This window comes from Psychromarinibacter sediminicola, assembly GCF_029168335.1.
In the GTDB taxonomy this organism is placed as follows: domain Bacteria; phylum Pseudomonadota; class Alphaproteobacteria; order Rhodobacterales; family Rhodobacteraceae; genus Psychromarinibacter; species Psychromarinibacter sediminicola.
In genome coordinates this window covers 1-44604 of the sequence record NZ_JARGYC010000041.1, presented here as the reverse complement: position 1 = coordinate 44604, position 44604 = coordinate 1, and the positions used below count along the sequence as shown (strand labels likewise).

The 44604-nt window shown below is 65.6% G+C and carries 38 protein-coding genes and 1 tRNA gene; 28 read left to right on the top strand and 11 right to left on the bottom strand.

Features of this window, described 5'->3' with window-relative positions:
* Window positions 1–321 precede the first annotated feature (321 nt).
* Complete coding sequence (locus P1J78_RS15245) at window positions 322–5664, top strand: toll/interleukin-1 receptor domain-containing protein (protein WP_275568235.1); 5343 nt, start codon at window positions 322–324, stop codon at window positions 5662–5664.
* A 483-nt stretch (window positions 5665–6147) separates the two neighbouring features.
* On the opposite strand, the gene P1J78_RS15240 is transcribed toward P1J78_RS15245, so the two are convergent.
* The gene (locus tag P1J78_RS15240; RefSeq protein WP_275568234.1) at window positions 6148–7227 is read right to left on the bottom strand and encodes a GNAT family N-acetyltransferase; all 1080 of its coding nucleotides are present in this window, start codon (window positions 7225–7227) and stop codon (window positions 6148–6150) included.
* Between the two features lie 277 nt (window positions 7228–7504).
* On the opposite strand from P1J78_RS15240, the gene P1J78_RS15235 reads away from it, so the two are divergent.
* The 5 genes from P1J78_RS15235 to P1J78_RS15215 all read left to right on the top strand — a co-directional run bounded on the left by P1J78_RS15235 (window position 7505) and on the right by P1J78_RS15215 (window position 13134).
* Window positions 7505–8431 carry a glycosyltransferase family 2 protein gene (locus P1J78_RS15235; protein ID WP_275568233.1) on the top strand — a complete coding sequence of 309 codons (927 nt, stop codon included), beginning with the start codon at window positions 7505–7507 and terminating at the stop codon, window positions 8429–8431.
* 292 nt (window positions 8432–8723) lie between these two features.
* Window positions 8724–9902 carry a DegT/DnrJ/EryC1/StrS family aminotransferase gene (locus P1J78_RS15230; protein WP_275568232.1) on the top strand — a complete coding sequence of 393 codons (1179 nt, stop codon included), beginning with the start codon at window positions 8724–8726 and terminating at the stop codon, window positions 9900–9902.
* Between the two features lie 12 nt (window positions 9903–9914).
* Entirely contained in the window at window positions 9915–10760 is an 846-nt protein-coding gene (locus P1J78_RS15225) for a glycosyltransferase family 25 protein (RefSeq protein ID WP_275568231.1), read from the top strand.
* Window positions 10757–12577, top strand: coding sequence for a GMC oxidoreductase (locus tag P1J78_RS15220; RefSeq protein WP_275568230.1), 1821 nt, complete (start codon window positions 10757–10759; stop codon window positions 12575–12577). Before P1J78_RS15225 ends, P1J78_RS15220 begins: the two co-directional genes overlap by 4 nt.
* A 266-nt stretch (window positions 12578–12843) precedes the next feature.
* Window positions 12844–13134: a hypothetical protein gene (locus tag P1J78_RS15215; protein ID WP_275568229.1), complete on the top strand. Its 291-nt coding sequence runs from the start codon at window positions 12844–12846 to the stop codon at window positions 13132–13134.
* A gap of 155 nt (window positions 13135–13289) precedes the next feature.
* Here the strand turns inward: P1J78_RS15215 and P1J78_RS15210 are convergent.
* A tRNA-Thr gene (locus P1J78_RS15210) sits at window positions 13290–13364 on the bottom strand.
* Between the two features lie 178 nt (window positions 13365–13542).
* On the opposite strand from P1J78_RS15210, the gene P1J78_RS15205 reads away from it, so the two are divergent.
* Window positions 13543–13689, top strand: coding sequence for a hypothetical protein (locus P1J78_RS15205; protein ID WP_275568228.1), 147 nt, complete (start codon window positions 13543–13545; stop codon window positions 13687–13689).
* Window positions 13690–13728: 39 nt separating this feature from the next.
* On the opposite strand, the gene P1J78_RS15200 is transcribed toward P1J78_RS15205, so the two are convergent.
* Window positions 13729–14652 (bottom strand): sulfotransferase domain-containing protein, encoded by a 924-nt coding sequence (locus tag P1J78_RS15200; RefSeq protein ID WP_275568227.1) that lies wholly within the window; start codon window positions 14650–14652, stop codon window positions 13729–13731.
* 567 nt (window positions 14653–15219) lie between these two features.
* Here P1J78_RS15200 and P1J78_RS15195 point away from each other — a divergent pair.
* The 5 genes from P1J78_RS15195 (at window position 15220) to P1J78_RS15175 (ending at window position 20111) form a co-directional block, all read left to right on the top strand.
* The gene (locus P1J78_RS15195) at window positions 15220–16185 is read left to right on the top strand and encodes a sugar-binding transcriptional regulator (protein WP_275568226.1); all 966 of its coding nucleotides are present in this window, start codon (window positions 15220–15222) and stop codon (window positions 16183–16185) included.
* Window positions 16186–16315: 130 nt separating this feature from the next.
* Window positions 16316–17311: a TRAP transporter substrate-binding protein gene (locus P1J78_RS15190; RefSeq protein WP_275568225.1), complete on the top strand. Its 996-nt coding sequence runs from the start codon at window positions 16316–16318 to the stop codon at window positions 17309–17311.
* Between the two features lie 7 nt (window positions 17312–17318).
* On the top strand, window positions 17319–17870 hold the full coding sequence (locus P1J78_RS15185) for a TRAP transporter small permease subunit (RefSeq protein ID WP_275568224.1): 552 nt from the start codon (window positions 17319–17321) through the stop codon (window positions 17868–17870).
* Between the two features lies 1 nt (window position 17871).
* Window positions 17872–19176, top strand: a complete 1305-nt coding sequence (locus P1J78_RS15180; protein ID WP_275568223.1) for a TRAP transporter large permease — start codon at window positions 17872–17874, stop codon at window positions 19174–19176.
* A gap of 17 nt (window positions 19177–19193) precedes the next feature.
* Window positions 19194–20111 (top strand): SMP-30/gluconolactonase/LRE family protein, encoded by a 918-nt coding sequence (locus tag P1J78_RS15175; protein WP_275568222.1) that lies wholly within the window; start codon window positions 19194–19196, stop codon window positions 20109–20111.
* 112 nt (window positions 20112–20223) lie between these two features.
* Here P1J78_RS15175 and P1J78_RS15170 read toward each other — a convergent pair whose 3' ends face one another.
* On the bottom strand, window positions 20224–20535 hold the full coding sequence (locus P1J78_RS15170; RefSeq protein ID WP_275568221.1) for an NIPSNAP family protein: 312 nt from the start codon (window positions 20533–20535) through the stop codon (window positions 20224–20226).
* 163 nt (window positions 20536–20698) lie between these two features.
* Here P1J78_RS15170 and P1J78_RS15165 point away from each other — a divergent pair, with 163 nt between their 5' ends.
* The 10 genes from P1J78_RS15165 (at window position 20699) to P1J78_RS15120 (ending at window position 31324) form a co-directional block, all read left to right on the top strand.
* Complete coding sequence (locus P1J78_RS15165) at window positions 20699–21397, top strand: TetR/AcrR family transcriptional regulator (protein ID WP_275568220.1); 699 nt, start codon at window positions 20699–20701, stop codon at window positions 21395–21397.
* A 136-nt stretch (window positions 21398–21533) separates the two neighbouring features.
* Window positions 21534–22922 (top strand): extracellular solute-binding protein, encoded by a 1389-nt coding sequence (locus P1J78_RS15160; protein WP_275568219.1) that lies wholly within the window; start codon window positions 21534–21536, stop codon window positions 22920–22922.
* Between the two features lie 192 nt (window positions 22923–23114).
* Window positions 23115–23939, top strand: a complete 825-nt coding sequence (locus P1J78_RS15155; RefSeq protein WP_275568218.1) for a carbohydrate ABC transporter permease — start codon at window positions 23115–23117, stop codon at window positions 23937–23939.
* A 2-nt stretch (window positions 23940–23941) separates the two neighbouring features.
* The gene (locus tag P1J78_RS15150; protein WP_275568217.1) at window positions 23942–24910 is read left to right on the top strand and encodes a carbohydrate ABC transporter permease; all 969 of its coding nucleotides are present in this window, start codon (window positions 23942–23944) and stop codon (window positions 24908–24910) included.
* Window positions 24911–24926: 16 nt separating this feature from the next.
* Window positions 24927–26036 carry an ABC transporter ATP-binding protein gene (locus P1J78_RS15145; RefSeq protein WP_275568216.1) on the top strand — a complete coding sequence of 370 codons (1110 nt, stop codon included), beginning with the start codon at window positions 24927–24929 and terminating at the stop codon, window positions 26034–26036.
* Window positions 26037–26043: 7 nt separating this feature from the next.
* A complete protein-coding gene (locus tag P1J78_RS15140) occupies window positions 26044–26925 on the top strand; it encodes an FAD binding domain-containing protein (RefSeq protein WP_275568215.1) in 882 nt (293 codons plus the stop codon).
* On the top strand, window positions 26918–27403 hold the full coding sequence (locus P1J78_RS15135; protein WP_275568214.1) for a (2Fe-2S)-binding protein: 486 nt from the start codon (window positions 26918–26920) through the stop codon (window positions 27401–27403). The genes P1J78_RS15140 and P1J78_RS15135 overlap by 8 nt, the downstream gene beginning before the upstream one ends.
* Window positions 27400–29796, top strand: a complete 2397-nt coding sequence (locus tag P1J78_RS15130) for a xanthine dehydrogenase family protein molybdopterin-binding subunit (RefSeq protein ID WP_275568213.1) — start codon at window positions 27400–27402, stop codon at window positions 29794–29796. Before P1J78_RS15135 ends, P1J78_RS15130 begins: the two co-directional genes overlap by 4 nt.
* Window positions 29793–30698, top strand: a complete 906-nt coding sequence (locus P1J78_RS15125; RefSeq protein ID WP_275568212.1) for an NAD(P)-dependent oxidoreductase — start codon at window positions 29793–29795, stop codon at window positions 30696–30698. Before P1J78_RS15130 ends, P1J78_RS15125 begins: the two co-directional genes overlap by 4 nt.
* 2 nt (window positions 30699–30700) lie before the next feature.
* On the top strand, window positions 30701–31324 hold the full coding sequence (locus P1J78_RS15120) for an SRPBCC family protein (RefSeq protein ID WP_309568133.1): 624 nt from the start codon (window positions 30701–30703) through the stop codon (window positions 31322–31324).
* 581 nt (window positions 31325–31905) lie between these two features.
* On the opposite strand, the gene P1J78_RS15115 is transcribed toward P1J78_RS15120, so the two are convergent.
* On the bottom strand, window positions 31906–32085 hold the full coding sequence (locus P1J78_RS15115) for a hypothetical protein (RefSeq protein WP_275568211.1): 180 nt from the start codon (window positions 32083–32085) through the stop codon (window positions 31906–31908).
* Window positions 32082–33686: an FAD-dependent monooxygenase gene (locus P1J78_RS15110; RefSeq protein WP_275568210.1), complete on the bottom strand. Its 1605-nt coding sequence runs from the start codon at window positions 33684–33686 to the stop codon at window positions 32082–32084. The genes P1J78_RS15115 and P1J78_RS15110 overlap by 4 nt, the downstream gene beginning before the upstream one ends.
* 88 nt (window positions 33687–33774) lie before the next feature.
* On the opposite strand from P1J78_RS15110, the gene P1J78_RS15105 reads away from it, so the two are divergent.
* Together P1J78_RS15105 and P1J78_RS15100 are read left to right on the top strand one after the other, a co-directional pair.
* On the top strand, window positions 33775–34470 hold the full coding sequence (locus tag P1J78_RS15105; protein ID WP_275568209.1) for a helix-turn-helix transcriptional regulator: 696 nt from the start codon (window positions 33775–33777) through the stop codon (window positions 34468–34470).
* A 654-nt stretch (window positions 34471–35124) separates the two neighbouring features.
* Window positions 35125–36039 (top strand): LysR substrate-binding domain-containing protein, encoded by a 915-nt coding sequence (locus P1J78_RS15100; RefSeq protein ID WP_275568208.1) that lies wholly within the window; start codon window positions 35125–35127, stop codon window positions 36037–36039.
* A 162-nt stretch (window positions 36040–36201) separates the two neighbouring features.
* On the opposite strand, the gene P1J78_RS15095 is transcribed toward P1J78_RS15100, so the two are convergent.
* Both P1J78_RS15095 and P1J78_RS15090 read right to left on the bottom strand, forming a co-directional pair.
* The gene (locus tag P1J78_RS15095; protein WP_275568207.1) at window positions 36202–36834 is read right to left on the bottom strand and encodes a tyrosine-type recombinase/integrase; all 633 of its coding nucleotides are present in this window, start codon (window positions 36832–36834) and stop codon (window positions 36202–36204) included.
* A 200-nt stretch (window positions 36835–37034) separates the two neighbouring features.
* On the bottom strand, window positions 37035–37853 hold the full coding sequence (locus tag P1J78_RS15090; protein ID WP_275568206.1) for a class I SAM-dependent methyltransferase: 819 nt from the start codon (window positions 37851–37853) through the stop codon (window positions 37035–37037).
* A gap of 720 nt (window positions 37854–38573) precedes the next feature.
* On the opposite strand from P1J78_RS15090, the gene P1J78_RS15085 reads away from it, so the two are divergent.
* Window positions 38574–39014 (top strand): hypothetical protein, encoded by a 441-nt coding sequence (locus tag P1J78_RS15085; protein ID WP_275568205.1) that lies wholly within the window; start codon window positions 38574–38576, stop codon window positions 39012–39014.
* Between the two features lie 201 nt (window positions 39015–39215).
* A complete protein-coding gene (locus tag P1J78_RS15080) occupies window positions 39216–40013 on the top strand; it encodes a class I SAM-dependent methyltransferase (protein WP_275568204.1) in 798 nt (265 codons plus the stop codon).
* A gap of 329 nt (window positions 40014–40342) precedes the next feature.
* On the opposite strand, the gene P1J78_RS15075 is transcribed toward P1J78_RS15080, so the two are convergent.
* From P1J78_RS15075 to P1J78_RS15065, 3 genes are all read right to left on the bottom strand, one after another.
* The gene (locus P1J78_RS15075; RefSeq protein WP_275568203.1) at window positions 40343–41554 is read right to left on the bottom strand and encodes an MFS transporter; all 1212 of its coding nucleotides are present in this window, start codon (window positions 41552–41554) and stop codon (window positions 40343–40345) included.
* Window positions 41551–42051 carry a GNAT family N-acetyltransferase gene (locus tag P1J78_RS15070; RefSeq protein WP_275568202.1) on the bottom strand — a complete coding sequence of 167 codons (501 nt, stop codon included), beginning with the start codon at window positions 42049–42051 and terminating at the stop codon, window positions 41551–41553. The genes P1J78_RS15075 and P1J78_RS15070 overlap by 4 nt, the downstream gene beginning before the upstream one ends.
* Before the next feature lie 65 nt (window positions 42052–42116).
* Window positions 42117–42530, bottom strand: coding sequence for an ester cyclase (locus P1J78_RS15065; protein WP_275568201.1), 414 nt, complete (start codon window positions 42528–42530; stop codon window positions 42117–42119).
* Window positions 42531–42704: 174 nt separating this feature from the next.
* Here P1J78_RS15065 and P1J78_RS15060 point away from each other — a divergent pair, with 174 nt between their 5' ends.
* Window positions 42705–43514, top strand: coding sequence for a LuxR C-terminal-related transcriptional regulator (locus P1J78_RS15060; RefSeq protein ID WP_275568200.1), 810 nt, complete (start codon window positions 42705–42707; stop codon window positions 43512–43514).
* Window positions 43511–44551 carry a LuxR C-terminal-related transcriptional regulator gene (locus P1J78_RS15055; RefSeq protein ID WP_275568199.1) on the top strand — a complete coding sequence of 347 codons (1041 nt, stop codon included), beginning with the start codon at window positions 43511–43513 and terminating at the stop codon, window positions 44549–44551. The genes P1J78_RS15060 and P1J78_RS15055 overlap by 4 nt, the downstream gene beginning before the upstream one ends.
* The last annotated feature ends 53 nt before the right edge of the window (window positions 44552–44604 follow it).

The following is a 44604-nucleotide window of genomic DNA, read 5'->3' as shown; positions in this document are numbered from 1 at the left end:
CTCGCCTTCGACACCATCGCCGACCTGGCCCCCGTGGCCGCCGACACGGCCGGCTCCTACGAAACCGCCTACTACTGCGAATGGGCCACCGTCTACGACTACTACGGCAACTGGATCACCGTCTGGCAGTGCTTCTGAGCCAGAGCCTGCCCCCTCCTCCCTCCCCACCTTGATGGCCCGCTTTCATAGCGGGCCATTTTTTGTCGGCCGCATCCCCCCAGCCGGGCCGCGGCGATGCACTCCTTGCCGGAACGCCCGCTCACCGCCCTTGAATGGACAGGCAGGCGGGCGGTAGATTTCTGCGAGAAGGAGCATCGCCCGATGGCCACGGTCTTCATCAGTCACGCCAATCAGGACGATGCCCTCGTCGGCGATCTGCTGGGCTGGCTGCACCGGAACGGCTTTCGCGACACCTTCGTCGATCACCTCGACATTCTGGGCGGCGAGAACTGGACCGACCGGCTGCGCGACCAGGCCGCCGCGTGTCGCGTGGTGATCTGCGTCATCACCCGGCACTGGCTGGCATCCTCCGACTGCTTCAATGAGTTCCAGGCTGCGTGGTACATGGGCAAGAGCATTCTTCCCGTGTTTCTCGTGGATCTCGCCGCGCCGCCCGAAGGCGAGTCCGGGCGCCGCCTGCGCCGGGTTCTGACGGAAACGCAGGGCATCGACCTGCGGAGCGCGGGCGCCGAGGGTGCCGGGCTGACGCTCGACGAAGACCCATCGACCGCCGACCTGCTGGCGCGCAGCCTGCGCGCGTTCGGCGCGCAGTCCGAAATCGGGCTGGACCCCACCGCATTCGCCACCGATCCCCCATCGCGCCCGACCCCTTTCCCGGGCCTCGTCTCCTTCGGCGACACCGATGCCGACGCGGCAATCTTCTACGGTCGCTCGCGCGAGATCGCCGAGGCGATCGAAGAGCTGCGCTCGATGCGCGCCAACGCCGACCGGCGGCCGCTGGTGATCCTCGGCGTGTCGGGCGCCGGAAAGTCCTCGGTCCTCAAGGCGGGTATTCTGCCGCGACTGCGGCGCGAGACGCAGGCGTGGCTGCCGCTCAGGACGTTCCGGCCCGGCATCGACCCGCTCGGCGCCTTCGCGGAGGCGATCTCGCGCACCTTCGCCGATCTCAAGGTGACGATCCCGCCGGGCCAGATCCGCGCAAATCTGGAGCGGGCGCTGTCGACCGGCGCCTTGCCCGAGACGTTGAACGGGCTGGCCGACCGGCTTCGCACCGCGGCGGGCGCGCCGGGCGCGACGATCCTGATCGCCGTGGACCAGGCGGAGGAACTGCTGCGCACCGCCGGGGACGCCGAAACCCAGCTCGGCACCTGTCTTGCCGAAGCGCTGTCGGGCCGCCGCGGCTGGCTGGTCGCGCTGACGATCCGCACCGACAGCTTCCCCGAGCTGCAGAACCACCCGAGCTTCCGCGACCTGAAGGCGCGCGGCTACGACCTGCGCCAGCTGCCGCCCTTTCGCTTCGCCGAAGTGATCGAGGGGCCGGCGGCCCGCTATGGCGTGAAGCTCTCGCCGACCCTGGTCGACGCCTTCATGGAAGACGCTCCGAAGCGCGATGCCCTGCCGCTTCTGGCCTTCACGCTGCAGCGGCTGTGGGACCAGTTCAGTGCCTCGGGCGAGTTGCGGCTTGAGGATTATCAGGCGCTTGGCGGCATGTCGGGATTGATCGCGGACGCCGCGGAGAAGGCGCTGGTCGGACAATCTCCCGGTGGCGAGATCGGGCGCTTGCCCAGCGCGACCGAACAGCAGCAGCGGGCGCGGTTGGCGGAAAGCGCCTTTATTCCGGCGCTGGTCGACGTCGACGAGAGCGGCAGTGTCACCCGGCGCACCGCCGATTGGGGCGCATTCTCGGAGGATCAGCAATCGCTGCTGCACCAGTTCGAGGCCTGGCGGCTCGTGGTGCGGCGCGGCGCCGGGACGGACGCCACCGTCGAGGTCGCGCACGAGGCGCTGTTCCGCGAATGGAGCCGGATGCGCGACTGGCTGGAGCCCGAGATCGACCGCATCGAGGTTCTGCGCGGCACTGCCGACGCCGCGCGGCTGTGGGATCAGGCGGGCCGGCCGGCGGTGCTGCTGAACCACCGCGGCTCCCGGCTGGCGGCGGCACGCGGCCTGCTGGCGGAGGATCGCTATGCCGAGCGGCTGGGCGCGGTGGAACGCGCCTATCTCGCGGCCTGCGCCCGGCTTCGGCGACGCGCGGCGCTGACCGTGGCGGCCGCTGCGGTATTGGCGCTGGCGGCGGTCGGTGCGGGCGCATGGTCCTACATGCAGTCGGAACAACGGATGATCGCCGAGCGCAGGGCGGGGTTCAACGAACGGGTTGCCGTCGCCACCGGCGCGGCCGACATCAGCACTCTGGAAAGCTTCACCCACTACATCCTGAACGACCCTTACGCCCGCACCCGCGACGACCGGTTCGACACGCTGCGCCGCGTGCTGACCGGCGCGACCGCCGCCGCGGACCCGCAATATGCCATCGCCGAATACGCCATCGACGCGGTGGACGTGCCGGACGACACGGTGTTCGAGCTGGAATACTCCGCCGAGCGCGTGGTCGACACCCGGCTGTTCCCGGTGCTTTGGCGCTCCACGGCGAACCGGCTGGCGGAGCGCTGGGGGCTCCCCGCGCCCGGGCAGTTCAGGCTGATCGAGAACCCCGACTATCCGCCCGGCCGCGTCGTGATCCGTCGTGCCGGAGAGGTGGTGTTCGACGCCACGCTGCCCGGCACCGACGCGCGGCACATGCTGGACGTCCGGAGCCTCGATCGCGACGACCTGCGCCGGTTCTTCGACGAGAACGCCGAGGCGTTCACGTCGGCGGAGGCGGCGACCCGGTCGCCGGATTACTACTACGTTCCGGACTGGAGCGTGCCCCTCTGGAACGCTGGACGCGACCGCAACGCGAACAGCCGCGTTCTGCCGCCCGGTGTCGACTTCACGATGATATTGCGAACCCTGCTACTGGAACGGCCGGGCATCGTGCTGGACGACGTGGCGGTCCGCGAGGTCCTGAAGGCCCTTCCCGCGCCGTTCGATGTCACCGTACGAGAATTCGTCGCGATCCGCGGCGCGCGGACGACCGAGGATGTACTGGACTGGGCAAGGGCCGGGCACCCGCTGCGTCTTCTTCCCTTCGCGCTCGCCTCGTTCGTGGCGGATGACGCAGAGGGTCTCGCCCTCGGCGGGGCGGTGATCGCGCCGCCGGTGCCAGACAGCGTCAACGAACTCCTGCCGCCGCCGGTGGAGGCGGATGCCGAGGATGCGCCCCCGGACGAAATGGAGGCCGCCGCCCGCGCCGCCGAACAGGCCCGGCGCAGCGAACTGGCCGCGAGCCTGCGGCATGTGACCTTCGAAAGCGCGCCGGTGCGGGTTCTCGTCAGCCCGACGACGGCCGACATCCGGCAGCCTTCGTCCGTCGAGACCGCGAACTCACCCACGATTGCCGGCGATCCGTCGGCCGGTTTCGCCGCCGCCCGCGACACCTTGAAGACGCGGCTGATGCGGGAGTTCGGCCTCACCGGCATCGAGGTGGCCCTGCGACCAGACGCGCGGATCGAGCCGGGACATTTCGCCGTCGTGACGCTCGACTCGGACTGGACCGACGCCGTCGTCTCCGGAAAGACCGCCGCCGACCCGCAGGCGGTCTTCGACGCGATCTTCGAGCAGGTCTTCGAGGTGGTGAGTACCGAGCCGCAGCGCTTCGTGCTGCCGCAGACCATGCCCGCCTATCTCGAAGCATCCTCGGCGGCACGCCGGTCCTGGGCGCTGAAGACCTTCTCGCACACCGACCTCGCCCGGCTCTATGCGGCGCTCCTGGCGTCCGAAAAGACGAGGCCGATGGTCCGGTTCGACTGGCTTCTGGGGGCGCTGGTCTATTCGGTGGCCGAATCCGGACCCCTCGACGGCGCCGCGCACCTGTCCCTGTGGCGGGACGTTCTGCACGGCGCGCCTGCACCGGCCGGGTCGTCGGACGCGGCAATCTTGGTGGCCGACGGGATCGCGCATCTGGCCGCCGACGAGGTCAGCGTCGCCTCGGCCGACTTCGAAAGGGCGATCCGATTGGACCCGGCAGCGGCCCGCGCCGCCTTTCTCTCCCGCTACGCCGAGGCAGAGACACGCCTCCTGCAGGCGCGCCTGCAATCGGACTGCGCCGAACCGACGCGCCCGACGCTGGGAACGCTGGAGACGATGCAACTGGAATGGTTCCTCGACCGATCTTCCGGAGAAACCGCCTCCTCCCTTTCCGCCGATGACCGGCTGCCCTTCGAGCTGTGCCTCATCGCCGCCAAGGGCATGCACGCTCCGCACCAATGGCTGAGCGACGCGCTCGCCTTTGCCGCAAGCCTCGGCGATCCGGACCGGCTGACGCCGACGCAGTCGGGCTGGCTGGGGCGCACGATCTGGCAGCACCACGATCCGCTCGGGGACGGTGCAGGCCCGCTGGCGGTTGGCCGGCGCTTCATGCTGAGCGGGCTGGCCCGGATCGACGATCTGAGCACCCTTTACGTGGTCTCGTCCCAGCTGGCGAACGACTGCTACGCCCGCCTCGACCGCCGCCCTTGCATGCGGCGCGTCATGGAGATGGCCGAGACCTCGGGCAAGCCGATGCTGGCGCTCTACGCGGCCGAGGCGCTCGCCGGCTCGACCCTGCCCGAGGACCGGCAACGGGTCGCTGCGATGCTGGACCTGTTCGAGGCCGCCTATGGCCAGCTCCCGGACCTTGACGGCCAGGGCGATCCGGAATGGTTCCGGGCCTACATCTCCTACCTGCGGGGACTTCTGGCCTTCACGGCCGGAGATCCGGAATCCGGGGACTGGCGCCGCGCGCGGATCTATCTGACCGAGGCGAAGGAGCACCCCGCCTTCCGTATCCACGTCGTCCCGATCCTCGCCAAGGTGGTCGACGCGCTCGAAGGCCACGCCGCGGCGGAACAGGTGACCAACCTCGCGCTTCTCGCGGCCCCGTTCAGCGACGCGCCTCCGACCGAACTGGCGAACCTCTATGCCCAGCGCTTCTCGATCTCGATCCAGGCGGGGCATGGCGAGACCTTCCTCGCCGAGATGGAGAAGCTGCCGCAGGCGACCGGATGCGCCGAGGACTTTACCGCGCACTGCGTCGCTCCGTGGATCTGGCGCGCAGTGGCGCAGGCGGTCTACCGGCACGGCGACTGGCAGACGGTGGCGCGCCGGGTCACCGCGAATGTCGACCATCCCTACGCCGCCCTCGTCTCGCTGATCCTGAACGCTCAGGGGGGCGAGACGGCGGGCGCCCCGGCGCTGATGCGGCGCAGATGGCAGACGGTGGATCCGAGCCTCTGGCCGCAGAGGATCGAACTGGAGGACGAAGGCGTCTGGCGCGAGATCCTGCTGGGTTACGCGGTCGGGGAGTTCGTCGAGGGGCTTGGCCCGGAAGACCTGTACGCCGCGCTGGAGGCCCCGGACGCCTTTGCCGCGCACCCGTTGTCGAAGATCGGCCTGCCGCGCGAAGAGATGCTGACCGAGGCGCTGTTCTACGGCGCGATGCAGGCCTACGCCGACGGCGACCGGGAGGCCGCGCTGGAGCTGTTGCGGCGATCTCAGGGCGTCGGATACCGGCAGGCGCTGGAGCACGCGCTCGCGCTGCCGCTGCTGGCGCAGTGGACGGAGTGAGGTGGCAGGGAGCTATGCTGGGTCTCGGTGACGCTGGCCCCGTCGGCCCATCCGGCGAAGACGTCGTCGAGATAACCGATTTCTCTGCCTTCCGAGACAAGAGAAACTGGCACGAAGAGAGCCGTCCGCTTAGTGCGGAGAGGCGGCTGTTACCGTTTCAGAATTGGCACGATACCCTGTACGAAATGGACGCAATACGGACGCCTCCGAGCTAAGCGATAGAAAGGAAAGAGTAAGGGGAGCAGCGTCCCCCGGCGGATCGGCCCGCGTCAGAGGGCCGACCCCATACATCCCCCGCCCGCGGCACCCGATTGAACGCGCGGCGCCGGAAAGCCACCACCTGCACCGGCAACACCCGCCCGACCCCGTGATGCAGCACCGCCCGTTCCAGCGCCCCCCCTGCTTCTTCTCGTTGAAAATACGCCAGGGGGGTCTGGGGGGGCTGGCCCCCCCAGCGGATCGGCCCGCGCCAGCGGGCCGACGCTATAGATGCCCCGCCCGCAGCATCCGGTTGAAGGCGCGTCGCTGGAACTCCACCGCCTGCACCGGCAACAGCCGCTCGGCCCCGCGATGCAGCGCCTTGCGGGCCAGCCGCGCCACGCCCAGCGGCCGCGCCGCCCGCTCCAGCGAGCCTTCGCAGAGCGCCCGCGCGCCGTTGGCGAATTCGCGCTTGTAGCGCTCCGCCCCGCGGCCGAGGTCCAGCTCCACGAGCCCCTCCGCCGCCGCCTGCTCGGCGCAGCGCAGCAGAAGCGCCAGCCCCGGCGTATAGGCCGACATCTCCGCGTCGTAGCCCGGAAACCACCAGTGCCAGGCCGTGCCCGAGCGCATCCCGAAATGCGCCGCCACCAGCCGGTCGCCGGCATAGAGCGTCGACAGCCGCCCCGCAAAGCCGGGCGTGTCCGCCGCGCGAATCCGCCGCGCCACCGCGCCGGCCCAGGGCAGGTCCAGCGCGAACCGCACCCCGATCTCCGCCAGCGCCGCGCGCTTCCAGCCCATCAGCGTCTCCCAGGCCGCGTCCGAGCGATCGTCCGGCTCGAACCGCACCGGCCCCAGCTCGCGTTCCATCTTGCGCAGCTTGCGCTCCACAGTCTTCAGCGCGCTGCCCGCCTTGCGCCGGTCGTCGCGCCACGCCGCGAACCCGGCGCCCAGGTCGATCAGCGGCGAGGCGCTCTCGCGGAAGGCGTTGTCGCGGAACAGCGGCGTCGCCGCCAGCGCGTGGTCGAAGTCGTAGCAGGTCAGCCCGCAGGCCCGCAGCACCGCCGTCGCGTCCGCCCCCGCCGGCGCCGCGCCGAGGATGCCCTGATAGTCCGAGATCGGCCCCGCCAGCGGCGCGCCCCGGCCGCCGGGCCGCAGGTGGAACGGCAGAAAGCCGGAGATCTCGCCGCCCCGGTACAGAATCCCGAGGCGCAGATCGTCGCGCTCGGCGGCGACAATCCGCAGGAATTCGAGCGAATAGTACGGGCTGCGAAACGCGGGACGGCTGGCCTGGAGCGTCGCCCAGGCCGACTCGGTCGCCGCATCCATCTCCGCGGGCCGCACCACCTCGGCGCTTATCGCTGTCATGCCGTGTCTCCGCCCTGTCGCCGGTGCCCGCGAATCGCGCGCCTGGTTTCCGTTCAAGAATTAATTCCGGCTTCGCTGCACCAGTGATGCGCGCCCGGAAACAATAAGGAGGTCGCGCAGGTCAAGACTCGCGCCCTGTCCGGACAAAACGGCATTTGCTTTCAGGCAATCCGCGCCGCACCCGTGTCTTTCCCCTCGCTTCTCCATTTGGAATCTGCCCAAGTTCTGGCGTAATTCCCACAGAAAAGTCGCATTCCAGACACGGGACCCGTATCGCATGTCTTCCGCTTCCGCCCGCATCGCGGTGCTCGTGGCGTCCAAGGGGCGTTCCGACATCCTGCGCGACATGATCCCCTGGCTGAACGCGCAGACGCTGCTGCCGGTCTCCGTCACCCTGGCCGTGACCGAGCCGGCGGATGCCGATTTCGACCTCGCCGCGCTGCTCGATCCGCGGATCGCCTCCGAGGTGATCCTGTCGCCGCCCGGAAGCTGCCGGCAGCGCAACGCGGCGCTCGACCGGGTCGGGCCGGATATCGACTATGTCGTGTTCTGGGACGACGACTTCTTCCCGTCGCGCCATGCGCTGGCCGCGCTGGCAGAGGGATTCGCCCGGTTTCCAGACGTCGACGGCATCACCGGCGACCTGATCGCCGACGGCATCGGCACTCCGGGCATTCCGCAGGCCGAGGCGCGGCGCCTGCTCGACGACTGGGACGCCGCGCGCCGCGACGGGGCGCGGCCCGCGCCGCGCATCACCGGCGATACCTTCGGGCTTTACGGCTGCAACATGGCCTATCGCCGCGCGCGCGTCGCGACGCTGCGCTTCGACGAACGCCTGCCGCTCTACGGCTGGCAGGAGGACGTGGATTTCGCCCGCCAGCTGCCCGGCCGCCGGGTCGAGATGACCGAGTTCACCGGCGTGCATCTGGGCACCAAGTCCGGCCGCGAGACCAGCGGCGAGCGGCTGGGCTACAGCCAGGTCGTCAACCCGTATTACCTGTGGCGCAAGGGCACGCTGTCGGCCGGCTTCTCGGCCCGGCTGGTGCTGCGCAACCTGCTGGCCAACGCGGCCCGCAGCCTGAAGCCGGAACCGTGGGTCGACCGCAAGGGCCGCCTGCGCGGCAACTGGATCGGCCTGCGCGCCGTACTGGTCGGCCGGGCGAATCCTGAACACATCCTGAACTGGCCGCGCGCGGCGCGGTAGATTTGCGCAACGAAATCGTATCCTGGATTTCAACAATACCGATTCGCAGCTGTATTTGTTTCGCGCGCGAAACATTTTGGCACGATTTTGACACAACTCGATGAGGCCCGCCCGGGTTTCCTGATAACCATGTTTCCTGAGGGTGAGACGCCGGTGCGCCGATTTCCGATCCGACGCTGCTGCTTATGCGCCACCGGTGTCCTTTCCGAACGATCATTGCCGGCACCGCCGTTCCCGGACGGCATGCGCGCCGGAGTCATACTGATGTCGCCCGTGGTGGGAGGGATTTGACATGCCGAGAGTGGCATTCCGAGAAGCATGGACGCTCGGGCGGGTTCTGGCGAACGGCCAGCTGCTGCGCTACGGGCGCGGCGACAAGGGCTATACCGTTCGCTTCGAACGCGCGCTGGCGCAGAAGATCGACAGCCGGCACGTGCTGGCCGTGACCAGCGGCACCAACGCGCTGATCACCGCGCTGGCGGCCGCCGGCGTCGGGCCCGGCGACGAGGTGCTGGTCCCGGCCTATACCTGGGTGTCCACCGCTCTGGCGCCGCTCGCCGTGGGCGCGGTGCCGATCCTGGTGAATATCGACGAGAGCCTCGCCATCGATCCGGCCGACATCGAGCGCAAGATCACGCCCCACACCCGCGCCATCATGCCGGTGCATATGCTGAACCTGCCCTGCGACATGGACCGGATCATGGGGGTCGCGCGGCGCCACGGGCTTCTGGTGGTCGAGGATGCCTGCCAGGCGGTCGGCGTGCCCTACCGGGGCCGCAAGCTGGGCACCATCGGCGATCTCGGCGCGTTCAGCTTCAACCACTACAAGAACATCACCTCCGGCGAGGGCGGCGCCGTCCTGACCGACGACGACCGCTACTTCACGCGCGCCCGGATGTACCACGACCCCGGCAACTTCATCCGCGGCCACGCCGAGACGGACGAGCCGCTGTTCTCGGCGATGAACTTCCGCGTGTCCGAGCTGACCGGCGCGGTGCTCTACGCGCAGCTCCAGCGGCTCGACCCGCTGCTCGCCCGCCTGCGGCGCCGCTACGAGCTGGTGGCCGAAACCTTCGAGGGCGCGGCCGGCTGCCGCGTTTCGCCGCATAACGATCCGGACAACGCGATGGGGCTGACGGTGCTGTTCGACGACCCCGAAGAGGCCCGCCGCTTCGGCGCCACGCGCGGGGTGGAGCGGCTTCTGGACACCGACCGGCACGTCTTCACCAACTGGGACGCGATCCTGTCGAAGCGCTCCTTCCACCCGAAGATGAACGCCTACAACTGGGCCAACCGCGACATCGAGTACCGGATCGAGGACTATCGCCACACGCTCGACATCCTCTCGCGCACCTGCCGCGTCGCGCTGGGCACCCAGTACCCCGCGTCGGTGATGCGGCTGCGCAAGCCGGCGCTGCGGCGGGCGGTGCGCCGCCCGGCCGGGCCGGCCGCAGCCGCGCCGGCGGAATAGGAGGCGACCCGGATGCTGGACCGCACCCGCCCGCAGGCTCTCGCCGCCGACGCCGCCTGGACCGCGCCGAGCCTGGAAATCTCCGTCATCAGCCTGCCCGCCGCCACGCGGCGCCGCGCGCTGATCGAGACGACCTTCGCCGACCTGCCGCATGCCTGGTCGTTCTTCGACGCGCATACCGGCCTGCAGCACCCGGCGCTGCGCTACGACGCGGGCCGCATCCGCCGCAGCTTCGGACACACGCTGACCCAGCCCCAGCTGGCGGTGTGGTCCAGCCATTACAGCGTCATCGACCGGTTCCTGGAGCAGGGGACCAGCGACTACCTGCTGGTGTTCGAGGACGACGTGATCTTCGATACCGCCTTCCCGCTGAACGATCTGCTGTCGTTCTGCCAGGGCAACGGCATCGACTACATCCGCCTGTTCGGCATGTACGCTGCGAAATCGACGCAGCTCAGCTTCCTGTTCGACCGCGCCGTGATCCGCTACAAGTCCAGCCCCCTCGGCGCGCAGGCCTATCTGCTGTCGCGCGCCGGCGCGGCGAAGATGGTGGCGGCGTGCCGCGACGTGGATACGTCGATCGACATCGCGATGGATTCGTTCTGGAAGACCGACCTGCCGATCTATTCCGTCTTCCCCTTCCCGGTGATCGAGCGCTTCTCGCCCTCGTCGATCCCGATGCAGCAGGGCCAGCCGCTCGGCGCGCCGGACAAGGCGGTGCTGACCGCCCGGCGCGTCCGGCGCAAGCTGGACAAGTTCCTGGCCAACGCCGCGCTGATGCGGCGGGACCGGCAGATCCGGCGCGCGGCGCTGGATTTCGTGCAGGTCGGGGAAGAGCACCTGCGGACCGGCGGATGACCCGGCAGGACCCGGGGCAGTTCGCCCGCGCCGCGACCGCCGGCCGCCCCGGCGCGGGCCGGGTGCGGGTGGCGGACATGGCCGATCTGGCGGAGGTGCGCGACCTGGCCTGCGACGTGCTGATCGTCGGCGGCGGCCCCGCCGGCCTGACCGTCGCGCGCGGGCTGGACGGGGCGAAGCTGGACATCCTGATCCTGGAAAGCGGCGGGCTGGCGGAAGGCCCCGACGCCGAGGCTCTGAACGAGGTGATCGCCACGCCCGACACCTGGACCGCGACGCAGCAGGCGCAGCGGCAGGCCTATCACGCCGCGCTGACCCGCCACTGGGACGCGGCGCGGCAGGGCTTCGGCGTGCGCTGCCGCGGGCTCGGCGGCTCCACGGCCGCCTGGGCCGGCAAGTCCGCCGCCTTCGACGAGATCGACTATGCCCGCCGCGACTGGGTGCCCAACAGCGGCTGGCCGCTGCAGCCGGCGGAACTGACCGGCGCGCTCGACCGGGCGGCGCGGCTTCTGAACCTCGGCCCCAACGTCTATGACGACCGCCTGTGGGAGCTGATGCAGCGCCCATGTCCCGAGCCGCGGCCCGACCCGGAAGTGCTGCGCTCGTATTTCTGGCAGTTCGCCCGCTCCACCATCGACCCGATGGACATCCTGCGCGCCGGCCACGAGTTCCTGAAGGATGAGCCGGTGCCCTGCCGCATCCTGACCGGCGCGACCGTGACCGAGATCGTCACCGACCCCGATGGCGGGCGGGCCGCCGGCGCGGTCGTCGCCGATGCCCACGGCACCCGGCGGCGCGTTTCGGCGCGAACCGTCGTGCTGGCCGCCAGCGCGATCGAGAACGCGCGGCTCCTGCTGGCCTCGACCCGCCACCATCCGAACGGCCTCGGCAACGGCCACGACACGGTGGGCCGCTACCTGCTGGACCATCCCTGCGCCGAGGTCGCGCGCTTCGACGCGCCCGCCATCGCCCGGATGTCCGAGCTGTTCGGCTTCTTCGGCCTCGGCGGCGCCGGCGGCATGACCATGTACATGCGCGGCCTCGCCCCCCGGCCCGAGGTGCAGGCGGCCGAGGGCCTGCTGAACTGCGCCGCCTTCATGCCCGGCGAGCGCGCGCCGGACGACCCGTGGGAGGCCGCCAAGCGCATCCTCGGGCGGCAGAGCGACAGCTACCTGTCCGACGGGGTCAGCATCCTGCGCTCGCCCGGGCTGGTGGCCAAGGGGCTCGGCCGCCTCGCGCTGCAGCACCGGCGCATGCCGCGCGGGCTGGCGCGGTTCGCGGTGAACCAGGTGATCCGGTTCCGCCCGAAGATGGCGGCGGAGGAATACCTGACCGGCGGTCTGCCGCACAAGCTGACGGGGCTCGATGTGCAGGCGATCTGCGAGCAGGTGCCGGATCCGGAGAACCGGGTGACGCTGGCCGGGCGCACCGACCGGTTCGGCACGCCGCTGCCGCGGGTGCGCTGGCGGGTGGGCGAGACCGAGATGCGCACGCTCGCGCATTTCGCCCGCCTGCTGCGCGACGGCTTCGCGCGCAGCGGGATGCCCGCGCCGATCCTGTCCGACTGGGTCGCGGAGGAGCGGCTCGGGGACGCGGCGGTGATCGACATGGCCCACACCGCCGGCACGACGCGCATGTCCGACGACCCGCAGAGCGGTGTCGTGGATCGCGACTGCCAGGTGCATGGCGTCCACGGGCTGTTCGTCGCCGGCGGCTCGGTGTTTCCGACCAACGGCCATGTGAACTCGACCCTGATGATCACCGCCCTGGCGGTGCGCCTCGGCGACCACATCGCGGCGCGCGCGACGTCCCGGTAGCGGCCGCGCGGGCGGCGCGGTTTCGCGGCGGGCGGGTGTTCTGTCGTGCCGGGACGTCGGGTGCTGCCGGAGAGACGTTAGAGTTCCCAGACCTTTCTCGGCAGTCTATCTTATTGAGTTAACGCGAGAAATTTAGATTCCGCGGTCCGGCATGGATCATCCGGCGGGTCCATGCGTCGGGACATGTGTGACCGTCGCGCCCGCGGCAGATGCGGCGCACAGGATCGCCCGATGCTTGCCAGATTCGTCAGGCAGACCCCGACCGCATGAAGTTCGTAAAGGCACCGGATAACAGCGCGGACTGGCCTTTCGCCTTGTTCGGCGGCGGGACGATCCAGCTTGTCGTCCTGGCGGTCGTGGCGCTGTTCCTCGCGGGCTTGACCCTTCGGCTTCTGCGCGGCCGACGGGGCGGCACGGCATGTCGCTGGAAACGCGATCCACGGGCGCGGGACACGCTTGTGCGGTGGCAGTGTGCAGCCTGCGGCGTCGATGCATTCACGTCGGACGGGCGTCGGCCGAAGGAGTGCAAGCGGCATATGCGCGAAGCCCGGTTGTAGCGGCGCGGAGCGGCACTGCGATGTCGAGCGCGCGCCTTCCTCAGAGCCATGCCCAACGTCCGAATTGCCAAGGAGCGTCGGTACAAGGATCGGTACAGGCCAGGGGGCATGACGCCGCGGACACGCTAAGGTACTTTCAATCACTGGATATTTGCTGGTGCTGCCGGAGAGATTTGAACTCTCGACCTCTCCCTTACCAAGGGAGTGCTCTACCCCTGAGCTACGGCAGCGACAGCGGGCTTGTAGAACACCAGAGCCCCGGAAAACAAGGCCTTTCTTCGATGTCAGCCAAAAGATGTTGAGGCGTTGGATTCGACCCGATTTCACCCGATTTCACCTGATTTCACGTGCAATCCGTGCAAAATCCGTGCACGGGTGTTCTGGTTAAGTTCTCAGCCACCGTCGGGCATGGTGCATGTCCAGGACGTTGTTCTGATCCACGATCTCGCCGACGCCGACGCCGACGCCGACGCCGACGCCGACGCCGACGCAGACGCAGACGCCGACCACGTCCGCGCAAGGTCCCGGGAGGCGACGGCCAATATCGACCTGTAGCCGGCGGGAGCTGCGAGATATCGCGGCGACCGTTCAGCCTTACTGCCGCTCGTCTTTCGCAGTCGTGGGGCCGTCGCCGGTCTCCAGCCAGCGTCGTGCCCGCGCGTCGCCGACCAGCGCTCTTATGCGCGCGTCGTAGGTGGCAATCTGCTCGGTCGAGAGTTGGCCTTTCCACTTCCGCGAACTGGCAGATTCGAAGAAATCGGCATCGGATTTCCAGAAGCCAGTCCCGGCAACGGGCGCATAGTCCTGCGCATTCGCCTTCATCGACTCGAACGAGGTGGCCGCCGTCACCGTGTCGATCAGCTCGGCGCTCGCCTCGACGCCGACGGCGCGGGCCAGTTTCTCCACGGTGGACCGCCCGTCGCGAAGCATGTCGGCATAGTGGAACAGCTTCAGCTCCGGGAGCCGTCCCGACAGGGCCGTTTCCCGGTAGTGAAGTGCCAGAGCGGCCAGCGTGTCGCGGTCGAAATCCCCGGTGTCCGCCGGGTCTTCGACGTAGTGCCGGAACGCGCGCTCGAGCGGCAGGAGGAAGGGATCGTCCGGTTCCGGCTCGGCCACGTTCGCGTTGTGGGCGCGAAGCGAAAAGAAGACATCGAGCGGATGCCGGTAGACCGCGATCACGGTCACACCGTCCCAGAGCGGGAACCCGTCGGCCGGAGTGTGGGTCTTCACGACCCTTCGGCCCGGCTGCGTCCTCAGCGCCGCCGCGATTTCGTCCGCGGGAGCCCCCAGATCGGCGTCGACCCAGGGCGAGAGGACCGGCACCCTGTCCGGCAACTCGGTGCTGCCGTGAAGCAGCATTGAGAGCATCGATTGCGTCCAGGTCGTTCCGCTTTTGGGTGGCGTGCAAACGAGAATGTCGCCGCGGCGGGGTTCCCAGACGGACCATCGCTCAGGACTTGTGATCGTGCCGCGATAGCTGCGAAGTGCCGGCTGGAGGATGTGCGCGGGCGTGCTCATGAGGCGGTTCCTCAGTGGGTGACGCTCCCGCCCGGATCAGCGAAGGTGCGGCGCATCGCGGCTGATGGCGCAGCTTTTCCAACTGAGGGCGGCCTGCGGCAGGCGCTTCAGGTCGTTCGGGCCCTGAGAGCTCGAACATCGCGTGAGCCGGGGTTGTAGAGGTCTCGCCGCCCTTGGAACCCTTTGGCAGTACAGGCTTCCCCGACTTGTCAAACGTGTTCTAGATGCTGGCGTCATGATCGGTCAATCACCAAGTTGACCGATCATGACCGAAGCCGAATTCTGGGAGGACACGAAGGCTTCAGGAGCGCGGTGCCGACATCACGGCTCCAGCGGGTCCAGCAAGTGACCACCGCAATCTTTGTCCCAGGACGTTCAAGAGACCAATCGCGGGCCATGAAGCGTCGCGGTTGAAGTGCGCTTGACTCTATAGCGATCTTTAGTGCAAATATTCGCATGTCGATCAATTGATCGAAACGGCCTTGCAGGGGAAATCATGGGCACTCGTCCGGATCATGGTTGGAGCACAGGTGCCGACAGGGGCAGGGCCGGGGAGACGCTGCCTCGATGAGCCGCCGCGTCGCCTCAGCTGACTTGTCGACGGATCCCCGCATCGACCTTGCGGCGCGTGCGGCGTGGCTGTCGTATGAAAAGGCGCGCACTCAGGACCAGATCGCCGCCGAGCTCCAGGTGTCGCGACAAGTGGTTCAAAGGCTGATTGCGCTGGCGCACAATTCCGACCTGATCGAATTCCGTCTTAAACATGCGCTTAGCGACTGTATTCGGCTGGCCGAGGAGCTGCGCGAGCGCTACGATCTGCGCTCCTGCGAAGTGGCGCCGACGGAGAGCGGGTCGACCGAGGATATCCCGACCGTGGGCGCAGCCGGGGCCCGTTATCTCGAATTGATGATGACGCCGCGCGAGCCGACTGTGATCGGGGTCGGCAACGGCACGACAATGCGCGAGGTCTCGCACCGACTGCGGCGGATGGATCGGCCGAACTGTCGCTGCGTATCGCTGATGGGTAACCTCACGCGGGACGGGCGGGCCAGTCATCATGACGTGGTGATCTGGATCTCGGACCGGCTGAACGCCGAATGCTATCCGCGCCCGATGCCGGTGGTCGCGAACACCGCGGCCGAGCGCGAAGTGCTGCAGGCACAGCATGGGTTCAGGTCTATCACGGACCTGGTGGGGAAGGCACGGTTCCTGCTGATGGGCATCGGCTACTGGGGCGACGACGCCTCGTTGCTGCGCGACGGCTTCCTCACGCGAGATGAGACGCAGCAGGCGATGAACGTAGGCGCCGTCGGGGAATTTCTAGGCTACGCGATCGACGCGCAGGGGAACATCGTGGACGCCGACTATCACGCGCGGCTGACGTCCTTTCGGCCATGGCCCGACCAGGACCGGCCGGTGGTGATCGTGGCGTCGGGGGTGAAGCGTGCGCCGGCGATCCGCGCGGCGCTGACGGGGCGGCTGGCCAACTGTCTTATTACCGACGCCAACACGGCGCGGTTGCTGCTGGAGTGACGCGATGTCCGGCAGCCGCGCCCGACGACCGAAGGAGGCGCCCGTGCGTCACGGGCCTGGGAACGATGCGCCCGAGCAATTCGCATCCACAGGATCGGGAGCGATCCCGAAATGGAGGAGAACCCATAACATGACACCGAAGAAGACCGCGCTTTGCGCATCCGTTGCCGCCCTGCTGGTATTCGCCGGGCAGGCCGGCGCCGAAACCACATGGTCGCTGTTCACGCCGTTCGCGACGAACGACAAACCGACGGAGCTGTACCGCGATTTCGCCGCCGACGTGGCGGAGGCGACGGGCGGTGACCTGATGATCGAGGTCTATTCCTCGGGAGAGCTGCCGTATAAGAACACGGACGTGCTGAAGGCGCTGGCGACCGACCAGATCCAGATCGCCGACCTTGCCCTTGGCCCGGTGGCCGGCGACGTGCCCGAGCTGACGGTGTTCGGCCTGCCGTTCCTGTGCACGTCGACCGACGGCTTCTACGACGCCATAGACGCGGCGATGCCGACCTTCAACGAGCGGCTGCAATCCAAGTTCGGCGTGCACGGGCTGGCCGGCTGGACCATGCCGCCACAGCAGATCTGGCTGCGCGATGCGGTCGATGGCATCGGCGAGCTGGAGGGGCAGAAGATCCGCACCTGGAACAAGATGCAGGTGGAGATGCTGGACCTTCTGGGCGCCTCCGGTGTGGCGATCACCCCGGCCGAGGTCATCCCCGCGCTGCAGCGCGGTGTGGTGGACGGCGCAATCACGGCGGTCATTCCCGCATATGACTGGAAGTTCTACGAGGTGGTCGACGCCGGCTACATGCTGAACTTCACCATGACCGACCAGCTGATCGCGGTGAACGACAGTGCCTTTGACGCCCTGTCGCCCGAGACCCAAGCGGCGCTCGAGGAGACGGCCGCCGCCTGGCAGGACAAGTTCAAGGAGGCGATCGATGTCGCCGCCGGGGAGGCGGCCGAGAAGCTAAAGGCGGAGGGCATGACGCTGATCACGCCATCCGACGCCGACTTCGAAACGGCGCGGGAGGCGACGAAGCCGCTGTGGCAGGACTGGGCCGGTGCCAACGGCGACATCGCGGCCACCCTGCTGAACGACGTCAGCGCGGCCTGTTCGGAGTGAGGCAGAAGTGCTGATCCCGGAACGGGAGAATGAGCCAGAGACCCGGGCCGCGCTGCCGAAATGGCTTCGCGGCCTGCGGTGGGGGCTGGATATCGCCGCTGCCGGGCTGGTCGCGCTAGCGATGGCGGTGCTGGTGCTGGTCTTCGGTCTGATGAACGTGGAGATCGTCAGCCGCACGCTGTTCGGCGTGTCGACCCTGGTCGCCGACGAATACGGCGGTTACGGCTTTGCCGTGCTCATCATGGCAGGGCTGACCTATGCGCACCGTTCCGGCGCGCTGCTGCATGTCGACTTCGGGCGGCGGCTGATGGGGGCGCGCACCCGGGCCGTCTCGCTGGCGCTCGCCAGCGCGCTGAGTTTCGGGGTCGCCTGTTTCGCCGCCTATGTTGGTTACAAGACATGGGCGCTGAGCTTGCTGTTCGGTTCGACCTCGGCGTTCTCGTCGAACACCCCGCTGTGGCTGCCGCAGGCCGCCGTGCCGGCCGGGTTCGCCATACTGGCGCTGTCCTTCGCGGAAGAGTTCCTGAGCCGCGCGCTGATCGCGGCAAGGGGCGCCTAGGATGGGCTGGGCCGAGACGCTTCTTCTCTACGGCGCGCTGATCGGGGGGTTCCTGGTCGGCGGGGTGCTGATCGGGGCGACGATCGGGATCGTCGGTATCGTCGGCGTCACGCTGGCGGCCGGCACGCGGTTGTGGCCGACCTTTGGCGACATAATCTGGAACACCGCGACCAGCTTCACGCTGGTCGCGATCCCGCTGTTTGTGCTGATGGGAGAGATCATCCTGCGCAGCGGCCTCGCCCGCAGGTTCTACGGCGGCGTCGCGGACCTGCTGCGCGGTGTCCCCGGCGCGCTGGCGCATACAAACATCGTCGGCTGCGCGGCATTCTCGGCCCTGGCCGGGTCCACCGTCGCCACGGCGATGACGGTCGGTACGGTGGCGGTGCCCGAGATGCGACGGCGCGGCTACGGGGATCTCCTGACGCTCGGGTCGCTGACCGGGGGTGGGTGCCTGGGCATCCTCATTCCGCCCAGCATCCCGATGATCGTCTACGCTTCGATCACGCAGACCTCGGTGCTGGCGATCTTCATGGCCGGGATCCTGCCCGGCCTGCTGCTGGCCCTGACCTTCGTCATTTACATTGCCATGCGCGTGCTGCTGCAACCCGAACTCGCCCCGACTGGGCCGGAAGAGGAGGAAGCGCCGCGCTCCCGTCTGAAGGGGCTGCGCGACTGCCTGCCTGTCGCGATCCTCATCACGGCGGTTATCGGGTCGATGTACTTCGGGATCGTCACCCCGACGGAGGCCGCCGGCTTCGGCTGCCTGCTCGCGCTGGTCCTCGGGCTTCTGTACCGGGACCTCGGGTTGCGGGCGCTCACGGAGGCACTGCGCAACGCGGTGGTCACGAGCTGCGTGGTGATGTTCATCACCATATTCGCGCAGTTCCTAAGCTTCGCGGTCGTCACGTCGGGCGTCAGCCGCGGGTTGTCGGGGGCCCTGGCCGACGCGGGCATCGGACCGTTCGCCTTCTTCTGCCTGCTGATCCTGATCTACGTGGCCGTCGGCATGTTCATCGACGGGCTGTCGATCATGCTGCTGACGGTGCCGGTCCTGTTCCCGGTGTTCGAGGTCATGGGCTACGACGCCGTCTGGATGGGCGTCGTCCTTGTCCTGCTCATCGAGCTGGGTGCGCTGACCCCGCCCATGGGGCTGAACCTGTTCGCCGTGCAGTCGATCAGCAAGGCGCCGCTCGGCGTCATCGGCCGGTCGTCGATGCCTTATGCCGTCATCATCCTGGGCTTCTGCCTGCTCATGTACGCGGTGCCGCAGATTGCGCTGCTGATGCCCGACCTTCTGAGACACTGACAAAAGGACCTCGCCGCATGTTCACTCCGCCCCCCGCGAAACAGGCCACCGTCTTCGCTCCGCTGCCCGAGGAGTTGCGGATGAAGGGCGAGCCGTCCGAGTGGCGTGACGGCCAGCCCGGCGCGCTGCCCGAGCACTCCCTGCTGGAGGGGCCGGCCTTCGACCGCGAGGGCAACCTATGGTGCGTCGACATCGCCTATGGTCGCATTTTCAGGGTGTCCCCGGATGGTGGGTTCGAGACGATGATCACCTACGATGGAGAGCCGAACGGCCTGGCTTTCCACGCCGACGGGCGGCTGTTCGTGGCCGACTACAAGAACGGGATAATGGTCTTCGACCCGGCGACCGGGCGGATCGCGCCGTTCCTGCAGCGCCACCACCTTGAGCGGCTGAAGGCGGTGAACGACCTGGCTTTCTCGCGCTCCGGCGATCTGTATTTCACCGACCAGGGGCTGACCGGGCTGCACGATCCGACGGGACGTGTGTTCCGGGTGCGGGCCGACGGAACGGTCGACATGCTGCTATCCAACGTGCCCAGCCCCAACGGGCTGGTCATGGCGCCGGATGAAGAGACGCTCTACGTCGCCGTGACGCGCGCGAACGCGATATGGCGCGTGCCGCTGATGCCCGATGGCGGGGTGGCCAAGGTCGGGCTGTTCATCCAGCTCAGCGGCGGCGGAGGCCCGGACGGTCTGGCGATAGACGCCGAGGGAGGGCTGGCGATCTGCCACATCGGGCTGGGCGTGGTCTGGCTGATGACGCCACGGGGCGAGCCCGCGCTGCGTATCGACTCCCCGGCCGGCCTGCACACGACCAACGCGGCCTTCCTGCCGAATGGCGGTCGCGAGATGGTCATTACCGAGTCCGAGACCGGCACGATCCTACGCTGCGAGGTGCCGAAACCGGGTCTACCGCTGTTCGGCGATCAGCGTTAACGCGCCGCGGTTTTTGATTTAAACATACAGCCGGCAAAGCCTACCATGTGCTACGCGTTCGAGCGTTTCGGTCGAGGATTAGGATCTCGGACTGACGCCCTTGATCGGCCTCTCACTTTAGTGGCGAGAAACCGGCCGGCTGCATGAAGACGCTTTCCTGATACTCAAGGAACGGCAAAATCTTCGGGACGAACTGCTGCCACTCTGGATCCGCGGCGAGCTTTGCGCGTTGCTCGGTGCGGTGGCCGAAGTCTTCATAGGACCAGATGAAGACGACCGAGTTGAGCGGGCCGCTTTCGGTGGTCCAGCAACCGCAGAGTTCGGCGTAGCGGGTGATGACGTGAAGGCCTTCGGCCTCGTACAGCTTGAGGAATTCGCCGGCCCGTCCGGCAGTGATGCGGTAGGTGCGCTTTTCGAAGATCATGCTCTGCTCTCGGCCCCCTTGTACGTCATGGTGTGACGCGACTGTAGGAACCTGTCGCCATGTCGTCAAACGATGACTTGTGGGGCGTCGTCATCGCGGTATCCTTTGTCACGGCACCACTATCGAGTACGCCGGGCGAACCGGGCCAAGGGGGAGCAGACCATTGAAAGCCAGATCCACGAGTTTGAGAGGAACCAAGAAACCGCGCGAGGCTTCCGGCGCCGAGGGCGGCACGCCGCGCAGCCGGCTTCCACACGCGGAACGGAAGGCGCAGATACTGGAGACGGCCGGCCGGTTCTTTTCCGAGCACGGGCTTACCGCGCAGACGCGTGCCCTGGCGCAGGAATGCGGCATCTCGCAACGGCTGCTATACAGGTTTTTTCCGACCAAGGAGGACCTTCTGGCCGAGGTCTACCGCGAGGAGATTCTCGGTCACTTCAAGTCCGTCTGGTTCGTGGAGCTGCAGGACAGATCGCGGCCTATTGAGGCGAGACTGAACGATTTCTACAAGGACTATCTCGCTTCGGTGCTGACCCGCCGTTGGTTGAGGCTGTTCATGTATGCATCGCTGGCCGATGCCCGGATGGCGCCGGACTATATCGCCGGCGTCGTGATCCAGCTGCTCGAATTGATCGTCCAGGAGGTGGCCGCAGAGCAGGGCGTCGATCTGCCCGACGACAAGGATCTCTTGCATGAAGCGGCTTGGGTTCTGCACGGCGCGATCTCGCACTATGCGATTCGCCGCCATCTTTATCACGCCGGTTCGACGCTGCCCGAAGACCGTGTTGTGCGGATGCAAGTGCGTATGTTCATCGCCGGGTTTCAGTCCTATTTCGAGGCAGAGGCCGAGCCCAGCGGCTGAATGTTTGATCTGCAGGTGCTCCATTCGCGAGCGTTTTGCGGCCGGCATCTAGATTCCTGAATGTCATCACTTGACGACATAGTGTCTCCGCGCTTAGCGTTTTGACGTCGGCATCGGTCGCGTCTTCCGCGGCGGCATGCCGGCCGCCGGCGGGGCGGTGCGGTTCCCGCGCCTGAGAAGAAGGAACAGGGAGATGAAAACTAGCAGAATGCCAAGCATGGGCAGACGGCAGTTCATGCAGACTTCGGCCGCGGCGGGCGCGCTGGGGCTTGCGGCGCCTGGCCGGTTGGCCCTTGCCCAGTCTGCGTCGCCCGTGAACCTGCATACGTGGTCGGCCGCGGTCGACACGGTGAAAAGCCACCTGACGGCTTTCGAGGAGCACACCGGCATTCCGGTGAACTACGGCAACTCGCCGTGGGCCCAGTACCGCGAAGGCATGGTCACCAAGTTCGTTGGGGGCGCGCCGCTCGACATGATGTGGGTTTCGGACGCCTGGCTGCCGGAATGGGCCGAGGCCGGATGGATCGCCCCGGTCGACGATTTCGATTTCCTGATGAAATACAACGCCGAGGCCGAGGATTTCTGCACGAACTCCATGACCTACGACGGGCGTCAGTACGGCCTGACTTACTACACCGATTTCATGGCGTTCCTCTATGACGAGGAGAAGCTGAAGGAAGCGGGCTTCGACGCGCCGCCGGAAACCTGGGACGAAGTGGTCGAGCAATCGCTGGTCATGAAGGAGAAGGGCATCGCGGAATACCCGATGATGCTGGCCATGGCGCAGGAAAGCTGGCTGATCGAGTTCATGTCGGCACTGGTCTATTCGCACGGCGGGCGTTTCGTCGACGACAACGGCGACGCGATCATGCAGCACGAAGGCAACGGCGCGGTCGAGGCGCTCCGGTGGGTGGTCGACGGCGTCAGAAAGCATGGGATCATCTCGCCCGCTTGCGTTGAAACCGGCGAGCTTTCCGGGTTGAAGGCCTTCGCATCCGGCAACCACGCCTTCGCGCTGGTCGCCAAGTACCGTCTGCGGATGCTGAACGACCCGGAGCAGTCGCAGGTGGCCGGAAACGTGAAGCAGGCCATGATGCCCATGGGCAGCAATGGCGCGCATGACACGGTGGGCTGGATGCGATTCCACGGGATGTCGGCGCAGGCCGCGGCGGATCAGCAGCGCGCCGAGAACACCGCCAAGCTCATCGAGTGGTTCGGCGGTAAGGCGGACGGGGAGTACAAGTTCCAGAAGCTCCTTTTCCTCGATATCGGTGCGGGCTTCGGCGTCAAGCCGCTCTTCGAGGATCCCGAGATCCGGGCCGCCTACGACGCCTATGGCGACGTGGACATGATCCAGAAACAGCAGGCGCAGGCCCGCAAGAAGGATGTGATCACGCCGTGGTTCGGCGAGTGGAGCGAAACCAACGGATCGGCGTGGCAATCCGCGATCTTGGGCAACGTCGATCCGAAAGCGGCGCTGGAGAAGTCCGCGGAACTGTGGGCGGAGCTGAAGTCGGAATACTAACGCTCGCTCTTTTCACCCTCGGAGGGCGCGGCGCGCCCTCCGGTTCTACGCTCCGGGCCGGCGCCCGAGCGGTCCTCCGGCCACCGGTTATCGCACTTGACTGATCAGGCACTCTCCCAAACGGCGCCGCACGGCTGGCGCCAGCGGTTCGGATATGAGGAACGCAGCGCGGTTCTGTTCCTGCTTCCCGTCATGGCCGTTTTGATGGCCGTGGCCGTCTTTCCGATCCTGTATTCGCTGTGGCTGAGCTTTTTCCGGATGAAGCTCACGCGACCGAACCGGACGCCGTTCGTCTGGTTCGAGAACTATACCGACCTGCTGGGCAACGAGCTTTTCTGGGTCTCGGTGGCACGTACAGTGACGTTCACCGTGACCTCGGTTGCGGCGATCGCGGTGATCGCTCTGCTCGTGTCGCTGCTTCTCAACCAGGACTTCCGCGGGCGGCGGGTGCTCAGCACCATCCTCCTGATCCCCTGGGCGATCCCCTACGTGGCAAACGCGCTGATGTGGAAGTGGATCTACGATTCCGGTTACGGCGCGCTGAACGGGGTCCTCTACCAGCTCGATTTCATCGACAAGTACATGGTCTGGCTGGGAGACCAGGACAAGACGATCTTCCTGATCGCGAACGCCTTCGTCTGGAAGGAGGTGCCGCTGGCCACGATCCTGCTGCTTGTCACGCTGAAATCCATTCCGGCCGACCTGTACCAGGCCGCAAGGGTGGACGGCGCTGGCATCTGGCAGCGTTTCACCCATGTGACACTGCCGTCGATGAAGCCGGGTTTCATGCTAGTGATGATTTACGAGACGATGATGGCGATCCGGCATTTCGACCTGTTCTTCATCCTCACCGAAGGCGGTCCGGGCGACGCGTCGCACGTCCTGTCCTGGCACATTTATGTCGAGACCTTCCGCAACCTTTCCTTCGGCAGCGGCGCGGCGATGTCCTACATCCTGGCGATCGTCACCTTCGTGCTGGCCTACTTCATCATTCGTTTCCTCGGGCGGAGGGTCTGAGCATGAGCACCGCGCAACCGCAGCCGCGCGCCGTGACGGGTGCCGACTATCGCCGCCGTCAGACCATCGCGGCCTGGACCCGGACAGGCGTAATCCTTGTAAGCTCCGTCGTTCTGCTCTTCTACGTTCTCGCTCCGGTGGCGTGGCTTGTCTCGTCCTCGATCCAGACGGAGGCAGAGATCGTGTCCGTGCCGCCGCACTGGATACCCGAAGAACCGACGCTTCAGAATTTCAGGGCGATCTTCAAGGCGACCGAGGAAGAGGAGGTCACCTACGAAAACCGAAGCGGCGTGGATCCCGCAGCCGGGGGATTCATCCCGTCGACGGCGCAGAACCTGCTTCCGGCGATGTGGAACAGCTTTCTCGTCGCAACGCTCGTCGTGATCTTCAACCTGCTGGTCGGGGTCCCGGCCGCCTACGCGATGGCGAAGATCCGCTACTGGGGCCGCAACGGATCGGTCTATTTTATCCTGATCACCCGGGTGATCCCCGACATCGCGCTTGTCGTGCCCTTCTTCCTCGTGATCCGGAAGCTCGGGCTGCTGGACACTATATCATCGCTAGTGATCACCTACCTCGCGATCACAGTGCCCTTCACCGTCTTCATCCTGATCCAGTACTTCGAAGGGTTGCCCGACGAACTCGACAAGGCCGCGCGGGTCGACGGGTGTTCGCGGCTTCAGTCGCTTCTGCGGGTGTTCCTGCCGCTGTCGCTTCCGTCGCTCGTCGCCGTCGTGCTTTTCACCTTCCTGACAAGCTGGAACGAGTTCCTTCTGGCGCTGATGTTCACGCAGACCGAGGCGTCGCAGACATTGCCGATCCTGCTCGCCTCCTTCACGTCGGATTTCACGATCAGCTTCTCGTTCATCAACGCGGCGGGTGTGCTTGCGATCATCCCGCCGGTGATCGTGGCCATCCTGTTCGAACGTTACATCGTGTCGGGCCTGACGGCCGGCGCGGTCAAGGGATAACCCAGGGAGAGCCAACTTGGCCCGCATTCGGTTTCAAAACGTCGACAAGAAGTATCCCAACGGCTTCCACGCCGTGAAGGACCTCGAGCTGGACATCGCGCATCGGGAATTCGTGGTGCTGCTCGGTCCTTCGGGTTGCGGCAAATCCACCACCCTGAACATGATCGCAGGACTCGAGGAGGTATCGAATGGCGAGTTGCTGTTCGACGATGAGATGGTGAACTACGCGCCGCCGCACAGGCGCGACGTGGCCATGGTCTTCCAGAGCTATGCGCTCTACCCGCACAAGTCCGTATTCGACAACATTGCCTTCGGGCTGCACATGCGCAAGCGGCCCGCTCACGAGATCGAGCGCCGGGTCCGGGACGCGGCCAAGCGCCTGGAGATCGACCACCTGCTCGACCGTCGGCCGTCGCATCTTTCGGGCGGGCAACGGCAGCGGGTGGCGCTGGGGCGCGCGATGGTCCGCGACCCGGCCGTTTTCCTGATGGACGAGCCGCTCTCCAACCTCGATGCGGCGTTGCGGATATCGATGCGGGCCGAGATTAAGGAGCTGCATCGCGCGATGGCCACGACCTTCGTCTACGTGACCCACGATCAGGCGGAGGCATTGACCCTGGCAGACCGTATCGTGGTCATGTGCGATGGCCTCGTGCAGCAGATCGGCGCGCCGGACGAAATCTATGAACGGCCGCGCAACACCTTTGTGGCCTCTTTCCTCGGGAGCCCGCCGATCAACTACATCGACGGCACGCTGGACGTTGACGGGGAGGGAACGGCCTGGTTCCGTCGGGGTGCCCTGTCGCTTCGCCTGCCGGGGTGGATGGCGGACCGGCTGGACGGGCAGTCGGGCCGTAGCGTGAGGCTCGGTCTGCGGGCCGAGGATGTGGACGAGCGTAGCGAACCCGCGGATGGCGCGACGCTGGCGGGCCACGTGCAGTCTGTGCTTCCGGTCGGTTCGGACCAGTTCCTGGAAATGCAGGTGGAAGGCGTCGACCTGTTCTTCAGGGTCGGCAAGGACCTGCGTCACAAGGCCGGGGAGGCGCTCTCGCTCTCGGTGGACCTCGAGCGGCTGCACTTCTTCGACCCCGAGAACGGGCGGAGCCTTCTGTGGGCGGGCGAGTGAGGCGCCGATGAAACCCGTCGCCTTCGACTACCAGCGGCCGGCCAGTGTCGAGGACGCGGTCGCGCTCCTTCAGGCCCACGGACGTTCGGCCAAGCTTCTTAGCGGCGGTCAGAGTCTCGGGCCGATGCTGAACATGCGGCTGGTTCGGCCCGAGGTCGTGATCGACCTGAACGACCTGCTGGAACTCGACTACGTGCGCGAGGCGGCCGACGTGATCGAGATCGGCGCGCTCACACGCCACCACCGTCTGGCGACCGCGCCCGAGATCCTGCGCGCCCTGCCGCTGCTGGCGTATGCCGCCGCGACGATCGGGCATTTTGCGATCCGCCAGAGGGGAACGATCGGCGGCAGCCTCGTCCATGCCGATCCGGCGGCGCAACTGCCGCTGGTCGCGGTCACCCTCGCCGCCGAGATCGTGCTGCGGTCGGCGGCAGGTACGCGCTCGATCCCGGCGGCGGATTTTCTGCAGAACGTCATGACGGTCGACCTCAACGAAGACGAAATGGTCGTTGCCATCCGCTTCCCCAAGCCCAGCGCTGCGAAGGCCGGTTGGGGGATGCGCCTATTCAGTCGCCGTCGCGGCGACTTCGCGATCGTAAGCGCCGCGGTCTGGCTGCGTCGCAACCCGGACGGACGGCTCGCCGACATGCGTCTTGGCCTTGGGGGCGTCGCGCCGGTGCCCTTCCGGCTTCACGATTTGGAGGACCCAGATGACGAGGGCGCGCCGGGCGAAAGCTGGGCGAGCGACCTTGCCGGTCAGGCCGCGCAGCGGGTGGAGCCCGAGGATGCGCCCGGACTCCCGGCCGTTTATCGCCGCGAGCTTGCCTGCAACCTGCTTCGCGGGGCCTTGACAGACGCTCTTTCGCTGGCCGGAGAACGGCATGGATAGCAGACACGATATCGAGCTTAGCGTGAACGGCGACACGCACAGGATCTCGGTGCAGGCCCGCCGGCTCTTGTCCGACGCGCTGCGCGAGGACTGCGGCCTGACGGGAACCCACGTCGGGTGCGAGCACGGGGTCTGCGGGGCCTGCACGGTCCTGATCGACGGCCGGCCGGCGCGCGCCTGCCTTACCTACGCGATGCAGATGGAAGGCCACGAGATCACCACGATCGAAGGTCTCGGGGGCACAGACGGCTACAGCCCTCTGCAGCAGGCGATGCAGGACGAGCATGGCTTGCAATGCGGGTTCTGCACGCCCGGGATCCTGGTCACGTTCGAGGCGTATCTCAGGGACAACCCCGACCCGACCGAGGACGAGATCAGGGACGTCCTATCGGGCAATCTCTGCCGTTGCACCGGATACGAGAACATCGTCGCGGCCGTGAAAAAGGCCGCCGCCGGGATGCGGGGCGAGCCGGAATGACGGTGGATAGCGAGGATTTCACCGAGATCGGCAAGCCGCTTCCCCGGCGCGAGGATCGGCGGCTCCTGACGGGGCAGGGGCGTTTCGTCGACGACATCGCGATCCCCGGAGCGCTGCACGCGGTTTTCGTCCGTTCCCCGCACGGACATGCGCGGATCCGGGAGATCGATACGGTCGAGGCGCTGGAACTCGACGGTGTCGTGGGCGTGTTCACGGGCAAGGACCTGAACGCCTGGACCAATCCGCTGCGACTGGCTCCGCCGATCGAGGGACTGCTGCCGACGAAAATGACGACGTTGCCGGAGGGCAAGGTCCGCTTCCATGGCGATCCGGTCGCCTGTGTGCTCGCCGTGGACCCCTATACCGCCGAGGATGCCGCCGAACGGGTCGCGGTGACCTATGACACGCTGGAGGCCGTGACCGACGCCGCCGCGGCCCTGGCGCCCGACGCGCCGCGGGTGGACGATGACCTGGAAAGTAACCTGGTCTCGCGCCAGAGTTTCTCTGCGGGCGCGCCGGCCGCGCGGCGCCGCGAAGCCCACGCGGTGGTAGAGGCTGAGTTCCACCAGCATCGCCAGACCCACGCCCCAATGGAGACGCGTGGCTGTGTGGCGGTCTGGGACGAAGGGCGCAAGCATCTGACCATGCACATCGGCACCCAGATTCCGCATCCCCTGCGCGGCCAGCTTGCCGGGCGCCTGGGACTCTCGGAATCGCAGGTCACTGTGGTCAGTCCCGACATCGGCGGCGGCTTCGGCCAGAAGATCGCACTTTACCGAGAGGAACTCGTCATCGCGGCCCTCACGCGGCACCTGAAGCGGTCCGTGCGCTGGCGCGAAGACCGGTTGGAAAACCTGATGGCCGCCAGCCACGCCCGCGAGAACACTTGCCGCACCCGCGCCTCGGTGGATCGGTCGGGGCGGATACTCGGGCTGGAGTTCGAGATCACCGAGGACTTCGGTGCCTACTGCTTCTACCCCGCGAACTACATGTCCCGCGTGGTGGCCATGATCCTGACCGGTCCGTACCGGATCCGGGACTACGCCTACGAGGTAAAGGTGGCGCTCACCAACAAGTGCGGCAGCGGGCCGATGCGGGCCCCCATGGCGATCACCAGCTGGGTGATGGACGGCACCATCGACGCGATTGCTCGCCAACTGGGCCTGGACCCCGTGGAAGTGCGCCGTGTGAACATGCTGAGCCCGGCGGATTTCCCCCACACGATGCCGACCGGCGAGGTGCTGGAGGATATCAGCCCGGCCGAGACCTTCGAAGCCGCGGTCAAGGCGGTCGACGTCTCGGCCATACGCCGGCGCCAGGGAGCCACGTGCGACGACGGGCGACTGATCGGCCTCGGCTTCTGCACGGTGGTCGAATCGACGACCTACGGGTCGCATTTCTACAAGTCCGCCGGCATCGCCGGCTCGGGCCACGAGGCGGCCTGGGTCCGGATCGAGCCATCGGGCGCGGTGAACGCTTCTGTGGGTCTGATGGGATCGGGCCAGGGCTACGAGACGCCGCTGGCGCAGGCCGTGGCCGAAGGGCTCGGTGTCGGGACGGACGACGTGCGCGTGCACATGGGCCATACCGATATTGCCCCATACGGGATGGGCAGCCGCGGCAGCCGCGGTGCGACGGCCGGCGGCGGAACGCTCTATCTTTGCGCCCGAAAGGCGCAGGAACGGGTGCTGACGATCGCCGCCGCCGTGCTAGGGCTAAACTCGGCCGACACGGCGTCGCTTCGTCTGCGGGACCGGCGGGTCCAGAGAAGGATCGATGACGCCTGGCAGGACACGGAGCTGACCCTGCGCGATGTCGCGCGGACGGCCTATCTCGACCCCACCGCCCTGCCGGAGGGCGTGCCCCCCGGCCTCGACGTCGCGATGACCTACGATCCCCCGCCTATGACATACTCGAACGCCACCCACGCCTGCATCGTCGCGATCGAGACGGCCACGGGTCGGGTGGTGATCGAGCGCTACCTCGTGGCCGAGGATTGTGGCACCGTGCTCAACCCGGTGGTGGTGCGCGGCCAGCAGCAAGGGGCCATCGCGATGGGTCTGAGCGGGGCGCTGTTCGAAGAGGTCGTCTACGACGCGTCCGGCCAGAACATGAGCGCGACCTTCGCCGATTATCTCCTGGCCACTGCCTGCGAGTTGCCGAACTTCGAGATCCTGCACATGAACACGCCAAGCCGGCAGACTCCGGCAGGCATCAAGGGAATGGCCGAGGGTGGCGTCATGGGCGCCATCGGTGCCGTGACCAACGCGGTCAACGATGCGCTGGCTCCACTGGGTGTGGTCGCGAACCGACAACCCCTGAGCCCTCAATACATTCGCGGCCTGATCCGAAGCGCGGAAAACACGAAAAACCCAAGGAGGCACGGCTCATGACGACGTCGGATGGCAAGCAGGCGATCGGATTTATCGGTCTCGGGATCATGGGCGCCCTTATGGCCGGGCACATCCTCGAGGCGGGCCACCAGCTTCACCTCTACAACCGGACTCGGGCGAAGGCGGACGACCTGGTCGCTCACGGGGCGACCTGGCACGACAACCCCGGTCGCGTGGCCGAGCACTGCGATATCGTTTTCACTATGCTCGGCTATCCGCCAGACGTCGAGGCGGTGTTCCTCGGCCCCGACGGGCTGGTCGCGCGGGCGCGCCCCGGAACAGTGCTCGTCGACATGACGACTTCCAGCCCCGATCTCGCGCGCAGGATCGCCGAAGCCGCTGCGGCGCGGGATCTCGGCGCCCTCGACGCGCCGGTTTCGGGGGGCGACGTCGGCGCGCGGGCCGGGCGGCTCGCGATCATGGCGGGTGGCGAGCAGACCACCTTCGAGAAGGTGCGCCCCTTCTTCGAACTGATGGGGGAAACGATCGCCCACCTCGGGCCGGCCGGCGCCGGGCAGCACGCGAAACTCGCCAACCAGATCGCCATTGCCTCGACGATGATGGCCGTCAGCGAGAGCATCGCCTACGCCGAGGCGGCCGGTCTCGACCCGCGCCAGGTTCTCGACGTGATCGGCACCGGTGCGGCCTCCAGCTTCCTTCTGGTAAACCTCGGGCCGAAAATGGTCGCCCGGGATTACAGCGCCGGCTTCTTCGTCCACCATTTCGTAAAGGACATGGAAATCGCGCTCGACGAAGCCGCCCGGATGGGTCTGGACCTGCCGGGGCTGCACCTGGCCCGAAAGCTTTACCGGCGCCTGACAGAGGCCGGACACGCCGAGGATGGCACACAAGGCATCTTTCGTCTTTTCGCCGAAACCGGCCATACGCAGAACAGGGCGTGAGCATGGAACTCTCTGGCGAGCACTTTATTCGGGCCAGCCAAGAAAAGGTCTGGGAGAGCCTGAACGATCCCGAAACGTTGCGTCGTAGCATACCCGGTTGCGAGTCCATGGAGCAAACCGGAGAGAACGAGTTCACTGCGACGGTGGTGGCCCGTGTCGGACCCGTCGAGGCCAGGTTCAAGGGCAAGGTGGAACTCGAAGACCTCGACCCCCCGAACGGATATACGCTTCGAGGCCGCGGGCAGGGCGGACCGGCGGGGTTCGCGAAGGGAACTGCGCGCGTAACGCTCGAGTCCGAGTCAGAGGGGACGAGGCTGCGTTATGTGGCCAATGCCGACGTTGGCGGCAAGCTGGCCAGCGTGGGGGGGAGGCTGATTCAGAGCGTCGCCAAGAAAACCGCGGCCGAGTTCTTCGAAAACTTCAACACGGTCGTAACCGGCGGGACACCGAATGGCCGAACCACCGGGCGATCGGGAAAAACCACCGTTGCGCCGCTGGACAGACGAGAAGACAGCGCAGTGACTGGTCGTCATCGCTATTCGGCTCACATCCCCCTCATCGACCGTGTGGCTTGGCTTCTCGTCGGTGTGGCGGTGGGAGTGGCCGTGACGCTGATGGCGGCATGAACAGTTGCTTCCATGTGAGAGCTGATTAATAGGTTCAAGTCTTGCGTGGTGGAGTGAGTCCAGCATTTTCCTCTGATCCATTATTTCAGAAGTGGAATATTACACAACGTCAGACGCGGGCCGGGGGAGTGGGTTCGCTACAGTACGCCGGAGGAACCGGCCGAATACCTGGCGACCTGCACTCCGGCCTTCTCGCCTGAAAGCGTAAATCGCGACGAGGCGTGAGGTGATCAGACGGTCGACGGCCGCACCCTCCGTGTTTCGGGTTCTGCAGGTATTCCGAAAGGCGACCCTGCCGAACCCGACGCGCGTAACTGGACTAATCCGCTTTGCCGTGCGGTGACGTTCCCACGACGCCGATTTGTTCGCGGATAAGATCACTGTGTCGCGCGGCCGAAAACAGGCTGTCCAGCTTGATAAATCCTCTGAGAAAATTTCGCTCAGGCCACGCTGCTTTGCATCTTAGATGGCTAGTGGCGGCTTAGAGCCCTCTGCCGCATTGGCGGGAGAGGGCGGGAAGCGGTCGTTCGGGTCGAGGCCGTCAACGTCGATGTTGCAAGATTTCGCAATCCTGGAAAAGCTTAGATGTCCAGATTTCGAGACGCCTCTTCGATACGCGTGAGCACGCCTTCGACTTGGCCGAGATCGTTAGCCAGGAGCAGCGCGAGTTTGGCCAGAAAAACCTCGCGTTTCGCATCTGCGACGTTATCAAGCCGGGTCGCGAGGGCTTCGTAGATGGTTTCGACCTCTGCGGGCGTCATTGTTGATGTTCTCCGATAGCGTTCAGCAGCGCTGCGGCGATTGCGTCCGGGGTGGCCGCTTTCCAGCGGGCTGCGATGTGGCCGTCTGGCCGAACAAGATAGGCGCTGCTCGGCCCCATGCCCAGACCGGCCGCGGCCTGCGTGTCGGCCCCAAGCACAACGACAGCCAGTTCGTCCGAGGCGAACGATTGCAGCGTCTGGTCGCAGGTTATCAAGGTAAACCCCGCGCCCATCTGGTCTGATAGGAACGTGTCGCCGACCTGCGTATTGGGCAGCGTCGCGCCAGGGACCGGGCCTGTCTCGAATCCCGGGGCGTCGGGCGCAACGATCGGACTATCCGCGTAAGTGTAGGGGGTCATCTGACGCGGGTTGGCCAACTGCCCGGCAAAGGGATGGGTCAGGGCGAGGCTGAGGGCGGCATCGCGCATGAGGGTCCAGCCGGGCGTCGGCGGCGTCATGAACCGCGCAGATTTCGACGCGTTTGCAAAGACGTCCAGCGTCGCGCCGCGCCGTTCGGGCGAGTAGCTGTCGAGCAGTGCCTCCGGCGCGGTGCCTTTGACCACGCGCGACAGTTTCCATCCAATATTCTGCGCGTCAGCCAATCCATTGTTCAAGCCGCGAACGCCGAAGATCGGCACGATATGCGCGCTGTCTCCGATAAAGAACACCCGCCCGTCGCGGTAATCGTCGAGCGCGAGGGTGTTGGCGGAGTAGGCACTCCACCATTCCAACTCCCAATCGCCAGAAAACTCCAGATCGGCCAGGACCGCAGCCACCGACCGGCGCACTTCGTCTTCCGCAACCGCGCTTTCCGTGTCTTCGTCGTCGTGCAGTTGGTAGTCGATCCGCCAGATATTGTCGGGCTGTTTATGGACGAGAACCGTTCCTCCGCGCCGGCAGTCGGGATCGAACAAGGCGCGGCGGATGGTCGGATAATCGTGATCCATTTGCACGTCGGCAATAACATAGCGGCCCTCGTAGTTTTCCCCTTTGAGCCGCAGTCCGCGCTTTTTGCGAATCTGGCTGCGCGCGCCGTCAGCGGCCAGCACCCAATCCGCTGTGACGTCATAGTCCCCCAAGGGGTCGCGCACGCTCAGGCAGACGCCATTATTGGTATCGGCCACATCGGTCACTTCGCTTTGCCACCGGGTCTCGATTAGCGGCTCCCGCGTGATTGCATCCCACAGATATTGCTCAATGAACTGCTGCTGGATGTTATACATCGGTCGATATTTCTCGTCCGGGCTATCGGGCATTTCGAATTCGAGGATCTGGCGGCCCCGGTAAAAACTGCGCCCTGTCGTCCAGCCCAGCGATTTTTCGAGGAAGGGCGCGACGGCACCGATCCTTTCGAGGATGTGAAAGCTCTGGCGTGCGACACAAATCGCCCGGCTGCCGTCGTTAAAGGTCGACTTCGCGTCAAAGAGGACCGAGGGAATGCCGTCCTTCGCCAAAGCCAAAGCGGCCGTCATGCCCACGGGGCCTGCGCCGACGATCGCGACCTTGGCGCGTGCGCCAAGACCGTCCCGATCCACTGTAGGCTCGAAGTAAGGATAGTCGAAATAGAGCGAGTCCGTGACTGCGCGGCCCTGTGGTCTCATGTCCTGTCCTCCCATCGGTTGCGCGACCGTAGCGGTCACGGTAACGCCCTGTCTGTCCCCCTTGGTAGGGGACATGCTACAAAGCGGCATGTCCTCGACCGCTCGTATGATAGATGCCTGCCTTGAAACACTTGGCTCCGAGGGTTTCGCGCCGGTCTTTGCCGATTTCGTCGAAACGCTGGGGGTGGACCAAATCATGGTCTTCGCGATCTCGGCTGATGCCGCCCGGTGTCTTTTCTCGCGTCACTTCGCCAATGCAGCACTGGCTGGCGATCTGGCGGCGGCCTACCTCGAAGGCGGGTATCGCGACGACCCCTTGTTGCCCGCCTTGAAGGATGCGCCGCGCGATAGTGTCGAAATGCATCGGCTGGAAGACATGGCGACCCGGATGGATGCGGATTACCGCCACAGGTTCTTCGACGCACCCGGCCTGTCCGCGAAGACCACGGTGATTGCCGTTGGGGATACCCTGAGGCTCTTCGTCAGCTTCTACGCCGCCGACGCGGTGCGCGACGCTTGCAACCCGGATCTTGCACGTTTGGCCGGGCGGCTGACCCTGATGCATTTCGAACGGGCGTTTGACACGGGTGTTCCCGCGCCGCTGACCGTCTTGAGTGACCGTGAACGAGCGGTGTGTCTCGGCATACTGTCGGGCCAAAAATCAGAAGCCATCGCGGCGGATCTGGGCGTCGCCGCCTCCAGCGTGATCACCTATCGAAAGCGGGCGTATGGCAAATTGGGTGTGACCTCCCGCGCGGGCCTCTTTGCGATCTGCTCGACATAGGCAGAAGGGCGCAAAGGGGAGGGCTTACGATTGCCCAAGGTTCGTTCGAGAGCGGACCGGCAGTCTTGGCCGGCGTTTCTCTTGCCTTAGATCGGATGCGCCAAGGGAGCCGATTGGGTGCGGCGTCGATTTCCGGCCGCAAGAAGGATCGACGACCTCTCAGGTCCGTGAGCGGGCTCGTGCGTTTGGGCGGAATGCGGACCTTCGCTGCAATGGCACGCGATAAACGTCACTAAGGCCAAAGCTGACATTCAAGGCCATCAGATGGCTGAAGCGGTAGCCGATCGTGTGGGCGTCTCCAACACGACCCGGAGCTGTCCCTTGCGCCACACCGTTTTGTTTGGCGTCGAGGCAGCGGCATCGCGTCTGAACCCGAGGTCGCCCAAAAGGTGAGGTGAGAGCAGTGCTACTCGCTCGAGCTCCTCGAGCAGGCGTTCGTCTGACGACCGCGGCTTGCGCCAAGGAATAAATATCCCCATCCTGATGAAGAGTGGAGCCTTGGTTGAGATCGCTGGTCCGAAGTTATGAGTTTGCGTTTGCATTCAAAACTCTTTCTGTTTACCTCCAGTTATTTTACCATTCCGCCAATGCGCACAGCAAACCACGTTATTGGACCCATAGGATGAAGAAAGGTGATCCTTTGCCGTGAATCGAATGCCGCCCCTCAACGCCCTCAGGGCATTCGAGGCCGCCTCGCGGCATGGTGGTTTCATTGGTGCGAGCGAAGAGCTCAACGTGACCCGCGGCGCAATCAGTCGGCACGTCAGATTGCTCGAGGACCATTTGGGCGTTCAGCTGTTTGTCCGCCTGGCACAGGGGGTCCGACTGACAGCGGCAGGCCGGCAACTTCAACCGGTATTGTCGGAGGCTTTCGCCCTGATCCACAGGGAGGTAGAACGGATTTCATCCGATGCTTCGGAATTGAGAGTGATATGCCCTCCGGGAACGTCGATCCGGTGGCTCCTCCCAAAGCTGGAGGATTTCCGAAGCCTTCACCCTGATTTGCGTGTGCGGCTGACGACAGATTTCTACGCCGACGGCGGCTTCGATCCTGTCGAGACCGATGTCGGCTTCTCGGTTTCGAACTTGCCCAATCGACCGAAATCGTTGGAGACTCAGACACTCTTTCCGATAATGCTCACCCCGGCTTGCGCGCCAGGCTATCTGAAAGAGAGGTCGCTCACATCACCAGAGGCACTCGCTTCTTGCGAGCTGTTGCACGAAAACAGGCATCATTCCGACTGGAAGGCTTGGACGGATGATTTCCCAGAGCTCGGGGTCGATCCGGCCGCTGGTCAGCACTTTCCAAACATCGATCTCGCGACAAAGGCGGCGGTCATGGGCATCGGCATCGTGATGGCGGACCTCGTGCTGTGCCGCGAGGAACTCGAAGCAGGCACGCTCATTGCGCCGTTTCCGGACATGGTGTGCCACTCACCTTTGGACGGCATCTGCCTCCTCGGCGGAGCCGACAAGTGGCACATTCCCAAGGTCGAGGCATTCAAGTCATGGGCGCACGACACCTCTGAGGCAGACCGGGCCTCGGTCAGTCATCTGATGCACGACTAAGAGGCAAGTGCGCTTGCGATGTTTTCGTGGGCAGACATGACCTCCGACGGCATCGCTGTTTCGTATGCGCAGAAAATGACGGCTTCGACGGGCCGCGGCGCAGCATCGTAGTAGGTTATGGAGCCGCCTGTATCAGCCGCCCGCGAAGGTCGACCCCGTCGATCAAATCTCCACAGCCTCAGATATCGCGAGCGCATCCTCGAAATCGACACCGAGGTAGCGAACGGTGCTGTCCATCTTGGTGTGCCCGAGCAGGAGTTGCACCGCGCGCAGGTTGCCGGTCTTCCGGTAGATTTGCGCAACTTTCGTCCGGCGCATCGAATGCGTGCCATACGAACTCGGTTCAAGGCCGATGGACGTCGCCCAATCGCGCACGAGACTTGCATACTGGCGGGTCAAAATGTGGAGCGTCTCGTGGAAGCGGCCGGGCCAGAGGTGTTCCGAGCCGATCATTGCCGGATCATCGAGCCATGTTGAAACCGATTTTCGGGTGCCTTCCGTGATTTCGAAGCGAACCGGCATCTTCGTCTTGCTCTGGGTGATGGACGCTCGCTCTTTGACCTGACCGGCGGCGAAGACATCCGCCACCTTCAGCTTTACGAGATCGCACCCACGGAGCTCGCTGTCGATAGCGAGGTTGAAGTGCGCGAGATCACGCGCGCGGTTCGCGATTTCCAGGCGCACGCGGATCGCCCAGACGTGTTTGGGTCGGAGCGGTCGTTTTTGCCCGACGATGCGTCCCTTGTTCCAGGCGGGTCGGCAGGTGCGGATGGCAGGTAAGTTGGTGGCAGACATGTCGGCTCCTCCAGTCCAACCACGTCCCACCACGTCGCCGACCCGGTGCCGGCGCCTCATGATATCCCTTCGCGGTCACAGAGATCGTCCGCTTCGCGCCCTTTGCAGACATGGAGTCGCCGGGGGGCTGATAGAGCGATGCCAACACTTGTATCTGGACTTGGGGCCAGCCGAACCAAAAGCATTTCGACACGGTTTGGTCAGGCGCACTCGGCCTCGATTACGGAAACCACAACGGGTACTCGCCAACAGTTCCCATCTGCGTGCCGCTCCGCAACGATCTCGGTCATGCGCGTTCGCATCAAGGCGACTGTCTCCGGCGTCTGACCGGAAATCAGCATCTTGGCGCCAACGGTCGCCTCGTTGAAAATGTCAAAGAGTTCCGATGGGTCCCGAAGCACCCATGCCTCCTCGATGTCTTCGTGCGCGATCATGGTGAGGCCCGCCGCGGCCATCATCTTGCGGGCATCGTCCGGGCGGGAGAAAGCGAAAAGGTCGGGTTGGGGCGCCGCGCCAGAGAAGTCTCCGAGGGCGCGGAAGGTGCCAAAGGCCGCTCCGAACGCAGGGGAGCGATCCGGTGCGGCCCAGGTTGCCATAAGGAAGCGGCCGCCTGGTCGTAAGACGCGGCAGATCTCCGCCAGTGCAGCCGGTTGGTCGGGAATGTGCATCATCCCGAAATTGCTGATCACGCTGTCAAAGGCACCGTCTCGGAACTGCAGAGTGGTCGCGTCTCCCTCTACGAATTCAATACCGGGCGCGTGCTTGCGTGCGATGGCGAGCATCTCGGGCGAGAAGTCGAGCCCGGTCACCCGGGCACCAGCGTCGGCGAGCGCTGCCGTCAGCGCCCCATGGCCACAGCAGAGGTCAAGGATGTGACGGCCTTCTGGGGCCACCTGCGCCACGAGACGCGCAGCCACGGCGTCTACCACTGGGCCGAAGCGCTCGACATAGGCGGCGACGATGGTTGCATCGGCCCATCCGGCGCGCTCAGCCTTCGCGAACGTGGCAAACTTGACCATTTGGTGTTCTCCCACGGCACCAATCGCACCCGAACATGGCCCAAAGGGGCGGTAAGGATCAAGATATGGCGGCGATCCAGCGGAGCGCACAAGGCGATCAAATAACAAGACCGCGCCATCGAATTCATCATGGGCCGTACTGCATCGCCCTGCGATGTCGAACTGATCTCCGTGAGTGGCCCCTTCGTCCCGCTTAGTTGACTTTCTGAGGTCGGGACATGCTGCAAGACCGACACGAACTGCTGCTTCGGAGAAAGTCCCGTCGCAGCATGCGCAGGGCTACGAACGGCAACAAGGGGCCGGGAGCCTCGGCGGCGCCTTGCCATGATGGCCATTGTGACCGCTACACAGCCGCACCGCCGCAGGTCGGCTTCGAGCCCAATTTGACGCCGCGGCAAATGAAGGCCGTTTGCGACGTGGTTGGTTCTGCGATGGCAAGATCGGGTGACTGCGAAGGCTTGGGATTGGTCGCACTGCGAGTGGACCAGAGAAGGCAAGTTGGCGCCGCGAACAATCTCGCTGTATGGATTTCCGGTAATCGGGTCATCCCTGTAGATCAACGGAATTGTCGCCAGATCGCCGGCAAAAGGACCCCCTCCGGTAGGGTGACGGGTAACCGTCTTGCCGGGTGTTCCCGCGATTTGTAGTCGGGCCCATATTGGCTTAGAGGCTGTAATTGGGCGGCGCGTCCGCCCCGGGCGTTCCTGGATTTATTGGGCCATGACGATGCGTTCTTCCTCTATCGCGATACTGGCAGCCGGTGCGCTTGCCTGTCCGGCAAACGCTTTGACCCCCGCGATGCCTCAATGCAGTCGTGCTGAACTCGCTCCGCAGGAAACGGGCTACGAAGGCTACGCCTACAGCATCGCCGGCAATGGGTTCGTGTCCTACGAGCGGCGGTTGCTGGGCGGTGGGCGCTGGGAATTCATCCTCGAACACTGCCCAAGCCGCCAGCGTTTGACAGTGTTTGTGACAGGCGGCGACGAGTCGCTGAACCGGCAGTCGCTTTACAACGCAATCGCGCCGGTTCTCGCAGCCTCGGAAAGCGAAAAAGCATACACATTGCAGGATCTTGGGCGCCTTGCCCGCGATGCAGGAGCGGAAGCCGGGGTTGCTAGAGCAGGCTATCTGAGCTGCGTTTGCGCGCAACTGGGATACTGAACGCGTCGGAACCTCGGAAAATGCACCGCCGCAAGATGCATGATCTTGCACGCTCAACGCATGGCGGCTTGGTCCGCTGAGCAGACCCTCGGCCCTGCGTCCAGCCAAAATGACCAAGCCAAACCGTCGGATGACGGCTTGGAGCCGGGAGCAGACATAAAAGGCTGAGTATGGTAGTATCAGCCAGCTTGGGAGGCGGCCATGACGGAAGGGATCACCTTTGCTGACAGGTATCAGTCCGTACTGGTGCCGGTCATTTTTGAGCCATGGGCAAGAGAGTTGATCGGCCGCGCCGATATACAGGCTGGCGATCATATCCTCGATCTCGCCTGCGGTACCGGGGTAGTGACAAGAGAGGTTGCAAAACGGACACCCAGCTTCGGTAGTCTTACTGCGGTCGATCATAGTGCCGAGATGCTCAGGGTTGCCCGATCCTTGGTCGACGAGCCCGGGCTTAACGTCGAATGGGTCGAGGCCGACGCAGCCGCCCTTCCGCTTGCCGACAATCGGTTCGATCTGGCCTTTTGTCAGCAGGCACTGCAGTTCTTCCCTGACAAGCTGGCCGCGCTTCGGGAACTGCGGCGCGTGCTGAAGCCCGGGGGGCGAGCGGTCTTCTGTGTTCAGAAAGGGCTGGACGTCAATCCGATGCTCAAGGCGCAGGCCGAAGCGCTGGAAGCCCATGTTGGTGCTGACGCAGCCGCAGCCGTCAGGGCGATTTGCAGTTTGGCGGACGGCGCCGAGATTCAGCAGCTTTTCGAGCAGGCGGGGTTCCGGACAATCGATGTGACGTCCGTTACTCTTGATCTTACGCACCCTGACGCCATGGTGTTCGCCACCGGCGCCATGGGTGGAATGCATACCGGTGACAAGCTCTCCGGCCTTGCGGACGAAGCCGTTGACGGTGCGGTCGAAGCCTTTCTTGCTGGCTTGGGCAATTGTCTGGACGGGCGCTGCCTGCATTTCCCACATGTATCAAATGTTGTCGTGGCAACGGCCTGAGACACAGAAAACACGAGCCCAAATCCAATGGCAGCTTGGTCCGGATGGCGGACCTTGAGTCGCCGAATTATGCTGCACGCCGCCGTGAATGACCGCTTTGGGGAAGCTGCGCCGCAGCGACGAGCAACTCGGCGGAGGTCCGGTGAGGGCCGAAACCGTCGACAAGGGCAGCCTTGCCGTAGCACATCGCCGGCGCCCCAACTTGCGGCGAATGCCGAGGTGGCGATTTCGGCCCAACCCTGCGCCCATGTCGATCAGCGGCGGTATAGGTTTTCCCGTCTCGTCCGTCACGGTCTGCTCGGTCAGGGCCAGCGACTGGCGGATTTCCATCAAGCGGACTCCCGAAGCACGGTTGGTATGGGCCGGGCCCTCAGCATCCGGAACGTAAAGGCCAGCGGGATGACCAGCGCGAACAGTCCCGCCCCGAATAGCATGGCGGTATTCGGCGTCCCGGTGCGATCCACCAACCAGCCGGCGACCGTCGGACTGACCGCCATCACCGCTTGGTAGAGTGTGAAGAACACGCCCATTCCGAAGGCGCGCCGCTCCGGTGCGACGGCTTGGCCGCTCAGCGCCATGATCACGCCTGCCGGTGCCATACCGATGATCCCGAACAGCAGGCTGGCACCCAGTCCCGCGCCGGGCACCTGAAGCAGCAAGAAGGCTGCTGCACCGGCCAGCATGCCGGCGACGAGCACGGTGTCGCGCCGCCCGAACCGGTCGACGATCTGCCCGCAGGCAGCGCCGGAGAAGATCATGACCCAGCTTGCCACGCTGATGATCGACGCCGCCGCCAGCAATGTCATGCCACGCGCCTCGAGCACCGCAGGACCGAAACTGAGCCAGGTTATGTAGCCCGCATTGAACACGCCCCACGCGATCCCTGCGCAGCAGATCATTGCCGATTCGCGTGGCATCAGCCGCAGATTGCGTCCGGTGACCGGCGGCAGATCGTGCGGTGGGCGATACAGCGCCCAGACGCCGATCGCCGCCAGCGCGCACCAGGTCGAGGCCATGAGGAAAGGCAGCCGCCAATCGAACACCGTCACCAGCCAGGTGTGGCCGACTTGTCCGATCGCGATCCCGAGCGGCCAGCTCATGACGAGAAGAGACATCGCGGTGGCGATCTCGCGGCCTGCGAACCACTCTGCAACCATCTTGGTGAAGTACAGCGTCACGACGAGGAAGCCGGCGCCTGCAACGATACGGCCGAGGCCAAGCGCTTCGGGAAGGGTTGCAAAGGCTGATATGAGGCCGCCGACCGCCAATGCGGCGAGGCCCGCAGCCGAAAGCACCCGGTCCGAGGCAAAGCGCGCAAACGCACCCGCGGGCAGCGCCAAGAACAGCCCCGGCGCCATGAAAAGTCCGATCATCAGCCCAAGTTGCGCATTGTCGAATGCGAATACTTCGGCAATCTCGTTGCCGGCGGATCCGACTGTCTGGAACTGCACGCCAAGGCTCGCGCGCGCGAAGACAAGCAGGGCGAGGATGCGCCAGCGAAGCGCGATCCGGGTGCGCATCGTCTCCGACGGGGTCGTCATGTCCTGTACTCCATGTAGACGAACCATGGATCGACCTCGATCGGGTCGGCGCATTCCGGGTAGCGGTCGATGTACTGAAAGCCGATCGGCTCATAGATCCGCAGCATGTCCGTGTTGCCCTTGATCGCGTTGACCAGGAGCCTGCGATAGCCCAACTCGCGCGCGGCTGCCATTCGGGCGGCAACGATGGCGCGGCCCAGCCCGAAACCCGACGCCTCGGGGCGGACGTAAAGTCGTTTCAACTCGGCCGCGTCGGGACGGATTTGTTGCAGCGTACCGCAGCCCACCAATCGGTCTTGTGCATCATGCACCAGGATCAGCCGCCCGGTGGGGGGAAGGAAATGCGCAAGGTTGGGCCAGAACGACGCCTTGAGCTCATGCGGCGTGTCGGCATAGGGCACGCCTGCCGCGGCCAGCTTGGCGACGATGACCGCATAGTAGTCCAGCAACAGCTCGTCGAGGGCGGCGCGGTCAGCAACTTCGGTCACGGCGGTCATGCGGAACCCCGCGTCAACAGCGTGTGGCGAAAGCCCCGCCGCGCCTTTGATCGTAGCCGGCTGCATCATGCCCATCCCAATTGGCGCACCGCGTGCACATCGTTCCAGATCTTGGTCATGTGCTGGATGCGGCCGCCCTCGAATGTCATGACATAGGCATAATCCGACGCGACCGCCTTGCCCGTCGGCGCAACCGGGCCGTCCGCACCGGTTTGGGTGCCGTGGAACACCGCGGCGGCGACGACCTTCCCGCGACCCTCGTCCGCGGCAAACGCCGTCAGGTCGTAGCGCCCGTCGGGGACCGGTGTCAGCAGGCCCTTCATCCACTCGGTGTAGCCTTGCAGCGTTGTCACATCGGCCAGAGCGTCGGCCTGGCAGGCAAAGCCTGCATCGGCGTGGCAGAAGCCCTCGCAAGCGGTCCAGCCACCCCCTGTCTCACAAGCCTCGAAAAAGTCGCGTGCTGTCTGTTCCATGTTCATCGGTTTGTCCCTTTCGCTTGATGAGGACAGCATGACCGCTGGAGGCTCTGCGCGGCATCGGCCAGATGCATTATTCGAAGGGGGCGGCGTGTAGTATTTTCATACTGCATCTGCGGGATTGCCCTATGCGGCGGCACGCGAAAGGATCGACTGACCACAGGGAACCGCCACGCCATGCCGCAAGACCTGCTCAGCCCGCGCGAGATCGAGATCGCCACCGCCTACGCACAAGGTGAAACCTATGGAAAGATCGCAAGTCGGCTGGGTATCGCGCCAACCACTGTGCGCACGCATTTGGCCACGATCTACCGCAAGCTTGGCGTGTCGTCGAAGCTGGACCTGCATGCCCACCTGATCGGCGATGCGACGCCTGCGCAGGAAAGCACGGATTTCGCGGCCGTGATCTCGGAACTCGCCCTGAGCCTTGAAGAGGCGCTGAGCCGCGAGCGCGCGCTGGCCGAGGTGCTGCGCATCATCAGCCGGTCGCGGGGCGAGACCGACGCGGTCGTCTCGTCGATCCTCGGCCACGCGCTGGAGCTGTGTGAGGCGGAGTTCGGCATCTTGTTCGACTACCACGGGCACAAGAGCTTCGAAGCCACGCATGACCGCGGCATTCCAGACGCGTTTCGAGACTGGCTGACCGCGCAGGGCGCATTTGTCGTGGGGCCACGCACCGGCCTGGGCCGTGTGGTCTCGGGGCAGGCGCCGGTGAACATTTTCGATGTGCGTGCCGAAGAGATCTTTCGCAGCGCCGACCCGCTGCGATGGGCGACAGCTTATCTGGGCGGCGCGCGGTCTTTCGTGGCAATCCCTATGATGTCGGGAAAAGGTCTGGCCGGCGCCTTCACGATCTACCGCCAGAGCGTCCGACCGTTTTCGGCAACCGCCGTGGCGCTGGCGCAGAGTTTTGCCGACCAGAGCGTCATCGCGCTGGAAAACGCGCGCCTGTTCGCAGCGTTGAAGGACGGGGTGGCCCCGCAATGACCAACATCGTTTCGCTCAGCAGCCGCGAGCAGGAGATTGCGCAGGCCTTCGCCGGCGGCGAAACCTACCAGCAGATTGCCGACCGTCTGGGCATAGCGCCCACGACGGTGCGCACGCATCTGGCAACGATATGCCGCAAGCTCGATGTTTCCACGAAACTGGCCCTGCGCGACCGACTGAACGCGTCCGCCAGCGCGCCCGTTGCCATCGATGGTCCGCCACGTCCCGAACGACCCTCGATTGCTGTACTTGCATTCGAAAACATGTCGGACGATCCCGAACAGGAGTTTTTCTCCGACGGGATCACCGCCGACATCATCACCGCTCTGTCACGCTCTCCATGGCTGTTCATCATCGCGCGCAACACCTCCTTCACCTACAAAGGCAGCCGCGTGGACGTCCGGCAGGTCGCGACCGAGCTGGGCGTGCGCTTCGTGCTGGAGGGCGCGGTGAGGCGCTCGGGCGACCGCATCCGCGTGACCGCGCAGCTGATCGACGGCGATACTGGCGGGCATGTCTGGTCGGATCGCTACGACGGACAGACGCGGGACGTCTTCGACCTTCAAGACGAAATTACGCGTCAGGTCACCGCGTCGATCCAGACCGTCGTCCATCTCAGCACGATCGAGGAGCCTGTCGAGCGCCTGTCTCGCCCCGACCTTACGGTATGGGAGCTGACTATGCGGGCGTGGCATCTGCTATACGACTTCACACCCGAGGCCTTCGCCGCGGCCAAGACGCTCCTGGAACGGGCGCTCGCGCTCGATCCAGAAAGCGCCGAGGCGAACATGATCCTTTCGCTGATCAATCATCACGTCGCACTCTTGGGCTTTACCTCCGATACCCGCGCCGCGATAGAGGCGGCCTATGCGCTCGCGCAGCGTGCCGTTCGGCTCGACGATCGCAACGAGTACACGCATTGGGCGCTCGGCATCAGTTGCTGGGGACTGGAGCGTCACGATGAAAGCATCGCGGCGCTCGAACGCGCGGTGGAGCTTAACAGGCTGCTGAAAAACTCTGCCTCGACAGGGGTTTGAGAACGTGATTCACCCTTTGCACGGCATGCTGGGGGTGATGATGCGCGGGACGG

Bases quoted from the DNA above. Each gene is read 5' to 3' on its own strand.
- P1J78_RS15245 (WP_275568235.1), top strand. From the start codon at position 322: ATGGCCACGGTCTTCATCAGTCACGCCAATCAGGACGATGCCCTCGTC.
- P1J78_RS15240 (WP_275568234.1), bottom strand. From the start codon at position 7,227: ATGACAGCGATAAGCGCCGAGGTGGTGCGGCCCGCGGAGATGGATGCG.
- P1J78_RS15235 (WP_275568233.1), top strand. From the start codon at position 7,505: ATGTCTTCCGCTTCCGCCCGCATCGCGGTGCTCGTGGCGTCCAAGGGG.
- P1J78_RS15230 (WP_275568232.1), top strand. From the start codon at position 8,724: ATGCCGAGAGTGGCATTCCGAGAAGCATGGACGCTCGGGCGGGTTCTG.
- P1J78_RS15225 (WP_275568231.1), top strand. From the start codon at position 9,915: ATGCTGGACCGCACCCGCCCGCAGGCTCTCGCCGCCGACGCCGCCTGG.
- P1J78_RS15220 (WP_275568230.1), top strand. From the start codon at position 10,757: ATGACCCGGCAGGACCCGGGGCAGTTCGCCCGCGCCGCGACCGCCGGC.
- P1J78_RS15215 (WP_275568229.1), top strand. From the start codon at position 12,844: ATGAAGTTCGTAAAGGCACCGGATAACAGCGCGGACTGGCCTTTCGCC.
- P1J78_RS15205 (WP_275568228.1), top strand. From the start codon at position 13,543: ATGGTGCATGTCCAGGACGTTGTTCTGATCCACGATCTCGCCGACGCC.
- P1J78_RS15200 (WP_275568227.1), bottom strand. From the start codon at position 14,652: ATGAGCACGCCCGCGCACATCCTCCAGCCGGCACTTCGCAGCTATCGC.
- P1J78_RS15195 (WP_275568226.1), top strand. From the start codon at position 15,220: ATGAGCCGCCGCGTCGCCTCAGCTGACTTGTCGACGGATCCCCGCATC.
- P1J78_RS15190 (WP_275568225.1), top strand. From the start codon at position 16,316: ATGACACCGAAGAAGACCGCGCTTTGCGCATCCGTTGCCGCCCTGCTG.
- P1J78_RS15180 (WP_275568223.1), top strand. From the start codon at position 17,872: ATGGGCTGGGCCGAGACGCTTCTTCTCTACGGCGCGCTGATCGGGGGG.
- P1J78_RS15175 (WP_275568222.1), top strand. From the start codon at position 19,194: ATGTTCACTCCGCCCCCCGCGAAACAGGCCACCGTCTTCGCTCCGCTG.
- P1J78_RS15170 (WP_275568221.1), bottom strand. From the start codon at position 20,535: ATGATCTTCGAAAAGCGCACCTACCGCATCACTGCCGGACGGGCCGGC.
- P1J78_RS15160 (WP_275568219.1), top strand. From the start codon at position 21,534: ATGCCGGCCGCCGGCGGGGCGGTGCGGTTCCCGCGCCTGAGAAGAAGG.
- P1J78_RS15155 (WP_275568218.1), top strand. From the start codon at position 23,115: ATGGCCGTTTTGATGGCCGTGGCCGTCTTTCCGATCCTGTATTCGCTG.
- P1J78_RS15150 (WP_275568217.1), top strand. From the start codon at position 23,942: ATGAGCACCGCGCAACCGCAGCCGCGCGCCGTGACGGGTGCCGACTAT.
- P1J78_RS15140 (WP_275568215.1), top strand. From the start codon at position 26,044: ATGAAACCCGTCGCCTTCGACTACCAGCGGCCGGCCAGTGTCGAGGAC.
- P1J78_RS15135 (WP_275568214.1), top strand. From the start codon at position 26,918: ATGGATAGCAGACACGATATCGAGCTTAGCGTGAACGGCGACACGCAC.
- P1J78_RS15130 (WP_275568213.1), top strand. From the start codon at position 27,400: ATGACGGTGGATAGCGAGGATTTCACCGAGATCGGCAAGCCGCTTCCC.
- P1J78_RS15125 (WP_275568212.1), top strand. From the start codon at position 29,793: ATGACGACGTCGGATGGCAAGCAGGCGATCGGATTTATCGGTCTCGGG.
- P1J78_RS15120 (WP_309568133.1), top strand. From the start codon at position 30,701: ATGGAACTCTCTGGCGAGCACTTTATTCGGGCCAGCCAAGAAAAGGTC.
- P1J78_RS15115 (WP_275568211.1), bottom strand. From the start codon at position 32,085: ATGACGCCCGCAGAGGTCGAAACCATCTACGAAGCCCTCGCGACCCGG.
- P1J78_RS15110 (WP_275568210.1), bottom strand. From the start codon at position 33,686: ATGAGACCACAGGGCCGCGCAGTCACGGACTCGCTCTATTTCGACTAT.
- P1J78_RS15105 (WP_275568209.1), top strand. From the start codon at position 33,775: ATGTCCTCGACCGCTCGTATGATAGATGCCTGCCTTGAAACACTTGGC.
- P1J78_RS15100 (WP_275568208.1), top strand. From the start codon at position 35,125: ATGCCGCCCCTCAACGCCCTCAGGGCATTCGAGGCCGCCTCGCGGCAT.
- P1J78_RS15095 (WP_275568207.1), bottom strand. From the start codon at position 36,834: ATGTCTGCCACCAACTTACCTGCCATCCGCACCTGCCGACCCGCCTGG.
- P1J78_RS15090 (WP_275568206.1), bottom strand. From the start codon at position 37,853: ATGGTCAAGTTTGCCACGTTCGCGAAGGCTGAGCGCGCCGGATGGGCC.
- P1J78_RS15085 (WP_275568205.1), top strand. From the start codon at position 38,574: ATGACGATGCGTTCTTCCTCTATCGCGATACTGGCAGCCGGTGCGCTT.
- P1J78_RS15080 (WP_275568204.1), top strand. From the start codon at position 39,216: ATGACGGAAGGGATCACCTTTGCTGACAGGTATCAGTCCGTACTGGTG.
- P1J78_RS15075 (WP_275568203.1), bottom strand. From the start codon at position 41,554: ATGACGACCCCGTCGGAGACGATGCGCACCCGGATCGCGCTTCGCTGG.
- P1J78_RS15070 (WP_275568202.1), bottom strand. From the start codon at position 42,051: ATGACCGCCGTGACCGAAGTTGCTGACCGCGCCGCCCTCGACGAGCTG.
- P1J78_RS15065 (WP_275568201.1), bottom strand. From the start codon at position 42,530: ATGAACATGGAACAGACAGCACGCGACTTTTTCGAGGCTTGTGAGACA.
- P1J78_RS15060 (WP_275568200.1), top strand. From the start codon at position 42,705: ATGCCGCAAGACCTGCTCAGCCCGCGCGAGATCGAGATCGCCACCGCC.
- P1J78_RS15055 (WP_275568199.1), top strand. From the start codon at position 43,511: ATGACCAACATCGTTTCGCTCAGCAGCCGCGAGCAGGAGATTGCGCAG.